This window comes from Streptomyces sp. NPDC086147 (assembly GCF_040702165.1).
Taxonomy (GTDB): Bacteria; Actinomycetota; Actinomycetes; order Streptomycetales; family Streptomycetaceae; genus Streptomyces.
Genome location: NZ_JBFBJO010000004.1, coordinates 464359 through 521346, shown reverse-complemented (window position 1 = coordinate 521346; position 56988 = coordinate 464359). Strand labels below are relative to the sequence as shown.

50 protein-coding genes (2 of these 50 cut by a window edge) are annotated in these 56988 nt (G+C 73.6%); 13 read left to right on the top strand and 37 right to left on the bottom strand.

Going from position 1 to position 56988, the window contains the following annotated elements:
• The 3 genes from AB0398_RS13015 to AB0398_RS13005 all read right to left on the bottom strand — a co-directional run.
• On the bottom strand, positions 1-384 hold the beginning of the coding sequence (locus AB0398_RS13015) for a SpoIIE family protein phosphatase (protein WP_366374438.1). The gene continues 1749 nt to the left of window position 1, outside the view; 384 of the gene's 2133 nt are visible here — the first part of the coding sequence; its start codon is at positions 382-384; the stop codon falls past the left edge of the window.
• Between the two features lie 151 nt (positions 385-535).
• A complete protein-coding gene (locus AB0398_RS13010) occupies positions 536-2809 on the bottom strand; it encodes a catalase (protein ID WP_366374436.1) in 2274 nt (757 codons plus the stop codon).
• Between the two features lie 177 nt (positions 2810-2986).
• The gene (locus AB0398_RS13005) at positions 2987-3544 is read right to left on the bottom strand and encodes an isochorismatase family cysteine hydrolase (RefSeq protein WP_366374434.1); all 558 of its coding nucleotides are present in this window, start codon (positions 3542-3544) and stop codon (positions 2987-2989) included.
• A gap of 442 nt (positions 3545-3986) precedes the next feature.
• Here AB0398_RS13005 and AB0398_RS13000 point away from each other — a divergent pair, with 442 nt between their 5' ends.
• Together AB0398_RS13000 and AB0398_RS12995 are read left to right on the top strand one after the other, a co-directional pair.
• Complete coding sequence (locus tag AB0398_RS13000; protein WP_366374432.1) at positions 3987-4139, top strand: hypothetical protein; 153 nt, start codon at positions 3987-3989, stop codon at positions 4137-4139.
• A 553-nt stretch (positions 4140-4692) separates the two neighbouring features.
• Entirely contained in the window at positions 4693-6066 is a 1374-nt protein-coding gene (locus AB0398_RS12995; protein WP_366374430.1) for a chloride channel protein, read from the top strand.
• On the opposite strand, the gene AB0398_RS12990 is transcribed toward AB0398_RS12995, so the two are convergent.
• The 3 genes from AB0398_RS12990 to AB0398_RS12980 form a co-directional block, all read right to left on the bottom strand.
• Positions 6047-6232 (bottom strand): CsbD family protein, encoded by a 186-nt coding sequence (locus AB0398_RS12990; protein WP_366374428.1) that lies wholly within the window; start codon positions 6230-6232, stop codon positions 6047-6049. The two genes, AB0398_RS12995 and AB0398_RS12990, sit on opposite strands and share 20 nt — an antisense overlap.
• Before the next feature lie 95 nt (positions 6233-6327).
• A complete protein-coding gene (locus tag AB0398_RS12985) occupies positions 6328-6606 on the bottom strand; it encodes an SHOCT domain-containing protein (RefSeq protein WP_366374426.1) in 279 nt (92 codons plus the stop codon).
• 64 nt (positions 6607-6670) lie between these two features.
• Positions 6671-7141: a DUF6325 family protein gene (locus tag AB0398_RS12980; RefSeq protein ID WP_366374424.1), complete on the bottom strand. Its 471-nt coding sequence runs from the start codon at positions 7139-7141 to the stop codon at positions 6671-6673.
• Between the two features lie 375 nt (positions 7142-7516).
• Here AB0398_RS12980 and AB0398_RS12975 point away from each other — a divergent pair, with 375 nt between their 5' ends.
• Positions 7517-8932: a DUF2252 domain-containing protein gene (locus AB0398_RS12975; RefSeq protein ID WP_366374422.1), complete on the top strand. Its 1416-nt coding sequence runs from the start codon at positions 7517-7519 to the stop codon at positions 8930-8932.
• Positions 8933-8979: 47 nt separating this feature from the next.
• Here the strand turns inward: AB0398_RS12975 and AB0398_RS12970 are convergent, their stop codons facing one another.
• The 3 genes from AB0398_RS12970 to AB0398_RS12960 all read right to left on the bottom strand — a co-directional run bounded on the left by AB0398_RS12970 (position 8980) and on the right by AB0398_RS12960 (position 12757).
• The gene (locus tag AB0398_RS12970; RefSeq protein ID WP_366374421.1) at positions 8980-9249 is read right to left on the bottom strand and encodes a hypothetical protein; all 270 of its coding nucleotides are present in this window, start codon (positions 9247-9249) and stop codon (positions 8980-8982) included.
• Between the two features lie 197 nt (positions 9250-9446).
• Positions 9447-11702 (bottom strand): helix-turn-helix domain-containing protein, encoded by a 2256-nt coding sequence (locus AB0398_RS12965; RefSeq protein ID WP_366374419.1) that lies wholly within the window; start codon positions 11700-11702, stop codon positions 9447-9449.
• A 218-nt stretch (positions 11703-11920) separates the two neighbouring features.
• Positions 11921-12757, bottom strand: coding sequence for an alpha/beta hydrolase (locus AB0398_RS12960; protein WP_366374417.1), 837 nt, complete (start codon positions 12755-12757; stop codon positions 11921-11923).
• A 405-nt stretch (positions 12758-13162) separates the two neighbouring features.
• Between AB0398_RS12960 and AB0398_RS12955 the strand changes: the two genes are divergently transcribed.
• Together AB0398_RS12955 and AB0398_RS12950 are read left to right on the top strand one after the other, a co-directional pair.
• Entirely contained in the window at positions 13163-14170 is a 1008-nt protein-coding gene (locus AB0398_RS12955; RefSeq protein ID WP_366374416.1) for a helix-turn-helix domain-containing protein, read from the top strand.
• Between the two features lie 47 nt (positions 14171-14217).
• The gene (locus AB0398_RS12950) at positions 14218-15213 is read left to right on the top strand and encodes an alpha/beta hydrolase (protein ID WP_366374414.1); all 996 of its coding nucleotides are present in this window, start codon (positions 14218-14220) and stop codon (positions 15211-15213) included.
• Positions 15214-15239: 26 nt separating this feature from the next.
• Here the strand turns inward: AB0398_RS12950 and AB0398_RS12945 are convergent, their stop codons facing one another.
• From AB0398_RS12945 to AB0398_RS12865, 17 genes are all read right to left on the bottom strand, one after another.
• Complete coding sequence (locus AB0398_RS12945) at positions 15240-17501, bottom strand: helix-turn-helix domain-containing protein (RefSeq protein WP_366374412.1); 2262 nt, start codon at positions 17499-17501, stop codon at positions 15240-15242.
• Between the two features lie 117 nt (positions 17502-17618).
• Entirely contained in the window at positions 17619-17933 is a 315-nt protein-coding gene (locus tag AB0398_RS12940) for a GNAT family N-acetyltransferase (protein WP_366374410.1), read from the bottom strand.
• A 36-nt stretch (positions 17934-17969) separates the two neighbouring features.
• A complete protein-coding gene (locus AB0398_RS12935) occupies positions 17970-18707 on the bottom strand; it encodes a GPR1/FUN34/YaaH family transporter (protein ID WP_366374409.1) in 738 nt (245 codons plus the stop codon).
• A gap of 16 nt (positions 18708-18723) precedes the next feature.
• Positions 18724-20589: an amidohydrolase gene (locus AB0398_RS12930; protein WP_366374544.1), complete on the bottom strand. Its 1866-nt coding sequence runs from the start codon at positions 20587-20589 to the stop codon at positions 18724-18726.
• A 17-nt stretch (positions 20590-20606) separates the two neighbouring features.
• Entirely contained in the window at positions 20607-21560 is a 954-nt protein-coding gene (locus tag AB0398_RS12925) for an alpha/beta hydrolase (protein WP_366374408.1), read from the bottom strand.
• 109 nt (positions 21561-21669) lie between these two features.
• On the bottom strand, positions 21670-22248 hold the full coding sequence (locus tag AB0398_RS12920) for a DNA starvation/stationary phase protection protein (RefSeq protein WP_366374406.1): 579 nt from the start codon (positions 22246-22248) through the stop codon (positions 21670-21672).
• Positions 22249-22341: 93 nt separating this feature from the next.
• Positions 22342-22863 carry a DoxX family membrane protein gene (locus tag AB0398_RS12915; protein WP_366374405.1) on the bottom strand — a complete coding sequence of 174 codons (522 nt, stop codon included), beginning with the start codon at positions 22861-22863 and terminating at the stop codon, positions 22342-22344.
• A 5-nt stretch (positions 22864-22868) separates the two neighbouring features.
• On the bottom strand, positions 22869-23531 hold the full coding sequence (locus AB0398_RS12910; RefSeq protein WP_366374403.1) for a hydrolase: 663 nt from the start codon (positions 23529-23531) through the stop codon (positions 22869-22871).
• A 180-nt stretch (positions 23532-23711) separates the two neighbouring features.
• Entirely contained in the window at positions 23712-24851 is a 1140-nt protein-coding gene (locus AB0398_RS12905; protein ID WP_366374401.1) for an agmatine deiminase family protein, read from the bottom strand.
• 74 nt (positions 24852-24925) lie between these two features.
• The gene (locus tag AB0398_RS12900) at positions 24926-25723 is read right to left on the bottom strand and encodes an ATP-binding cassette domain-containing protein (RefSeq protein ID WP_366374400.1); all 798 of its coding nucleotides are present in this window, start codon (positions 25721-25723) and stop codon (positions 24926-24928) included.
• On the bottom strand, positions 25716-26693 hold the full coding sequence (locus AB0398_RS12895) for an ABC transporter ATP-binding protein (protein ID WP_366374398.1): 978 nt from the start codon (positions 26691-26693) through the stop codon (positions 25716-25718). Before AB0398_RS12895 ends, AB0398_RS12900 begins: the two co-directional genes overlap by 8 nt.
• Positions 26690-27544, bottom strand: coding sequence for an ABC transporter permease (locus AB0398_RS12890; RefSeq protein WP_366374396.1), 855 nt, complete (start codon positions 27542-27544; stop codon positions 26690-26692). Before AB0398_RS12890 ends, AB0398_RS12895 begins: the two co-directional genes overlap by 4 nt.
• Positions 27541-28500: an ABC transporter permease gene (locus AB0398_RS12885; RefSeq protein WP_366374394.1), complete on the bottom strand. Its 960-nt coding sequence runs from the start codon at positions 28498-28500 to the stop codon at positions 27541-27543. The genes AB0398_RS12890 and AB0398_RS12885 overlap by 4 nt, the downstream gene beginning before the upstream one ends.
• Positions 28497-30158, bottom strand: a complete 1662-nt coding sequence (locus AB0398_RS12880) for an ABC transporter substrate-binding protein (RefSeq protein WP_366374392.1) — start codon at positions 30156-30158, stop codon at positions 28497-28499. The genes AB0398_RS12885 and AB0398_RS12880 overlap by 4 nt, the downstream gene beginning before the upstream one ends.
• A gap of 147 nt (positions 30159-30305) precedes the next feature.
• A complete protein-coding gene (locus AB0398_RS12875) occupies positions 30306-31325 on the bottom strand; it encodes an agmatine deiminase family protein (RefSeq protein WP_366374390.1) in 1020 nt (339 codons plus the stop codon).
• Between the two features lie 271 nt (positions 31326-31596).
• Positions 31597-32190, bottom strand: a complete 594-nt coding sequence (locus AB0398_RS12870; protein ID WP_366374388.1) for a helix-turn-helix domain-containing protein — start codon at positions 32188-32190, stop codon at positions 31597-31599.
• A 120-nt stretch (positions 32191-32310) separates the two neighbouring features.
• Complete coding sequence (locus tag AB0398_RS12865) at positions 32311-33846, bottom strand: serine/threonine-protein kinase (RefSeq protein ID WP_366374387.1); 1536 nt, start codon at positions 33844-33846, stop codon at positions 32311-32313.
• Positions 33847-34059: 213 nt separating this feature from the next.
• Between AB0398_RS12865 and AB0398_RS12860 the strand changes: the two genes are divergently transcribed.
• Positions 34060-34641 (top strand): helix-turn-helix domain-containing protein, encoded by a 582-nt coding sequence (locus AB0398_RS12860; protein WP_366374385.1) that lies wholly within the window; start codon positions 34060-34062, stop codon positions 34639-34641.
• Between the two features lie 273 nt (positions 34642-34914).
• Positions 34915-36090 carry an agmatine deiminase family protein gene (locus AB0398_RS12855; RefSeq protein WP_366374383.1) on the top strand — a complete coding sequence of 392 codons (1176 nt, stop codon included), beginning with the start codon at positions 34915-34917 and terminating at the stop codon, positions 36088-36090.
• A gap of 76 nt (positions 36091-36166) precedes the next feature.
• On the opposite strand, the gene AB0398_RS12850 is transcribed toward AB0398_RS12855, so the two are convergent.
• On the bottom strand, positions 36167-36889 hold the full coding sequence (locus AB0398_RS12850; protein ID WP_366374382.1) for a TetR family transcriptional regulator: 723 nt from the start codon (positions 36887-36889) through the stop codon (positions 36167-36169).
• Positions 36890-37065: 176 nt separating this feature from the next.
• Between AB0398_RS12850 and AB0398_RS12845 the strand changes: the two genes are divergently transcribed.
• Positions 37066-38802, top strand: coding sequence for an amidase (locus AB0398_RS12845; protein WP_366374380.1), 1737 nt, complete (start codon positions 37066-37068; stop codon positions 38800-38802).
• A 211-nt stretch (positions 38803-39013) separates the two neighbouring features.
• Here AB0398_RS12845 and AB0398_RS12840 read toward each other — a convergent pair whose 3' ends face one another.
• The 5 genes from AB0398_RS12840 to AB0398_RS12820 form a co-directional block, all read right to left on the bottom strand.
• On the bottom strand, positions 39014-39685 hold the full coding sequence (locus AB0398_RS12840) for a carbonic anhydrase (RefSeq protein ID WP_366374378.1): 672 nt from the start codon (positions 39683-39685) through the stop codon (positions 39014-39016).
• 159 nt (positions 39686-39844) lie between these two features.
• A complete protein-coding gene (locus AB0398_RS12835) occupies positions 39845-40624 on the bottom strand; it encodes an anti-sigma factor (RefSeq protein WP_366374376.1) in 780 nt (259 codons plus the stop codon).
• Entirely contained in the window at positions 40621-41187 is a 567-nt protein-coding gene (gene sigK, locus AB0398_RS12830) for an ECF RNA polymerase sigma factor SigK (protein WP_366374375.1), read from the bottom strand. The genes AB0398_RS12835 and sigK overlap by 4 nt, the downstream gene beginning before the upstream one ends.
• Before the next feature lie 155 nt (positions 41188-41342).
• The gene (locus AB0398_RS12825) at positions 41343-41777 is read right to left on the bottom strand and encodes an ATP-binding protein (RefSeq protein ID WP_366374373.1); all 435 of its coding nucleotides are present in this window, start codon (positions 41775-41777) and stop codon (positions 41343-41345) included.
• A gap of 203 nt (positions 41778-41980) precedes the next feature.
• Positions 41981-43552: a glutamate synthase subunit beta gene (locus tag AB0398_RS12820; RefSeq protein WP_366374372.1), complete on the bottom strand. Its 1572-nt coding sequence runs from the start codon at positions 43550-43552 to the stop codon at positions 41981-41983.
• 179 nt (positions 43553-43731) lie between these two features.
• Here AB0398_RS12820 and AB0398_RS12815 point away from each other — a divergent pair, with 179 nt between their 5' ends.
• From AB0398_RS12815 to sbnA, 5 genes are read left to right on the top strand one after another with little or no spacing between them, the layout of a single operon-like run.
• Positions 43732-46260 carry a Pls/PosA family non-ribosomal peptide synthetase gene (locus tag AB0398_RS12815; RefSeq protein WP_366374371.1) on the top strand — a complete coding sequence of 843 codons (2529 nt, stop codon included), beginning with the start codon at positions 43732-43734 and terminating at the stop codon, positions 46258-46260.
• Positions 46260-48743: an amino acid adenylation domain-containing protein gene (locus AB0398_RS12810; RefSeq protein ID WP_366374369.1), complete on the top strand. Its 2484-nt coding sequence runs from the start codon at positions 46260-46262 to the stop codon at positions 48741-48743. The genes AB0398_RS12815 and AB0398_RS12810 overlap by 1 nt, the downstream gene beginning before the upstream one ends.
• Positions 48744-48769: 26 nt before the next feature.
• Positions 48770-49762, top strand: coding sequence for a TauD/TfdA family dioxygenase (locus AB0398_RS12805; protein WP_366374367.1), 993 nt, complete (start codon positions 48770-48772; stop codon positions 49760-49762).
• The gene (gene sbnB / locus AB0398_RS12800) at positions 49759-50805 is read left to right on the top strand and encodes a 2,3-diaminopropionate biosynthesis protein SbnB (RefSeq protein WP_366374365.1); all 1047 of its coding nucleotides are present in this window, start codon (positions 49759-49761) and stop codon (positions 50803-50805) included. The genes AB0398_RS12805 and sbnB overlap by 4 nt, the downstream gene beginning before the upstream one ends.
• A 60-nt stretch (positions 50806-50865) precedes the next feature.
• Positions 50866-51864: a 2,3-diaminopropionate biosynthesis protein SbnA gene (gene sbnA, locus AB0398_RS12795; RefSeq protein WP_366374364.1), complete on the top strand. Its 999-nt coding sequence runs from the start codon at positions 50866-50868 to the stop codon at positions 51862-51864.
• A gap of 25 nt (positions 51865-51889) precedes the next feature.
• Here the strand turns inward: sbnA and AB0398_RS12790 are convergent, their stop codons facing one another.
• The 5 genes from AB0398_RS12790 to AB0398_RS12770 all read right to left on the bottom strand — a co-directional run.
• A complete protein-coding gene (locus AB0398_RS12790; protein ID WP_366374363.1) occupies positions 51890-52711 on the bottom strand; it encodes a DUF1295 domain-containing protein in 822 nt (273 codons plus the stop codon).
• The gene (locus AB0398_RS12785) at positions 52708-53994 is read right to left on the bottom strand and encodes a cyclopropane-fatty-acyl-phospholipid synthase family protein (protein WP_366374361.1); all 1287 of its coding nucleotides are present in this window, start codon (positions 53992-53994) and stop codon (positions 52708-52710) included. Before AB0398_RS12785 ends, AB0398_RS12790 begins: the two co-directional genes overlap by 4 nt.
• Positions 53991-55217 carry a cyclopropane-fatty-acyl-phospholipid synthase family protein gene (locus tag AB0398_RS12780; RefSeq protein ID WP_366374543.1) on the bottom strand — a complete coding sequence of 409 codons (1227 nt, stop codon included), beginning with the start codon at positions 55215-55217 and terminating at the stop codon, positions 53991-53993. Before AB0398_RS12780 ends, AB0398_RS12785 begins: the two co-directional genes overlap by 4 nt.
• Before the next feature lie 142 nt (positions 55218-55359).
• Positions 55360-56127 carry a DUF1365 domain-containing protein gene (locus AB0398_RS12775; protein WP_366374360.1) on the bottom strand — a complete coding sequence of 256 codons (768 nt, stop codon included), beginning with the start codon at positions 56125-56127 and terminating at the stop codon, positions 55360-55362.
• Positions 56124-56988, bottom strand: the 3' portion of a protein-coding gene (locus AB0398_RS12770) for an FAD-dependent oxidoreductase (protein WP_366374359.1). It continues 395 nt past the right edge of the window; only the last 865 of its 1260 coding nucleotides appear in the window; the start codon falls outside the window, past its right edge; the stop codon is at positions 56124-56126. Before AB0398_RS12770 ends, AB0398_RS12775 begins: the two co-directional genes overlap by 4 nt.

The following is a 56988-nucleotide window of genomic DNA, read 5'->3' as shown; positions in this document are numbered from 1 at the left end:
GGGGTGACTGGCGGGCCACAACAGCAGCAGGGCGCCCCGCGGGCGTTCTCTGCCCTGCAGCGGGGCGGCGGCGAGCGCGAACCGGTAGGGCAGGCTCGCCGCGGCCTGCGGATAGGAGCGGGCCAGCTCGTCCTGGGAGCCCACCCACACCAGACGGTCCTGCCGGATCGCGTCGCCGACGGGGACCGGCGCGCTCAGCGGGATCCGTCGCCAGGGCCAGGCCACCTCGACCGGCACTCCGGACATGACCACGAGGTGCAGCACCTGCGCGGCCTCGTCGAGCAGGTAGACGCCGCCCGCGGAGGCCCCGGTACGGCGCACGGTGTCGATCAGCGTTTCGTCCAGCGGCCGGGCGGCGTCCGGGGTCTCGTCGCGTCGGGACATGAGGCCCCTCCATCCGGCCGGGCGTCCTTCGCATCCTGTGCGGTTCGGGCGGGCGCTTCCAGTGTAGGGAGCGGGCGGCGCATGGTGCCCGGTGACGGCGGCCCCGTCCCTCCGCCCCGCCGGCCGGCGGGGCGGAGGGACGGGGAACGGGTCAGATCGCCGGCGGGAAGCGGTCCCAGACCCGGTGCCCGGCCAGGAGGGGGGTCAGGTCGGCCAGGACCGCATCGCCGCTGTCGGCGAGGACGACGCCGGGGGCGCCGGTGGGGATCGCGGCCGCTCGCAGGACGGTCTCGGCGCCGGCCCAGCCGCCGATGGCCTTGGCGTGCCGGAACGCCTCGGAGACCAGGAGCGCCAGGCGCGGGTCGACCTGCCTCGCGCCCTGCCCGGGCTCGCCGGCCTTGGCGTCGCGGGCGCCCCGGGCGTCGGCGCCCGGTGCGGGGGTGCCGGCGAGGACCAGGGCGTCGAACTCGATCGAACGGGCGGTGGCGAAGGTGCGCTGGACGGTGATCGGGTCGGCGTCGCCGCCGATCGTGCCGCCCGCGGGCGCGATCACCAGCGGGACCATGCCCGCGTCGAGGACCGCCCGGCGCAGGGTCCGTACGCCGTCGGCGTCGGCGGAGCCGTCGGTGACGATGCCGATGACCCGTCCGTCGGCCGGCCACTCGCCGCCGATCTGGGAGAGCGCGGGGCTGGGGTCGCTGTCGGGCGCGGGTTCGGTGGCCGTCGGGACGGACAGGCCGAGGCCGGTGGCGACCTGGGCGCACAGCTCGGTGTCGATGTTGGCCAGTGCCTGGAGCTGGCGCTCCTTGACGGCCTGGTCCCAGCACTTGCCGAGTTCGAAGGTGTAGGCCGCGATGATGTGCTCGCGCTCGACCGGGGTCATGCTCAGCCAGAACAGCCGCACCTGGCTGAAGTGGTCGGCGTACGAGGCGGGTGCCTCGCGGACCTTGCGTCCGGCCGGGACCTCGACGGGCACCTCGACGAAGGCGCCGGTGTCCGCGCCGGCGAAGAACGGGCAGCCGCCGTCCAGCGAGTTCGGCTTGTAGGGGGCCACGCCGGTGTGCACGGCCTGCTGGTGGAAGCCGTCGCGGAGCATGTCGTTGACGGGGGCGTGCGGCCGGTTGATGGGGATCTGGTTGAAGTTGGGTCCGGCCAGGCGGGTGATCTGGGTGTCCAGGTAGGAGAAGAGGCGCCCGGCCAGCAGCGGGTCGTCGGTGACGTCGATGCCGGGGACCAGGTGGCCGACGTGGAAGGCGACCTGCTCGGTCTCGGCGAAGTAGTTGGACGGGTTGCGGTCCAGGGTGAGCAGGCCGATCGGCTGGACCGGGGCGAGCTCCTCGGGGACGATCTTGGTGGAGTCGAGCAGGTCGATGCCCTCGAAGGTCTGCTCGGGGGTGTCGGGGAAGGTCTGGATGCCCAGCTCCCACTGCGGGTACGCGCCCGCCTCGATGGCGTCGGCGAGGTCCCGGCGGTGGAAGTCCGGGTCCACGCCGCCCGCGATCTGCGCCTCCTCCCAGACCAGCGAGTGCACGCCCAGCTTCGGCTTCCAGTGGAACTTCACCAGCGTCGTGGCGCCCTCGGCGTTGACGAGCCGGAAGGTGTGGACGCCGAAGCCCTCCATCGTCCGGTAGGAGCGGGGAATGCCCCGGTCGGACATGTTCCACATCGTGTGGTGCTGGGCCTCGGTGTGGAGCGACACGAAGTCCCAGAAGGTGTCGTGGGCGCTCTGGGCCTGCGGGATCTCCCGGTCGGGGTGGGGCTTGCCCGCGTGGATGACGTCGGGGAACTTGATGGCGTCCTGGATGAAGAAGACCGGGATGTTGTTCCCGACGAGGTCGAAGACGCCCTCCTCGGTGTAGAACTTCGTCGCGAAGCCCCGGGTGTCGCGGACCGTGTCGGCCGAGCCGCGCGAACCGAGCACGGTCGAGAAGCGGACGAACACCGGGGTCTCGGCGTCGGCGGCGAGGAAGGCCGCCTTCGTCACGCCCTGCGCCGTGCCGTACGAGCGGAAGACGCCGTGCGCGCCGGCGCCGCGCGCGTGGACCACGCGCTCCGGGATGCGCTCGTGGTCGAAGTGCATGATCTTCTCGCGCAGGTGGTGGTCCTGGAGCAGGACCGGGCCGCGCGGGCCCGCCTTGAGCGAGTGGTCGGTGTCGTACAGCCGGGTGCCCTGCGCGGTGGTCAGGTAGGAGCCGCTCTGCGCGACCCGCGCCTGGTCGGCGCCGGTGGGCTGACCGGTGGGGCTGACCGTCTCCGGCCCGGTCTGGTCCGGCTTCGGCGGCAGCGGACCGTGCGGCTCGGTGGGCTCCTCCAGTGACGCGGGCGCCGAGGAGGGCACGCCGGGAACGCCTTCGGCGGGCCCGTCCTCCCGGAAGGGTTCGGTCAGCTTCTCGACGGCTGCTTTCAGCGGGTTCTCGGGGGGCATGCTTTTCCTTCGGGTTCGAAACAGGGACTGTGCGGGACTGCCACAGCCATGACCGTCATTGCCGGCGCCGTAACGGTTGTGCCGCCGTCGTCCGTCCAACGGCACAACCCATGGACACGCGTGCCCCTGCATCACCACGGGAATCACAGGACTTCGTTTCGGAACAGCACAGGAGCGTTACGCGTCCGGCTCGCCCGAGTCGAAGGTGAGGGCTTCCAGGGGGCGGATGTGGGCCGACATGTTGTGCTCCATCATGCGGAGGGCCGCGTCGGCGAGGTCCGCGTCGATGTGGGCGACGGCTTCGGGGGCGAGGCTGACGTCGAAGTGCCGGATGTGGGCGTCCAGCGCCGAATAGAGGATGCACTGTTCGGTGACCTGCCCGCACAGGACCACGCGCCGGACCCCCAGCTGCCGCAGGAGGTAGGCCAGGGGGGTCTCGAAGAAGGCCGAATGCCGGGCCTTGACGACGAAGAGCGACTCCTCGTCGGGGGCGATGGTCTCGACCAGGTCCGGGTGACGGCCGGCGAGTGCCGCCTCGAGGATCTCACCGTGGTGGGAGCGCCACCGGCCGAAGTTGTCGTTGACGTAGATCACCGGGGCGCCGGCCTCGCGAGCACGTTTCAGGAGCTCTTCCACGCCCGGCAGCGCCTCCCGTACGGAGGGGACGAGGGCCTCGGCGTCCTCGTGCTCGTAGGCGTTCAGCATGTCGATCACGACGAGCGCGGTCTGTGCCACGGTGGCCACCTCTCTTCTTCCGCTCCTCCCGCCGGGCGCCGCTCCCGGACGGACCGCGGTCGGCGGGTTCCGTGGTCGCGTCGGCGAAGGCCTGACCGCGCGGGGCCGGGCGGCGGGACTCCACGCGTGGTCGTCCGTCCGGAGACCGGCGGGGGGGCGAAGACCGTGCCGCCGGTCCCGATGGAGGCGCCTGCCCCGGGCGACGCGTTCGTAACACCGGAGCCGTCCCGGTCCGCCGGGAACGAATCGCCCGTCTCGACGATCGACCGGCCGACTTCTGCCGTCGGGGCGGGGCCGGGGGATGCTGAGAGGGGTGGTGATCCGCGCGGAGCGGCGCTCCGGCTTCGGGCCGTGCGTCCATGGACACCACCGGGAGCCGTGCGTCCATGCAGACCACCAGGAGCCGTGCGTCCGTGGACACCACCGCGAAAGGAGTGAATCCATGCAGGAGAGCACCCCGTCACAGGCGGAGGGCGAGCGCACCGACGACACCCCTTCGGAAGAGCAGGGCCGCCGGGACGTCCAGCCCGAACGCACGACACCGTCCCAGGCCGAGGGCGAGCGGGAGCCCGACGAGGACGACGAGAGCGCGTAGACGCCACAGACACGCACAGACGCCGGATCCGCGCCACGAGGAGCCGTCCCGGGTCCGGTCGCGCCGAGCGCCGAGCGGCTGGAGCGCGACGCCGTTCTCCGCGACGGCGCTCGACGCGATGCCCCGCGGCACCCCGCCGACGCCGGCGCCGTGAAGGCGCTGTCTGCCGGACGGCGGCATCCGATCCGGCGCGGTTCCGGTCGCGCGATCCGGGAGAAGCACTTCTGCTGGACCTGCGGCGGGTGCTTCGTCGCGCACCGTCGACAGCGAAGTGTTCCGCAGGAGACCCGTATGGAGCGCGAGCCGAGTCTGCCGGCCCCGCAGGCGGTCCGCGTCATCCGTTCGCCACTCCCCCGGCCGCGCGCCGTCGAGGCCCTCACCACCGCGACCCCCCTCTTCCCTCCGCTGTTCGCGGCCGTCTGCTTCCCGTACGCGCGGGAGCGGGGAGGGCGGTCCTTCTCCGAACCGCTCAGGCGGCGGAGCGGTCCCCCACGGCGCCCGGAAGGCCCGAACCGTGACGCCCGTACCGCCTGATCCGGAAGGACGGAATCCGTTGACCGATCCGAAAGCAGTTCCGGCGTCCGCCCCGGAGTCCGGGGAGGTCTCGAAGGCCGACCGGCTGCGGGTCCTCCTGCGGACCCCCGCGTACCTCAAGGCCCTGCTCTTCAGCGCCCTGATCGGCGTTCCCGTCTCCCTGGCCGCCTTCTGGTTCCTCGTCGGTCTGCACCAGTTGGAGCACGTGCTGTGGGCGGACCTGCCGAAGGCGCTCGGCCTGGGTGCTCCTCCGGCCTGGTGGCCGCTGCCGCTGCTCGCCGTCGCCGGGGTCGTCGTGGGTCTGGTGGTGACCCGGCTGCCCGGCGCGGGCGGGCACGTCCCCGCCGGCGGTCTGCACGCGGGAGGCTCCTCGATGGCCGCCCTGCCGGGGGTCGTCGTCGCCGCGGTCGCGAGCCTGCCGCTCGGTGCCGTCCTCGGACCCGAGGCGCCCCTGATCGCGCTCGGCGGCGGTCTGGCCCTGCTCTTCCGGCACCTCGTCCGCGCCCCGGCCACCCCGCAGAGCACCGCGCTGCTGGGCGCGGCCGGTGCGGCGGCGGCCATCGCCGCGATCTTCGGCAACCCCCTCGTCGCCGCCGTCCTGCTGATCGAGGTGGCGGGCGTGGGCGGTCCGCAGCTGTTCGTCGTCATGCTGCCCGCCCTGCTGTCCAGCGGCGTCGGAGCCGTGGTGTTCACCGGCTTCGGACGCTGGACCGGTCTGGAGACGGGCAGTCTCACCGCCCACTTCCCCACCGCGCCCCCGCGCCTGGACACCGGGGACGTGGTGTGGTCGATCGTCCTCGCGGCGGGGGTCGGCGCGCTGGTGCACCTGGTGATCATCGGCGGCCGGCTGACCGCCGCCTTCGTGGCGGCCTCCCCCTTCGTACGGACGGTGGTCTGCGCGGTCGGCGCCGGAGGCTGCGCCGCCCTCTACGCGGTCGTCACGGGGCGCACCCCCGTCGAGGTCGCCTCGTCCGGTCAGGCCACGCTGGTCGAACTCGCCGCCGACCCCCATGCCTGGAGCGTGGGCGTGCTCCTCGCCCTCCTGCTGTTCAAGGGCGCCGCGTACGCCCTGTGCCTGGGCAGCCTCCGCGGCGGGCTGGTGTTCCCCGTGCTCTTCCTGGGCGCGGCCGCGGGCGTGCTGCTCGCGCCGCTGCCCGGCCTCGGGGTGATCCCCGGTGCCGCCGCGGGCATGGCAGCGGCCGCGGCGGCCGCTCTGCGGCTCCCGGTCAGCAGCGTGGTCCTGGTGGTCCTGGTGCTCGGCAACTCCGAGACGATCCCGGTGGTGATCCTGGCGGCGGTGACCTCCTTCGTCGTCGCCGAACTGCTTCCTCCGGGCCCGCCGCTCACGCCGCGCCGTCCGCGCGGGGCGCGCGTCAGGAGCGGCCCCGCCTGAGCGAGTCCCTGACGCCCCTGGCCCGCTCGCGGACATCCTTCACCGCTTCGCGGGCCCTGGCCTTCGCCTGGTCGGTCCGGCCCTCGGTCTCGAGCCTCTCGTTTCCGCTGATCCTGCCGGTGATCTCCTTGATCCTGCCCTTGGCCTTGTCCATGGCGCCGCTCATGACCGGGTCTCCTTCTTCCGCTGCCCGCCCCTGCCGTGCCCTCGTTCCCGGGGTTTCCCCTCCCGGCCCGGGGCCCCGTCCACGCGGCGTGCGGTTCAGGACGCGAGGATGCCGCGCTTCTGCGCCTCGAACTCCTCCTCGGTGAGCACTCCCTGGTCCCTCAGCCGGCCGAGTTCGTGCAGCTGGGAGATCTTGGCGTCCATCGGTACCGCGGCCGGGGGCTGCGCCGCTTCGTGGGTCTGCTGGGGTGCGTACCGCTGCTCGTCCTGTTGCGCCCAGCGGCCGGCCTGCCGGCGCGAGACGCGGTTGGAGACGGCGGTGGCCGTACCGGAGATGACCGCGGTACGGGCGACGCCGCGCAGAAGTCCGGGCATGGCGGGGTCCTTGTCGTCGGGGCCGTCGGGGAGTCGGGTCGAAGGGCGTCGGGTCGGGGCGTCGTCAGAGGGAGGAAGCGGAGGAGGAACCCTCTTCGGCTTCGACGGCCTCCAGGCTCGCCAGGAAGGCCTCGGCGGGGATCCGACCACCGGCGACCATGCGGGCGCCGCCGCGTCGCAGCGCCGCCGCCAGGGGCGCGGCCCAGAGGTTCTCGTACACGATGACGCCCGCCGAGTTGTCCGGCTGGAGAGCGGCGGCGGCCTCCCGCAGGTCGTCCTCGTCGAGCAGTCCGGAGGAGGCGCCGTCGAAGACGGCGAGGTCGAGTTCGCCGTCGCCGTCCAGGTCCGCGATCTCCAGCGCGGTGACGGAGCCGTCCGCGTCCTTGCGGATGAAGGAGAGGTCGAGGACGCGGATGACGTGCCGGTCGACCAGGTCGAGCAGGCGGGACAGTCCCTCGCCGGTCATGCGGTTGCCGGGGAACTCCAGGACCACGTAGTCGATGGGACCCATCTCGGAAACGTCGTCGGTGCTCATGGCGGCTCCTCGTCGGGCGGTTCTCCGCCTCCGGTGACCGGTGGTCCCGCGCCGTACCGGCCGGTGGCGCGTCACCCTCCATTGCAGCACCGGGGACCCGTACGCGCACCCGGGTGGCGGCCGGACCGTGTGCCGGGGGATCGGGCGGCTCCCGGGCCGGTGCGGCCCACGACCGATCCGGTCGCCGCGGTCCCCCTCCGGGGATACGTTGGACGAGGAGGCCTGCGCGTCGGCGCGAGCCCCGGCCGTGGCGGCGACCGCGACGGGTTGCCGGCCCGCCGCGCGCCGGAGCGGTCCCTTCCTCCTCGACATCCGTCTCGACGGCCGCCGTCACCCGCCGGCGGAGGCGAGCAGCCGTCCCCCGGAGCCGCTGCCATGACCGAGAACCCCATGGACGGCCGCGGATCGCGGCACCGCACTCCTCGGGAGCGCGCCGCGCTGGGCAGGGCCGCGCGGGCCGCCGTGCCCCGTTCGAGCCACGCGGAGTTCGCGCCGGGCCCCCGGCGGCCGGACCCGCTGGACATCATCGAGAGGCAGTCGGCGACGCGGCTGCCCGAACTCGTGCCGATCCGCTACGGAAGGATGTGCGAGTCGCCGTTCCGGTTCTACCGGGGAGCCGCCGCCGTCATGGCGTCCGACCTCGCGGAGACGCCGAGGACGGGGTTCCGGACCCAGTTGTGCGGGGACGCCCACATGCTGAACTTCCGGCTGCTGGCCTCGCCCGAGCGCCGCCTGATGTTCGACATCAACGACTTCGACGAGACGCTGCCGGGCCCCTGGGAGTGGGACGTCAAACGCCTGGCCGCCAGTCTCGTCGTCGCCGGGCGGGCGAACGGCTTCGGCACCGGGGAGCGCGCCGGGATCGTGCGGGCCGCCGTGCGGTCGTACCGCGAGAGCATGCGCGCCTTCGCCGGCAGCGGCAACCTGGCCGTCTGGTACGCCGGGTTCGACCAGGCGTGGGTGCGGGAGCACTTCGGGGCGGAGCTGTCCGCCCGGGGCCGCGAGCGCTGGGCGCGGGCCGCCGCCAAGGCGCGTTCGCACGACACCCTCCAGGTCTTCGACAAGCTCACCCGGGTCGTCGACGGCGAGCGGCGGATCGCGCCCGATCCGCCGCTCGTCACCCCTCTCGCGGACCTGCTGCCGGGCGACCGGCCGGAGCGGCAGATCCGCCGGCTGATCAAGCGGTACGGCAAGACCCTGCAGTCGGACCGGCGGTTCCTGCTCGATCAGTACCGGGTGGCCGACATGGCGCGCAAGGTCGTCGGGGTCGGCAGCGTGGGCACCCGCTGCTGGATCGTGCTCCTGCTGGGGCGGGACGACGGGGATCCGCTCCTCCTCCAGGCCAAGGAGGCCGACGAGTCGGTGCTCGCGCCCCACGTCGGGGCCACCGCGTACGCGACGCAGGGCGAGCGGGTCGTCTCCGGGCAACGGCTGATGCAGGCCACCAGCGACATCTTCCTGGGCTGGGAGCGGGTCGAGGGGATGGACGGACGGCGGCGGGACTTCTACGTCCGGCAGTTGCGGGACTGGAAGGGCGTCGTCGTCGCCGAGGACATGGTGCCGCGGGGCATGCGCACGTTCGGCGCCCTGTGCGGTGCGACGCTGGCCCGCGCCCACGCCAGGTCGGGCGACCGCGTCGCCATCGCCGCCTATCTGGGCGGCGGGGACGTCTTCGACCGGGCGCTGGTGACGTTCGCCGAGCTCTACGCCGATCAGAACGAGCGGGACCACAGGGCGCTCGTGGACGCCGTCGGCGCGGGACGGCTGCCGGCCGAGGCCGCTGGCGGGTGACGGGGGCCGGGGCGGTGCGGCGGTCCCCGGGGAGCGGGCGTACGGCGTCATCGAGCGGTGACGCGCCGGTGGGCGGCCTCGGGGACCGGCGTCCCCTCGCGCAGCTCCGTTCCCCGGGCCGTGGTCCTCTCGATCCAGCGGCCGTAGCGGTCGGCGAGGACGACGGCCGAGACGCCGTGGAGGAGGACGCTCAGGCCGACGGTGACCGCGACCGCCCTGCCCAGGAGCCCCGCGCCGGGGACGTGTTCCTCCAGGACGAGCAGTCCCAGCACGATGGACGCCAGACCGCGCGGCGAGGGGGCGCCGCCCGGCGTCACGGCCCTGGCGGCGCCTTCGCGGGCGGGGCCGCGGGATGTGCGGGGCGTGGCACTCACCACGTTGGCAGAACCGCCCGAAGAGTCAGTCGGGCATGGCTCCTGTGCGTGCCCCCCATGGCGGCGTCGCCTCCCGCGGGTGTCCCGGTCCGCTCGGCAGGGGAAGTCCCCGGGGTTCGGGGGCCCGGCCGTCGTGGTCCTCACTCGGCGGGGAGTGCGTCCAGGAGTTCGCGCGCACGGGCGAGGATCACGCCGTCGACGGCGTCGCCGAGCTCGACGACCTGGCGGAGGCAGGCGCGGGCCTCCTCTCCGTCCCCCAGCTCCCTGAGGGCTTCGCCCAGTCCCACGAGTGCGCTCCCCCGCATGTGGGGCATGTCGATGCGCCGGAACTGGGCGACCGCCGCCCGATGGTGGTCGGCGGCCTCGCTCCACAGACCCAGGAGCGCGTGGTCGAGACCGAGGGCGTACGTGCCGTGGGCACGGGTCATGTCGGCCACATGTGCGCTCACGGGACGGTCGGGGGCGTCGAGGAACGCGATGACGCGCCGGTGCTGCGTCTGCGCCTCCTCGACGCGCCCGAGGAAGCGCAGGGTGGACCCGTAGTTGACCACGGCTCCCAGCCAGCCTTCGCGGTCGTCGGCCTCCTCGTACAGTTCGACGGAGGCGCGGGCCTTGTCGGCGGCGGCCCCGGACTCGCCGAGCTTGCGGTGGGCGACCGCCGCGTGCGACAGGGCGGACGCCTGCTGGGGCACGTTCCCGGCACGGCGTGCGCAGCGCAGGCCCTCGTCGGCCCGTTCGACGGCCTCGCGGTACCGGTGATCGCACTCGATCAGGGCCCAGGCGTGCATGTTGTGGTGGAACGCCTGGAGGTCCGGGTCGTCGAGGGCCGCGGCGGCCCGGCTGGACAGTTCGTAGACCTCGGACCAGTGTCCCCAGAAGACCCAGAGGTCGCAGAACCATTCCATGGCGTCGGCGGTCTCCACGACCCGGGTGTGTTCGCCCTTGTCCGCCGCGCTGCGCAGCGCAGCGAGCCAGGCGGGGGCCTCGCCCTGGATCCAGGCCCGGGCCTCCTCGGCGCTCTCCAGGGCCACCAGGCCCTGCCAGGAGGAGGGCGGCGCACCGTACTTGAGCTTGTACCAACGGCCGGCCGTCACCGTCGTCTCCAGCAGCCAGGCCCGGAGGCGTTCCTCGGCCGCCTCCCGCTCCTCGGGGCCCTCCTCGCGGACCGTGCGGGCGCGGGCGAACAGCCTCAGCAGGTCGTGCAGCCGGTAGCGTCCGGTGAAGACCTGGAGGAGTCCGGCCTCGACCAGCTCCTCCATCACGTCCTCGGCCTCGGGGAGACCGACGCCCGTCAGCGAGGCGCCGTAGGCGGCGGTCATGTCCGGCACCGGGACCAGGCTCAGCAGCCGCAGCATGCGGGCCGCCTCGGGAGTGAGTTCCCGGTAGGAGAGTTCGAACGCGGCCTCCACGCGTACGTCGCCCGCGGAGAGCGCGCTCAGACGGCGCTCCTCGTCGGACAGGCGGCGGACCAGGTGGTCGACGCTCCACGCGGACCTGACCGCCAGCCAGTTCCCCGCCACTCGAAGGGCCAGCGGCAGCCGACCGCAGAGCTCCGCCACCCGGGCCACCGCGTCGGATTCCGCGTCCGCCCGGTCCTCGCCCAGGATCCGGCGCAGCAGTTCGACCGCCTCGTCCCGCGTCATCTCCGACAACGCCAGCCGGTCCACTCCTCCGAGGCCGGTCAGCGGCCTCCGGCTGGTCACCAGCACCAGGCTCCGTCCGCCCGCGGGCAGCAGGGGGCCGACCTGCCCCTCGTCGCGCGCGTTGTCCAGCACCACCAGACACCGCCGCTCGCCCAGCAGCGTCCGCAGCAGCCCCGCGTGCCCGGCCGTGCCCTCCTGCCGCAGCCGACGGTCCGAGACCCCCAGGGCCTTCAGCAGCTTCAGCAGCGCCTCGCCGGGGTCGACGGCTCCGTCCACCCCGTGGAGGTCCACCATGAAACACCCGTCGGGAAACTCCTCCGCCAGGTCCGTCGCCGCCTTGAGCACCAGCGTCGTCTTGCCGCATCCCGGCGGACCCGAGACGACCACCACCGGCGCGCCGGCCCCGGTGCGCGTCCGTTCGGCCTTCTCCCCGATCCAGGCCAGCGGGTGACGGCGGCCGGTGAAGTCCCCGACCGATCGCGGCGGCACCGCCGTGCCCTCGACGGCCACGGCACGCGTGGGACGCCCGGCCCGGCCCGCCGCGAGCAGGTCCTCTCGTGCCGCGTCGGAGAGCCCCAGCCCCGCTGCCAGCGCCATCGCCGTGCGCCGCTGCGGGACCCGGCTGCGTCCGCGTTCCATGTCGCCGATCGCCCGGACGCTCACCCCCGACGCCTCGGCCAGCTCCTCCATCGTCAGACGGGCCCGCTGCCGCAGATCGCGCAGAACGGCCCCGAACGGTATCTCCCCGGACATGCTTCTCCCTGCTCTTTCCAGAAGCGAAGGATATGCCTCGGCACGCGGCCGGTGAGACGGAGGAGCCCCCGCAGCGAAGGCGACGGGGAGGAGAAACCGGCTGGTCAGGAAGGTGACACGGCACCGGACGCGCGAGCGTCGGCCACCGCGGCGGCCGGGGTGGTCCCCCGGCCGCCGTGCGGCGATGCCTCACTCCGTGGGGAGCGGCGGGCGGGGTGTCACTTCGCCAGGAAGGCGAGGAGGGCGGTGTTGACCTCCTCCGCGTGGGTCCACAGCAGACCGTGCGGGGCGCCCTCGATCTCGACGTAGTCGGCGGCGGGCAGCGCCTTGTGGAAAGGGCGCGCGGTGCCCTCGACGGGCAGGATGCGGTCGGCCGTGCCGTGCAGGATCAGGGCGGGCACGTCGACGGACGGGAGGTCGGCGCGGAAGTCGGTGTACCAGGTCGACGGCGCCGCGGAGGCGGCGAAGAAGCCGCCGCCGGCCGCGGTGTTCCAGCTGTTGCGGACCGCTTCCTCGCTGATGCGGGTGCCCAGGTTCTCGTCGAGGTTGTAGAAGTCCTCGAAGAAGGCGGTGTAGTAGGCGTAGCGGTCGGCCTCGACGGCGGCGACGACGCCGTCGAAGAACTCCTTCGGGGCCACGCCGTCCGGGTTGTCGTCGCTCTTGAGCAGGCAGGGCTCCAGCGAGGCCAGGAACGCGACCTTGGCGACGCGCGCGGAGCCGTACGCGGACACGTAGCGGGCGACCTCGCCGGTGCCCATGGAGAAGCCGACGAGGACGGCGTCGTTGAGGTCGAGGGTCTCCATCAGGGTGTTCAGGTCGGCCGCGAAGGTGTCGTAGTCGTAGCCGGTCGTCGGCTGGGAGGACTGCCCGAAGCCGCGGCGGTCGTAGGTGATCACGCGGTGGCCGGCCGCCAGGAGGGCGGCGCTCTGCCGCTCCCAGGAGTGGCCGTCGAGCGGGAAGCCGTGGATGAGGACGACCGGCTGCCCGGTTCCGTGGTCCTCGTAGTACAGGTCGACGGAGGTGGTGTTCTCCTGGCCCACGGTGATGTATGGCATGGTTCTTCTCTCCTCTGACGGGAAACGGCTGCTCCGTGCCTCGGTGCGCCACGGAACGCCGTCACGCTAAGGCCCGGGAAGTGACGTCTGTTGTCGCGTCACGCACGACGTCTTGCCCCTGAGCGCAGCCGGTAACCGACGACTGCAGCGGACGTCCCGCGCCCCTCGCCGCGCGCCGTTCCTGCCTGCGGTTCTGCCTGGAGGCGGATGCGGCCCGCTGGTTGGCTGTTCGGTGCGGGCAGGCCCCGGGCCCCGTGGAAGTGGTCCGGTCGCACTCCCGCGAGCACGCCTGCCGCACGACGGGCCGTCCTGCCCCGCCGGCCGTACACCGGGTGCGCGGCGTCCTGTTCCCGCCCGTCGCGGCCCCTGAGCCACTTCCCCTGACCGGAGAGAAATTTGAGCGTCGTGTTGACGACCGCATCCGTACCCGACCGGGACAAGGTCGCGTACTGGAACGACGCGGTGAGCAGGACACTGGTGCCGATGACCGTCGTCCCCAGGGGTGACGGGTCGTTCGACGGGCGGATCACCACCGACCGCCTCGGATATCTCCAGGTCGCCACCGTGGAGGCCGACGCGAAGTCGGTCAGCCGCACGCCGGAGCTGATCGCCGGTTCGTCCGAGGCGCTGGTGGCGGTCTCCGTCCAGGTGTCCGGCACGGCCGTCTTCGCGCAGGACGGCCGGCGGGCGGAGGTGGGCGAGGGCGACCTGGTGGTGTACGACACGACCCGCCCGTACTCCTTCGACTATCCGCGGCGGTTCGCCGCGCACGTCTTCCAGCTTCCGCGCCACGCGCTGGGCGTGCCGGACGGCGAGATCCGGCGGGTGACGGGCAACGCCATCGGCACCAGGGACGGATTCGGCGCGATGCTGTCCCCCTTCCTGACCTCTCTGGCCTCCTCCTCGGCCGCCGGCTACCCGCCGGCCGTCGCGAACCGGCTGGCCGGCCATGTCGTCGACCTGTTCGCCACCCTGATCACGGAGCGGGCCCAGCCGGGCGGCGCGGACGCGGCCGCGCGGAGCCATCTGATGCCGCGCGTCCTCGACCACATCAACCGGAATCTGGGCGACCCGGACCTGTCGCCGGAAAGCATCGCCCGGAAGCACCGCATCTCGGTCCGGTACCTGCACCGGCTGTTCGAAGGCGAGGGGATCACCGTCAGCCGGTTCATCAGGCGACGGCGCCTGGAGGAGTGCGGCCGCGAACTGGCCCGCCGCGGCGGCACGGCCCCCACCGTGTCAGCCGTCGCCCAGAGGTGGGGCTTCGTCAACCCCGCCCACTTCAGCCGGGCCTTCCGAGCGGCCTACGGCGTCTCCCCCCGTGAATGGCACGGCCTGCGCAACGCCCAGGACGGTCCCGGGCCGTCCGCGGCGACCCCACCGCTCCGCGTCGCGCCACGAGGCGTCCGGTGACGCGAGACCGCCCTTCCGCTTCGAGTCCTCCCGGCAGGAGACCGCGTGTGACCGACTTCGCCCCCTCGTCCGCCCGGCCCCCTGTTCTGGACCGCGCCACGCGGGCGTTCGTGGCCCGGCACTCCTGTCCCCCGTCGCCCCGCGCCCCGGACCCGGAACGGGCCCGTCTGGACCTCGTACGGCTCCAGGCGCGGAGCACCCCCGATCCCCTCGACGAGGAGAGCACCTCCGCGGAGTGGTTCGCGCTGCCGGGCGGGCCGACCGGTCACGTACGGGTGCAGGTGGTGAGGCCCGCCGGCAGCGTCGGCGAGATGCCCGTCGTGCTGTTCCTGCACGGGCTGGGCTGGGCCCTCGGCGACGCCACCACCCACGGGCGCCTGGTGCGGGCGTTCGCCCTCGGCGCGGACGCGGCCGTGGTCCTCGTCGAGTACGAGCGCTCCCCCGAGGCGCGGTACCCGATCGCCGTCGAGCAGTGCTACGCGGTCGCGAAGTGGATCTGCGAGCGGGGCGGCGAGATCGGCCTGGACGGCGGCCGGATGGCCGCCGTCGGCGACTCGGCGGGCGGCAACCTGGTGGCGGCGCTGACCCTGCTCGCCAAGGAGCGGGGAGAGGTGCGGCTGCTCCAGCAGGTGCTGCTCTGCCCGGTCACCGACGCGGGCTTCGACACCCCCTCGTACCGGGAGTTCGCCGACGGCTACTTCCTCACCGGCGAGACGATGCGCTGGTTCTGGGACCAGTACCTGCCCGACGTGCGGCAGCGGGGCCGGGCCACCGCGTCACCGCTGCGGGCGTCCCTGGAGCAGCTCGCCGGGCTCCCCCCGGCCCTCGTGGTCACCGGCGAGGCCGACGTGCTGCGTGACGAGGGCGAGGCGTACGCGGAGAGGCTCCGCGCGGCCGGCGTGCCGGTGGTCTCCGTGCGCTACCACGGGACGGTCCACGGTTTCATGGTGCTCGATCCGCTCCGCGACACGGACGCCGCCCGCGCCGCCCTCGTCCAGGCGCTCGACACCGTGCACGTCGCCCTGCACCGGCACCCCGGCTGAACCCGCGCCCCGGGGCGGGTGGCCGCTCAGTCGGCGGGGAGCGCGTCCAGGAGCTTCCGCGCGGCCTTGAGCTCCTTGTCGTCCGCTGCGTCGCCGAGCGCCAGGAGCTGGCGCAGGCAGTAGCGGGCCTCCTCGGTCTCCCCCAGGGCGATCAGGGCCTCCCCCAGGTGGAGCAGCTGCTCGGCCTCCCGGTGGAAGATGCCGAGGCGGCTCGACTGGGCCTGGGCGCTGCGGTAGTGGTCGGCCGCCTGCCTCCACCGCCCCAGCGCGGCGTGGTCGAGTCCGAGTGCCTGGGTCGCGCGCGCCCGGAAGATGTCCGCGACGTGCCCGCTCACCGGGCAGTCGGGCGCGTCGAGGAAGGCCAGGATGCTCATGTCCCGGGTCAGGGCCTCCTCGGCACGGCCGAGGAGGCGCAGGGCGGCCCCGTGGAGCCGCACGGCCTGGGGCCAGACCTGGTAGTGGTCGGCGGCTTCCGACAGGGCGACGGCGGCGAGGGAGCGGTCCGCGGCCTTCCGGGCTTCGCCGAGTTGCAGGTACGCGCTCGCCTCGTGCATCAGGGCCGAGGTCTGCTGGTGGACGTCCTGCGCGCGGCGGGCGTGTTCCAGCGCCTCGGCCGCCTGCTCGGCGGCCTCGTGGTAGCGCTGGTCGCAGGTGTTCAGCGCCCAGGAGCGGCAGTTGAGGTGGAAGGCACGCGCGTACGGGTCGTCCAGCGCGGCGGCGGCCTCCGCGGCCAGGCGGAAGACCTCGGACCAGTGACCCCAGTGGGCCCACTGGTTGCAGAACCATTCCATGGCGGAGGCGGTCTCCACGACCCGGGTGTGCTCGCCCCTGCGGGCGGCGTCGCGCAGCGCGGCGAGCCAGGCGGCGCCTTCGCTCCGGAGCCAGGCATGGGCTTCCTCGGCGCTCTCCAGGGCCACCGGGCCCCGCCAGGAGGGCGGGGGCGCCCCGTACCCGGGCTTGTACCAGCGGCCGGCGACCGCGGCCGTCTCAAGCAGCCACGCGCGCAGCCGGTCCTCGGCCGCCTCCCGCTCGGCGGGCTCCTCCTCGCGGGACAGCCGGTCGCGGCCGAACAGCCGTATCAGGTCGTGGAGCTGGTAGCGGCCGGTGAAGGCGGCCTGCAGCAGACCGGCCTCGACCAGCTCCTCCATCACGTCCTCGGCATCGAACGCGCCGGTCGCGGTCAGAGCGGCGCCGTAGGCCGCGGTCATGTCCGGGCCCGGAACGAGACCGAGCAGCCGCAGCATCCGGGCGGCCCGGTCCGTCAGCCGGCGGTAGGACAGTTCGAACGCCGCCTCCACCCGCACGTCGCCGACGGCGAGCGCGCCGAGTCGGCGCTCCTCGTCGGCCAGCCGCCGGACCAGGTGGCCGACGGTGCATCCGGAACGGTCCGTCAGCCAGTTCGCCGCCACCCGCAGGGCCAGCGGCAGCCGCCCGCACAGGTCCGCCACCCGCGCCACCGCGTCGGCCTCGGCGTCCGCCCGCTCCTCGCCGAGGATCCGGCGCAGCAGTCCGCCCGCCTCGTCCCGCGTCATCTCCGACAGCGCCAGGCGGTCGACGTCCTCAAGGCCGGTCAGCGGCCGCCGGCTGGTGATCAGCACCAGGCTCCGGCCGCTCGCGGGCAGCAGGGCACGGACCTGCCCCTCGTCACGCGCGTTGTCCAGCACCACCACGCACCGGCGGTCGGCCAGCAGCGCCCGCAGCAGGCCCGCGCGGCCCCGTGGATCCTCCTGCGCCAGCCGGCGGTCCGACACGCCGAGGGCCTTCAGGAGCCGGAGCAGTGCCTCGCCCGTGTCCACGGCGCCGTCCACCCCGTGGAGGTCCACCATGAAGCACCCGCCGGGAAACCCGGGCGCCAGGTCCGCCACCGCCTTCAGCACCAGCGCCGTCTTCCCGCACCCCGGGGGACCCGAGACGACGCAGACCCGCCCCTCCCCGCGGGTGCGGGCCCGTTCGGCAGCCGCCCGCAGGAGGGCCAGCTCCGGTTCGCGCCCCGTGAAGTCCCCGACGGGTGCCGGGGGCACGGCGGATCCCGCGGCCGTGACCGCGGGCGCCGCCGGACGGGCCGCTCGCGCCGCGGCCAGCAGCGCCGTCCGCTCCGTGTCCGCGAGCCCCAGCCCGTCCGCCAGTGCCACCACCGTGCGTCGCTGGGGAGCCCGGCTGCGCCCCCGCTCCATGTCGCCGACGGCCCGGACGCTCACACCCGACGCCTCGGCCAACTGCTCCATCGTCAGGCGGCCCCGCTGCCGCAGACCGCGCAGAACCTCCCCGAACGGCTTCTCCCCGGACACAACCCCTCGTTCCTCCCGCCCCGGGGGAAGAATACGGCGCTCGTTCGGGCGAAGCCGCAGGTCGGGGCGTCAGGTCGTGACGGGCGGGAGGCGGGGAGATGGGGGATGTGCGGTGCCTCACAGACCGAAGCGGGCCCGCCTCTCCTCGGGCACCAGCCCGGTGTACTCGGGGTGCTTGCCGATCCAGCCCCGGACGAAGGGGCAGTACGGCAGGACGCGCAGCCCCCGGGCCCGCGCGTCGTCGAGCGCGCCCCGGGCGAGGAGACCGCCCAGGCCCCGGCCGGCGAACCGGCCGTCGATCTCGGTGTGGAGGAAAGCGATCTCGCCCTCCGAGAGGTGGTACTCGGCGAAGCCGGCGGTCTCGGCCCCGTCGTCACCGGCGAGGATCTCGTACCGGGACTTCTCGGGCCGGTCCGTCACCTGCGGTTCCATGCTGACTCCCGTGCGGTCGTGGTGGGGTGGACGCGTTCAGAGCGTGCGGCGCACGCCCGCCTGGCGTTCCAGGTTGCGGAGCTGGACGGACAGGTCGCCCTCCACGGCGAGGTGGGCGGGGCCGCTGCGGCCGACGGGCAGGACCTGCTCGCTGCGCATGTCCTCCAGCATCAGGGCGAACGCGGTGTACATCGCGACGAGCGCCACCACGAGGCCGAGCGCACCGGACGTGCGCGTCAGCCATTCGGCGCCGGTGACGCCCGCCAGGCCGGTGGCCGCCCAGCGGGGCAGGGAGACCGCGAGGACGAGCCACAGCGCGCGCTTGGGCCGGGTCACGGCGGTCATCAGGGCCCCGAAGCAGAGGAGCGCCAGGTTGAGGACGCCGAGGACCTCCGGGCCGCTGGCCGCGCCGCTGAGCACGATGAGCGAGTAGGGCAGCCAGCTGCCGGCGAACACCGCCATCAGCGTCGCCGCGATCACGTCACGGGCGCCGAAGGCCAGGACGCTCACCAGGAGCTGGAGGACGAAGGCCGGCAGCACGGTGAGGGCGACGGCGGCGCGGGCCGACTCGTCGAGGAGCCCGAGCTGGAGGCAGCCCGTCATCACGGACGCGATGGCGATCGTGAAGAAGCCCAGCGGCATGGGTGAGGCGATGGGGCGCAGGTTGATCCGTGTCATCGACCGGAGGTCCGGTTCGAAACGGCGTCCCGGGGGCGTGTCCGGCGGGGATGCCGGGAGGTCGCCGCCGTCGGCGGCGGGGGAGGCTGCTGACATCGGGTGGGGCTCTCCTTCAGTGCTGGAAGCAGGGGTCGACGAAGGACGGCGCCGCTTCGGGGGCGGTGCCGCGCGCGACGCGCCGGCGGCGGTGCAGTTCGGACTCGGCGGCGGCCTCGGCCACGAGCGACGCCTGGAGGGCGCCGCTGCGGTAGCCGCCGAAGTGGGCCACCGGGCTCCACTCCGGGGTGACCGGCGGGACGGCCTCGTCGAGTCCCTCGTACTCCGCGGTCGCGTAGACGATCCGGCCGCCGACGACGGTGAGGACGGACTCGATGCCGGGGATGACATCCTCGGGCACGGAGAGGAAGTCGTCGGAGAGGACCGCGAGGTCGCCGTAGCAGCCCTCCCGCAGGATTCCCTTGACGTCCTGCTCGCCGGTGAGCCGGGCTCCCCCGCGGGTGTACAGCTCCAGCGCGGTCTCCCGGTCGATCAGGTTCCCGGCAGGGTAGAGCGCGGTGCCGCCGACGGTGCGCCCGGTGACGAGCCAGTGGAGGGCGACCCACGGGTTGTACGAGGAGACGCGGGTCGCGTCGGTTCCGGCGGCGACGGTCAGGCCGCGGTCGAGCATGGCCCGGACCGGAGGGGTGTGCGCGGCGGCCTCGGCGCCGTAGCGGCCCAGGAACGCGGTGCCCTGGAAGGACATCCGGTTCTGGACCGAGACGGCGCCGCCGAGGGCGGCGATCCGGTCGAGGCTCTCGGCCGAGACGGTCTCCGCGTGGTCGAAGAGCCAGCGGTTGCCGCCGGGGAAGAGCCCCTCCGCGGCGAGCTTCTCGAAGACGGCCAGGTCGCGCCGGATCGTCTCGTCGTAGGTCGCGTGGAGCCGGAATCCCCAGCCGTTCTCCAGCAGGAGCCGGACCGCCTTCTCGAACTCGGCCTCGTAGCCGTCGGCGAGTACGGGCCGTGGCTCGGAGAAGTTCTCGAAGTCGGCGGCGGCCCAGGTCAGGTTCTCGCCCGCGCCGTTGAGCCGGAGCCACTCGTCGCCGTCCCCGGGCTTGACCGTCTCGGTCCAGCGCTTGAGGTCGGCGAGCTCCTGCCCGGCCGTCTGCGGGAACAGGTGGTAGGCGATCCGCAGCGACAGCTCCCCCGACCGGGCCAGGTCGGCGACCGTGGCGTAGTCGCCGGGGAAGTTCTGGAACCCACCGGCCGCGTCGACCGCCGAGGTGAGCCCGAAGCGGTTGAGTTCACGCAGGAAGTGACGCGTCGACGTGCGTTTTCCGGCCTCGTCGAGGGCCGGGGCCTTGGCCAGGGTCGAGTAGAGGATCAGGGCGCCCGGCGCGGCGAGGAGCACCCCGTTCGGTTCGCCGTCCCGGCCCCGGACGATCTGCCCGCCCCGGGGGTCGGGGGTCTCCCGGGTGAATCCCGCGGCCTTGACGGCGGCCCGGTTCATCAGCGCCGACTGGTACAGGTGCAGGACGAAGACCGGGGTGTCGGGAGCGGCGGCGTTCAGCTCGGCGACGGTCGGCATCCTGCGTTCGGCGAACTGCTCGGCGGTCCAGCCGCCGACCACCCGGATCCACTGCCCCCTGGGCGTGCGGCCGGCCTGTTCGCGCAGCATGGCGAGGGCGTCGCGGAGGCTGCGCACCCCGTCCCAGCGCAGCTCCAGGACGTAGTTGAGGCCGCCCCGGATGACGTGCAGGTGCGAGTCGTTGAGGCCGGGGACGACCCGGCGGCCCAGCGCGTCCACGACCCTCGTGCCCGGCCCGACGAGGGGGGCGAGGTCGTGGTCGTCGCCGAGGGCGGCGATCCGGCCGTCGCGGATCGCGACGGCGCGGGCCTCGGGGCGGGCGGGGTCGCCGGTGAACACCTTGGCGTTGCGGACAAGGAGGTCGGCGTGCGCGGGTTCCCGCCGGGCGGCGGGGACGAGGCCCGCCACCGGCATGCTCGTCGACGGCCCGGTCACGCGAGGGCCCTGCGGAGGGTGTCGGTGGCGAGACCGATGGCGAGTTCCGCGGCCCGCGTCTCGCGCAGCGCGTCGAGCATGACGAAGTCGTGGATGGTCCCCTGGACGCGCAGGGCGGTGACGGGCACTCCGGCGGCGCGGAGCTTCGCCGCGTACGCCTCGCCCTCGTCGCGCAGGACGTCGGCCTCGGCGGTGACGACGAGGGCGGGCGGCAGGCCGGTGAGCTGCTCGATGGTGGCGCGCAGCGGGGAGGCGGTGATCAGGGCGCGCTCGGTCTCGTCGGTCGTGTACTGGTCCCAGAACCACCGCATGGCGTCGCGCCGCAGGAAGTAGCCCTCGGCGAACTGCTGGTAGGAGTCGGTGTCGAAGCTCGCGTCGGTGACCGGGTAGAAGAGGACCTGGTGGGCGAGGCGGACGTCGCCGCGCTGCTTGGCCATGAGGGTGAGGGCGGCGGTCATGTTGCCGCCGACCGAGTCGCCCGCGACGGCGAGCCGGGTGCCGTCGAGGTCCTTGTGGTGTCCTTCGCGGGCGATCCACTGGGCGACGCCGTAGTTCTGCTCGACGGCGACGGGGTAGCGCGCCTCGGGCGAGAGGTCGTACTCGGGGAAGACGACGGCCGCGCGGGTGCCGACGGCGAGTTCGCGGACGAGCCGGTCGTGGGTGTGGGCGTTGCCGAAGACCCAGCCCGCGCCGTGGATGTAGAGGATGACGGGGAGCGGGCCGGTGGCGCCGCGGGGGCGGACGATCCGGGCGCGGACGTCGCCGGTGGGGCCGCCGTGGACGGTGATCCATTCCTCGTCGACGTCGGGCAGCGGGACTCCCTCGCCGCTCTGGACGCCGTCGACGGCCTTGCGGCCGTCCGCGACGGGGATCTCGTGGAGGAAGGGCGGCCGGGCGGTGGCGTCGGCGAAGGCCTGGGCGGCGGGTTCGAGGACCGGACGGTTCTTCATGGGGTTCGTTCTCTTTCTGGTCTTTCCGGGGCGGACGGGGGATGTCCGCGATGTACGAGGGGTGTCCGGGACGGACGAGGGGGGGCGGCGCCGACGGCGTACGTGTCCGTCAGCCGCGCACCAGGGGGGTGTCCACGAGGTGCTCGGCCAGGAACCACACCTGCGCCTCGCCGGTGCGGATCACGTCGGAGACGAGCAGGTCGGCGCTGCCCTCGTCGCCCTCCCCGGACAGCCGGGCGGCGGCGTCACGGGCGTCGGTCAGGATGCGCTCGTGCGCGTCGAGCAGCCGCGACAGCATGACGGGCACCGGCTCGACGCCGTCCGGCGGGCGGGGGATCGCCGTCAGCTCCGCGACGTGGCGCGGGTCTCCGACGGCCACGCCGCCGAGGCTCTGGACCCGCTCGGCCAGCGCGTCCACGATGGCCAGCTGGGCCTCCGCGTGCTTGTCCAGCATCAGGTGGAGCGAGTAGAAGGTCGCCCCGCGCATGAGCCAGTGGTGCTTCTTGTAGAGGGAGTGGAGGATCTGCGTGTCGGCGAGGACACGGTTGAGGCGCTGGCAGGCGTACATGCGGGTGTCGTGTCCGAGACCGATCGGCAACTGCTTGAGCGTGCCGAACGCCTGGATCTCGGCGCCCTTCTGGTGCAGCAGCGGCTGACCGCCGCCGTGCGGGGTCGTGAGGACGTCCATCGGGTGCTCCTGTTCGGGAGAGGGAAAAGGGGGGAGGGCCCGGCCGCCCGGCCGGGTGTGCGCGGGCGGCCGGGATCGGTCCGCGCCGGGCGCTCAGCGTCCGTCGGGGGCGGCGGCGTGCGGCGCCGCCGGGGCCGGCCGGTGCAGGAGGAGCCGGGTGAGCAGACCGCTGCCGAGACCGGCGGCGAGCGCGAGGGCGGCCCACCACGGCGGGTACGGCGTGAGGCCGAGGGCCGCGTCGAGGGAACGGGTGCCGGGGCCGGTGGCGGCGAGGGCGGCGGCGGTGCCGATGAGGACGAGCGGGTACTCGTAGCCGTCGTTCTGCACCCAGAGCCCGTGGCGCCACTTCACGGTGAGCGCGACCGTCATCACCCCGATGACCCCGGTGGCGGCGAGCGGGGTCAGGAGGCCGGCCGCGAGCAGCAGGCCCGATCCGATCTGGCCACCGCCCGCCGCCAGGGCGGTGAGGGCACCGCCCCGGAAGCCGTCGGCGCGGAACTCCTCCGTGCCGCCCGCAAGTCCCCTGCCGCCCAGGTGCGAGCTGACCTTCTGCACACCGTGGCCGGCGACGAGCAGTCCCACCAGCAGACGCAGGATCAGAAGGCCGGTGTCCAAGGGGGTCAGCCGGCCGCGTGCGCGCCGATGACGCTCTGCGCGTACACGACGCCCAGGCCGTACGCGCCCGCGTGGGCCTTGACGATCTCCATGACCGCTCCGTACGTCTCCTGACGCGCCCAGTCGCGCTGGAGCTCCAGGAGGACCTGGACCCAGGTCACCGGCACCGCGCCGGCGGCGGTCATCCGCTGCAGCGCGTGCTCGTGGGCGGCCGGGCTGACGCCGCCGGAGGCGTCGGTCACCACGTACACCTCGTACCCCTGCTCAAGCGCCGAGAGCGCGGGCAGCACGAGGCAGACCTCGGTCCACAGGCCCGACAGGACGATCTTCCTGCGGCCGGTCGCCCTGACCGCCGCGACGAGCGCCTCGTCCTCCCAGGCGTTCATGGTGGTGCGGTCGATGATCTCGTTCTCGGGGAACACCTCGGCGAGCTGCGGCATCAGGTGCCCGGAGAACGACTCGGCGGCGACCGTGGTCAGGACGGCCGGAACGTCGAACGCCTGCGCCGCCTTGGCGAGGCCCACGGTGCTGTTGATGATCGCGGCGCGGTCGCCGCTGCCGGTGCCGAAGAACATCTGCGGCTGGTGGTCCACGAAGAGCATGACCGCGTTGTCGGACGTGAGCAGGTCCTTGCCCGGGGCGGCCTGCACCTTGTCGATGTCGAACATGAGGGGTCCTCTCGAAGCGTTCGGTGATGTGCCCGCCGCGTCCGCGGCTCGGCACTCCTCGAAGCTACGAGCGACCCGGTCGGCCGCGTTGACTTCCTGCGCCCGGGGGCTGGCACGACAGCGCACAACCGGCCGGTGCGGCGACGAAGGCCGTCGCCGCACCGGTGGTCGTGCGGGGTGTCAGCGGACCGGCTGCTGCTGGGTGACGCAGTGGATGCCGCCGCCGCCCGTGCCGAGGCGGTCGATGTTCAGCTGCTCGATCACGCGGTCCGGGTAGAGGCTGGCCAGGGTCGCCTTCGCGGCCGCGTCCGCGCGCTGGTCGCCGAAGTGGGCGCTGATGACGGCGTCGTTGCAGAGGTAGAAGTTGGCGTAGGAGGCGAGGAAGTCCGGGTGGGTGGAGCGGATCTTCCCGTAGTCCGGGCCCTGGAGGCGCATCGTGTCCATCGGGACGCCGTCGGCGGACGTCGAGGCGGACAGGACGGCGTACTGCCGGCGCGCGTCGCGGGCGTAGGCGTCGTCGTCGGACGCGAGGGGCATCTGGACCAGGGCCTCGCCGGGGGCGAGGAAGCGGGACGTGGCGTCGACGTGGTCGTCGGTGATGTCCTGGCCGCGGACGCCGTCGAACCAGATGACCTTGGAGGCGCCGTACGCCGCCAGCATGGCGGACTCCACCTGGCGTTCGGTCATTCCGGGGTTGCGGTTGCGGTTCACGAGGCTGCTGCGGGTGGCCATGAGGGTGCCGGCGCCGTCCTGTTCGACGGCGCCTCCCTCGCCGACGAGGCCGGCGTAGGTGATCGGTACGCCGGCGTAGGAGGCGATCCGTCCGGCGACGAGGTTGTCCCTGGCGTGGGTCTGCTTGTTCCCCCAGCCGTTGAAGTTGAGGCCGACGGCGTCGAGGCCGCCCCGGCCGTCGGTCCGGAAGACGGGTCCGGTGTCGCGCATCCAGCAGTCGTCGACGGGGATGGAGCCGATGACGGTGACCGAGGAGCCGCAGAGCGAGCGGGCCCTGGCGGCGCTGCCGGAGTTGGCGCACATGACGACCGGCTCGTACTTCGCGATCGTGCGGGCGATCAGGGCGATGTCCGCCTGCACTCCGCTCAGCCTGTTGGACCAGATGGCGGTGCTGTCGGGCCAGGCCATCCACGTACGGGTGTGGCGGACGTCCTCCACCGGGACGCGGAAGGCGTCGGCGGCCGCGCCGGCCCTGCCCGGGAGGGACGCCGCGAGGGCCGCGCCGACGGCGGTCGCTCCGGCGGCGGTGAGGAATCCCCGTCTGTTCGGGCCTCCGCGCGAGGGGCGGCGGGTGGGGCGGTCGTTCATGGTGACCTCCTGTTGCGGCGAGCGCTCGCGGGCGGATCGCGGGCGAGCGGCGTGGACCCGGCCCGGCCGGGTCGTCAGAGGGCCCGGCGGGCGGCGGCGATCGCCCGGGGATCCCAGCCGGGGCGGGGCACGGACTCCATCAGGAGCCGTGTGTAGGGGTGTCGGGGCGCGGCGAGCACCTCGGCGGTGGGGCCGGCCTCGACGACGGCGCCCCGGCGCATGACGACGATCTCGTCGGTGACGCACCGGACCACGCCGAGGTCGTGGGTGATGAACAGGTAGCCGACACCGGTCTCCTCGCGGATGTCGGCGAGCAGGTTGAGGATCTGCGCCTGTACGGACACGTCGAGGGCGGCGACGGCCTCGTCCAGGACGAGGACGGCCGGTTCGACGGCGAGGGCGCGGGCGAGGGCGACGCGCTGGCGCTGGCCGCCGGAGAGCCGGCGAGGCCGCGCGTCGGCGGCGCGGGTCCCCAGGCCGACCTGGTCGAGGAGTTCCCGGACGCGCCGGTCGTGGTCGGTTCCGGGGAAGTGCAGGCGGAGGGTCTCGCGCAGGACGTCCTCGACGCTGGTCCTGGGGTCGAGGGAGAGGTACGGGTCCTGGAAGACCATCTGGACCTCCCGGGCGCGGGCCAGGCGCCGGGCCCGGCCCCGGCCTCGCGGGTCGCGGACCCGGCCCCGTACGCGGACCTCGCCCGCGTCGGCCCGTTCCAGGCCGACGACGATCCGGGCGGTGGTGGTCTTGCCGGAGCCGGACTCGCCGACGATGCCCAGGGAGCCGCCTTCGGGGAGGGTGAACGACACGTCGTCCACGGCTCGGACGCCGCCGAAGGAGCGGTCGAGTCCGACGGCCTCCAGTACGTTCTCAGGCATCGGCGTGTCTCCCTTCGAGCAGGTCGCCGTGGTGGCAGGCGGCCCGGTGGAGCGGCAGCCCGGCGGCGGGGCTCGGGTCGGGGGCGCTCAGGTCGCAGATCTCCGTGGCCAGCGGGCAGCGGTCGGCGAACGGGCAGCCGGTGAGTTCCCGGCGCAGGTCCGGGGGTTGGCCGTGGATGGCGGTGAGCCTGCCCCGGGGGGCGTCCAGGCGGGGGGTGGAGGCGAGCAGCGCCGAGGTGTAGGGGTGCCGGGGGCGGGCGAAGAGGGCTTCGGCGGGGCCGCTCTCCGCGATCCGGCCGGCGTACATGACGTAGACGCGGTCGCTGATGGCGGCGGCCAGGTCGAGGTCGTGGGTGACGAAGAGGAGGCCGGTGCCGAAGCGTTCGCGCAGTTCCGCGAGGAGGGCGACGACCTCGGCCTGGGTGGTGACGTCGAGCGCGGTGGTCGGTTCGTCGGCGAGCAGGAGGGCGGGGTCGCCCATGAGCGAGGCCGCGATCATGACGCGTTGCAGCATGCCGCCGGAGACCTGGCCGGGGTACTTGCGCAGCGCGGAGGCGTCCAGGCCGACCGCTTCGAGGAGTTCGACGGCGCGCGCGGTGGCTTCCGGCCGGCCCATGGTCCCGGTGAGGGTCACGCTCTCGGTGAGGAAGTCGCCGATGCGGCGCAGCGGGTTGAGGGCGGCGCGCGGGTCCTGGAAGATCATGGACACCGTGCCGGTGCGCAGGGCCCGCAGTTCCTCGGCGTTCAGGGTGAGCACGTCCCGTCCGTGGACGCGGACGGCGCCTTCGACCGCGGCTCCGGGCGGCAGCAGGCCCAGGACGCTGCGCGAGGTGAGGCTCTTGCCGGAGCCGGACTCGCCGACGAGGGCGACGGTCTCGCCGACGGCGACGTACAGGTCGACGCCGTCGAGCACCGGGCGGGCCGTGCCGGGCAGCGTGACGCGCAGCCCCTGGATGTCGAGTGTGTTCATCGGTCCCTCCTGGCGACGCGGTCGGCCCAGCGTTCTCCGACCACGTTGAAGGCGACGACGGTCAGCACGACGAGGACGCAGGGCAGGATCGCGGACAGCGGGTAGCCGTGCTGGACCGCGGTCTGGCCGTCGAAGACCATGCGGCCCCAGTCGGGGGTGAGCGCGGGCACGCCGAGGCCGAGGAAGGACAGTCCGGCGAGGTCCATGAGCGCGTAGCCGAAGTTGATGGTGGACTGGGCGAGGACGACGGGCGCGATGTTGGGCAGGACGTGGCGCAGGCAGATCTGGAGGGCCGAGTGGCCCTGGACCCGGTAGGCGCTGACGTACGGGCGTTCGCGTTCGGCCAGGACCAGGGAGCGGGTGAGCCGGCTGACGTACGGCAGGTAGGCGACGGAGAGCGCGAGGACGGGGGCCGGCAGCCCTTCGCCGTACACCGAGATGATCAGGATCGCCAGGAGCATGCCGGGGAACGCGAAGACGAGTTCGGTGCTGCGGGACAGGACGGAGTCCAGCCATCCGCCGCGCCAGGCGGCAGCGGTGCCGACGACGACTCCGGCGAGGGTGGAGAAGGCCACGACTCCGAGGGGTCCGAGGAGTGAGGTGCGGGCTCCGAGGAGCAGCCGGGAGAGGGTGTCGCGGCCGGCCGCGTCCCTGCCGAGCGGGTGCTCGGCGGAGGGGCCGGCCAGGGCGTCGCCGAGGTCGACCGCGTTGGGGTCGTGGGGCGCCGCCCAGGGCGCGAGGAGGGCGGCGGCGGTGACGAGCACGACCAGGCCGAGACAAATCAGGTACAGCGGGGACCCGGCCGTGCGGATCCTGGCGAGGCCGGGCCGGCGGGTCAGGACGGCGGTCATGGGGAGGAACTCCTCGATCCGAGGGTGACGCGCGGGTCGACCAGGGGCAGGAGGAGGTCGACGATCAGGTTCACCGTCATGAACAGGGCCACGACGACGAGGGAGACGGCCTGGACGGTCGGGAAGTCCTTGGTGGTGGTGGACAGTTCCAGGAGCTGGCCGACGCCTCCGACGCTGAAGGCGGTCTCGACGAGGATCGTGCAGACGAGCAGGGTGGAGACGATCAGTCCGCCGGTGGTGAGGACGGTGCCGAGCGCGTTGCGGAAGACGTGGCGGCGGACGACCCGTCCCTCGGGCACGCCCCGGCTGCGGGCGACCGTGACGTGTTCGCCGTCGAGCGCTTCGAGCATGGCGGAGCGGGTGACGCGGGCGAGCATGCCGATCAGGTAGAGGGCGAGGGCGATCGCGGGCAGCGTCAGGTGCCGGAGCCGGTCCGGGAAGCCGTCTCCGGCGCCGCCGCTGGGGAACCATCCCAGCTCGACCGCGAACAGCGCCTGGAGGAGCACGGCCGCGACGAAGGACGGGGTGCCGACGGCGAGCGTGGTCCCGACGAGGATCGTGGAGTCGGTGGCTCCGCCGCGTACGGCGCCGATCCAGCCCAGGACCAGGCCGATCACCACGACCACGACCAGCGCCATCGCGACGAGCAGCAGGGTGGTGGGGAGGCGGTCGGCGAGGAGCCGGGAGACGTCGGTGCGGTAGGTGAGGGAGCGCCCGAAGTCCCCCTGGAGGACGTCGCCGAGCCAGTGGAGGTAGCGGACGAGGAACGGATCGTCCAGGTGGTACTGGGCGTTGATCGCGGCGAGTGCCTCCGGCGAGGCGGACCGTCCCGAGAGCAGGAAGCTCGCCGGACTGCCCGGTGCGAGGTACATGGCGCCGAAGACCACGAACGAGGCGGTGAGCAGGGTGGCCGCCATCTCCGCGACGCGCCGCACGGCGAATCTCGTGAAGCTCACCGCGCGGCCCCCACGTCGGCGGCCCACGGGTGGTACAGGTAGGCGATGGTGGCGGGGGCTCCGGTGATCCTCTTGTTGAGGAAGAGGGCGGTGGGCCACTCGGCGACCGGGATCCACAGCAGTTGCCGGGCGGCGTGCTTCTGGAGCTCGACCTCGATCCTCATGCGCTGTTCGGGCCGGTAGACGGAGGTGGCCCGGTCGACGAGGGTGTCGTACCCCTTGTCGCTGTAGCCCGCGAAGTTCAGGTAGGCGCCGGTCTTGAAGTTCGTCAGCAGGTCGAGCGGGTCGGTGATCGAGTTGTACGAGGTGAGCGGGAACATGTCGATGCCCTCGCGGGCCCCGGGGTCGGTGAACAGGGCGGTGAAGGCGTTGGGGGCGATGGTCCTGAGGCGTATGTCGAGGCCGATCCGGGTGCCGGCGGCCTGGACCGCCGTGGCCAGGAGGGAGACGTCCTGGCCGATGGCGCTGGTGGCGACGGTCAGGGTCTTGCCCGTGGCGCCGGCCTCCTCGATCAGTGCTTTCGCCTTCCGGAGGTCCGGCGCGGTGGGCGGCAGCGACGCGAAGGCGGCCCGCCGGGTCTGCTCCGAGGCGCCCGCCCAGGCGGCGCGGGTGGTGAGGGAGCCGGTGGCGGTGCCCGCGCCGCCGAGGCCGGCCTTCACGAATCCGGACCGGTCGAGGGCCAGGGACAGCGCGCGGCGTACGCGGACGTCGCCGAGCGGGCCCCGCATGTTCGTGATGTTGACGTTGACCGTGCTCAGGCCCTCCCCGAAGTACAGGGTGCCCACCCCGCTCTCGCGCAGGCGGCCGTAGCTCTCGGTGGGGATGAGGTAGCCGCCGTCGGCCTCGCCGCTGAGCAGGGCGTTGGTGCGGGCCGAGGGGTCGGTGAGGAACCGGAAGACGGCCTTCTTCGCCTTGGCCCGAGTCCCCCAGTAGCCGTCGAAGCGTTCGAGCTCGATCGACTGGCCCTTGCGCCACGTGCCGAGCTCGAACGGGCCGGTGCAGGCGAGGCCGCCGGTGGTGCCGTAGTCCCTGCCCGCCGCCTCGACGCCGGCCTTGGAGGTGATCACGCCCGCGGCGGTGGCCATGTACTGGGGGAACTGGGAGTCGGGCTTCCTCAGGTCGACCGTGATCTGGAGCGGGCCGGTCTTGCGTACGGCGGCGACGTTCTGGAAGCTCTGCGCCCAGGCGGCGGCGTTGGCCGGGTCCCGCTGCCGGTTCAGGCTGTGGACCGCGTCGTCGGCGGTCATCGTCCTGCCGTCGTGGAAGCGCACGCCCGGACGCAGGTCGTAGACCCAGGTGGTGGGGGTGGGGTTGGACGCCCTGCGGGCAAGGCCCGGTTCGAGGGCGAGCCCCGGTGTCCAGCGCATGAGGCTCTCGCACACGTTGGACAGGATCGTGTTCTGCGGGTAGTCGAAGGCCATCGTGTGGTCGAGGGTGGGCGGCTCGGCGTACACGGCCCAGGTGAAGGAGTCGATCTCGCCGCGGGCCCGGGGCGTGCTGGTGGAGAGTGCGACCTCCTTTCCGGTGACGCCCGGGTCCCTGGGGGGACCGGAGCAGGCCGCGAGGGCGGCGAGGCAGGTCAGGGCGGCCGTCGTCGCGGTGACGCGTCCGCGTCTGCCGGGCGGGCGCCGTCCGCCGGGGGGCCGGGGTGGGGTCATCGTCGCGCTCTCTTTCCGTGAGGGGTGCGGCGGGGAGGGCCGTGGGTGGTGCGGCGGGGGAAGGGCCGTGGGTGCGGTGGGGAAGGCCGTGGGTGCGGTGAGGGAAGACCGTGGGTGCGGCCCTTCCCGGAGCGGTTCGGCGTCGGTTCAGGCGGTCGCGGTCGCGGTCGCGGCGGGGATCTGCTGGGTGATGCAGTGCACTCCACCGCCGCCGAAGGCGATGGCGGGCGCCCGCACCCCGACGACCTTCCGTCCGGGGTACGCCGCGGCGATGACCGCGAGGGCCTCGTCGTCCTGGGGCAGGCCGGCCACCGGGACGACGACGCCGCCGTTGGCCACGTAGTAATTGAGGTAGGACACCTCGACCTCGGCGCCGCCGATGCCGGTGAACGCGGTCTGCGGGACGTCGACGATCTCGAACCGCCGGCCGCGGGCGTCGGTGGTGGCCTCCAGGACCGCGCGGTTGGCCCGCATGCGGGCGTGGTCGGGGTGGTCGGGATCGGCGGGCAGGGAGACGACGACCCTGCCGGGGGCGGCGAAGGCGCAGACGCCGTCGACGTGCCCGTCGGTCTCCGTGTCGAGGAGGCCTCCGTACGGGAGCCACACCACCTTCTCGACGCCGAGCCGGGACTTCAGCTCCGCCTCGATCGCGTTCCGGTCCATTCCCGGGTTGCGGTTGGGGTGCAGCAGGCACTGCTCGGTGGTGATCAGCGTGCCTTCGCCGTCGACGGTGATCGCCCCGCCCTCCAGGACCATGTCGGAGTGGACGCGCTCGATCCCGAGGTGCTCCAGGAGGAGGGCGCCGATCCGGTCGTCGGAGTCGTAGGGGTGGTGCTTGCGGCCCCAGGCGTTGAAGCGGAAGTCCACTCCGGCGCGGTTGCCGTGGCCGTCGAGCACGAAGAGCGGGGCGGAGTCGCGGAACCAGGAGTCGTCCTGGGCCATCTCCACCACCGCGACCTCCGGGCCGCACCGCTTCGCGGCCTCCTCGCCGTGGCCGGGGGGCGCGACCATGGTCACCGGCTCGAACGCGGCGACGGCCCGGGCGACGTTCGCGTACTCCTCCTTGGCGTCGTCGAGCACGCCGCCCCACAGGTCCTCACGGACGGGCCAGGCCATCAGACACCCCTCGTGCTCGGACCACTCGGCGGGCATACGGAACGCAGTCATCACGGGTCTCTCTTCGTCTCGCCAGAAGCACCCGTCGGCAGTGGCCGGCTCGCTCCGGCCGGGGCGCGGGGACGGGTACGCGGTGTGAACAGAATCCTGCCCCCGACTGAAAATTCAGTCAAGGGTCGCGATGGCAAGATTTCCCCCGTCGAGCGGCTCACTTTTAAGTACTTATGGGAGTTTTGGAGCAATGAAAAGGCCGCCCTCCCGGTGGAGTGACCCGGGAGGGCGGCTTCGGTGGCGTGATTATTGAAATTCTGGTCAGGCCAGGTCAGCGGGGGGCGTCCGTACGGCCCAGTCGTTCGACCTCGGCCTCGATGGCCTCGCTCATCAGGGTCCGGGCGTGGGAGATCTGGAGAGTGCCGCTGAGCCAGCGCATGCTCAGCCCCTCCAGGAGGGCGGTGAGCCGTTCGGCGGAGGCGGCGAGGGCGGCCGCCGGGGCCGTCGGCCGGACACCGCCCAGCAGGGCCGCCACCTCCTGGATCCAGACCAGGGTGGCGCGTGCCAGGTCTTCGCGCAGGACCTCGTCGAAGACGGCGCTGGCCCGCAACTCGCCCCAGGCGCTGCTGTTCTCCCTGACCTCGGTGGTGTCCTGGAGTTCCAGCAGGAGCGTCTGGTCCAGTTCCTCACGGGGGCTCAGCGGCTCGGCGTCCGGATCGCGATGGGTGGTGTAGCGCTCGGCGCGGTCGTTGATGAACTCCAGCGTCTTGAGCAGGATCCCGGTGCGGTCCTTGAAGTGGTAGTAGATGAGCGCGGTGGACACGCCCGCCTCGGCGGCCAGTTCCTCCACGCGCAGGCCACGGACCCCGCGCCGGGCGATCACCCGGGCGGCGGCTTCGAGAATCTGAGTGCTGCGAGACGCCATGGCCCGAACCCTACCGGGCCCCCTCGCCCGCGTAATCACGGCCCTGACCAGTGACGGAGGAGGCCGAGTGCACACACGCCGGACGTCGTGCCGGTCGGACGAGGCGACGGTCGCGAGCCGCTACTCGCGGTGATGGCGCTCGAACGACGCGGTGACCGGCCCGTCGGGCCGAGCCTCCACCAGCCGCACTATGACGATGTCCCGCTCGTCGGGGCTGCGGACGCAGAAGGGACGCTCGTCGGCCAGGTCCGCATAGGCGATCCGGGTGACCGGACCCGTCTCGATGCCCCGTACGCAGTCGGCCGGACCGAGCTCGTGTCCCGCCGGGACGAAGGCGTCGCCGTCCTCGGGCAGCACGAACTCCGAGGCGTCGCGCGCCAGGTACCAGGAGGCCGTATCCGCGGGAACCACCTTCCCGGCCTTCAGGTCGAACTCGTACGTGCCGTCGGGCGAGGTCAGTTCGACCTCGTCGCCGAACGCGTACGAGACCGGCCGGGCGGGACCGCCCTCCTTCCCCCCGGCCGGTCCGCCGGCCCCCCGGGAGGGAGCGAGCAGATGGACGGCACCGCCGACGAGGGCGAGGACCGCGAACGCCGCCGGAAGCATCAGAACCGTACGCCGCTCGCGCCTCCTCGCCCGACGCGGAGGGGGAACGACCGCGGCTTCGGGAGCGGCAGGAGATGGAGGGGGTTCCGGAGCGGTGAGGGTGGCGTGCGCGTGCACCGGCACCGGCCACTCCGCCGTCCCCGCCCGTCCCGTCACCTCGCCGCCGATCGATCGGGGCAGCCAGCCGTCGGTGAACTCCGGCCGGGGCCCCACCAGCGGATGTGCGTGGACGGCCGCGATCAGGTCCGCCGTCTCCGGGCGGTCCTCCGGCCGCTTGGCCAGGCACCGGGCGACGAGGTCCCGCAGGTCGTGGGGCACACGGGTGAGGTCGGGCTGTTCGTGGACCACCCGGTAGAGCGCCGTCGGCTCCGGTCCCGCCCCGAAGGGGACCTCCCCGCTCGACACGTACGCGACGAGCGCCCCGAGCGCGAAGACGTCGGTCGCCGAGGACACCGTGCGCCCCAGCGCCTGTTCGGGCGCCATGAACGCCGCGGTCCCGATCCGCAGCCCCGTACCGGTCAACGCGCCGGCGTCGGCCGCACGCGCGATGCCGAAGTCGATGACGCGGGGTCCGTCCTCGGCGATGAGCACGTTGGCCGGCTTGAGGTCGCGGTGGACGACGCCGGCCCGGTGGATCGCCTCCAGGGCCTCGGCGATGCCGGCCACCAGGAGCAGGACGGTTCGCACCGGCAGCGGGCCGTGGTGCTGGACCACCTGCTGGAGGGACGGCCCGGGAACGTAGGCGGTGGCGAGCCACGGGGTCGGGGCGTCCACGCCCGAGTCGACCACCTGGGCGGTGAAGAGGCCGTGGATGCGTTGCGCGCTGGCCACCTCCTGGGCGAAGCGCCGCCGGAACGCGGGATCGCCCGCGAAGTCCTCCCGCACCGCCTTCAGCGCGATCGGGCGACCGCCGGGGGTGTGGGCCAGGTACACCACGCCCATGCCGCCCGAGCCCAGTCGGGCGTGGAGTCGGTAGCCGCCGATCTCGCGGGGGTCGTCGGCCGACAGCGCCGCGTGGGCGGGCCGGTCACCGGAAGGCTGAGCGGACATGTGAGGACTCTTTCGACGATACGAAGCGGCCGGGGCGGGACGGCCGACGCGGGGCTGCCGAAGCGGGCTGCCGAGGCGGGACGGCCGACGCGGGGCGGCCAAGATGGGACGGCCGTGGCGGGGCGGCCGATCGGATCCGCACACAGTGACTCTAACTAAAGATTCAGTCAATATGCGACACTGTCGATTCAGACCGCTTCAGGAGGGGAACGCGTGGCGACCGACCGCAGAAGGGCCATCCTGGAGGGCGCCGCCCGGGTCATAGCCCGGCACGGGGTGCGCGGACTGCGCATGGAGACGCTGGCGGCCGAGGCCGGGGTGTCCACCGCGCTGGTCTACTACCACTTCAAGGACCGGGCCGGCACCCTTCGCCACACCCTTGAGTTCATCAGCGACCGGGCCGACCGGTACACCTGCGACGGGGACGACACCACCGGTCCCCGCGACGCCCGGCAGGAGCTGGAGCAGTCCCTCCTTCTGGAGTTCCAGGACGTCCCCGAGGTCCGCGAGAACAGCATCGCCTGGGGGGAGCTGCGGGCCAGCGCGGTCTTCGAACCTGAACTGCGCGGAGACCTCGCCCGGGCCACCCTGACGTGGATCCACGACGTCGCGGACCTGCTGGGCCGCGTCCGCCCCACGGCCCCGGCGCCGGCCCTCGCGGCCTCCGCGGAACGGCTCACCGGCCTGCTGGAAGGGCTCAGCACCCGCTGGCTGAGCGGCGCCCTGCCCCTCCCCCACGCCCACGAGCTGGTGAGAGAGGCCGTCTCGGTCGAGATCGAGCGCCTGAGCCGCTGACGGGGGCCGAGGAGCGGACCGCACGCCCCCGTCCCCCGGCGGACCGGATGGCGACATCGAGTTTGACTGAATTATCAGTCAGTGCCAGAGTGGCGACACGAAGGCCGTACCCGCCCTTGCGGTGGAGGCGATTTCCGGGGCGTCGGATGCACCCTGTCCTTGGGCAGCGCGTGAACCCGCCCCGGTGACGGGCCGCGATCGACACCCCTCCTCTCGCACGACGCCCGTCGTCACCGAACGCCTCGCCGCACACGTTCACGATCGGAGACCCCGATGTCCGACTTCCTCTCCTCCCGCCGCTCGGCCCTGCGAGCGATCCTCGGAGTCGGCGCGCTCGCCTTCGGTGCCGCGGCCTGCGGGCCCGGCGATCCCGGCAGGTCGGCCGGCTCCTCCCCCACGGCCGGCTCCTCCCCCGCGAGCAGCGCCGGCCGGACGGGCGGGGGCCGCCGCCTGGGCGCCGAGTGGGAGAGCCACGCCCGCACCTTCATGTCCTGGCCGGCCCTGGAGTCCGTCTGGGAGGACGACCTCCCCTACGTACGGCAGGACATCGCGCGCGTCGCACGGGCCATCGCGGAGTACGAGTACGTCGTGATGATGGCGCGGCCGGACCAGCGGGCCGCGGCCCAGAAGCAGTGCGGTTCCGGCGTCGAGGTGATTCCGCTGCCCGTCGACGACCTGTGGGCCCGCGACACCGTCCCGGTGTTCGTCGAGGAGGAGGGAGAGGTCGTCGGCGTCGACTTCCACTTCAACGGCTGGGGCGGCAAGCAGGTGCACACCAACGACGGCCGGGTCGGCGAAGCCCTGCTCGCGAAGTACGGGATTCCCCGCGTCGAGGCGCCCCTCGTCGCCGAGGGCGGCTCGTTCGAGACCGACGGCGAGGGGACCCTGCTGATCACCGAGAGCTCGATCGTCAACGACAACCGCAACCGCGGCAAGAGCCGCGACCGAATCGAGGCCGAGCTCAAGGAACTCCTGGGCATGGAGAAGGTGATCTGGCTGAAGGGCGTGCGGGGCGAGGACATCACCGACGCCCACGTCGACAGTCTCGTGCGGTTCACGGCCCCCGGGGTGATCCTGCTGGACCGAGCCTTCCCGGGGATGCCCGCCGACTCCTGGTCCCGCTCCTCGGACCAGGCCATGTCCGTACTGAGCGAGGCGACCGACGCGCGGGGCCGCCCCTTCGAGGTCATCGACCTCCCGCAGCCCGACCCCGACCGGATCCCCGGCTACAGCGACGACTTCCTGTCGACCTACGCGAACTTCTACGTCGGCAACGACGCGGTCTACATGCCCAAGTTCGGCGACAGGAAGGCCGACGACCGGGCACGGGGAATCCTGCGGGAGCACTTTCCCAAGCGGGACGTCGTACAGGTGAACATCGACACCATCGCCACCGGCGGCGGGATCCACTGCGCCACCCACGACCAGCCCGGCAAGCCGGTCGACTGAGCACGGTCCGAGGAGCCCTCCGCGTCCGCCGTCCGGCGCCGCGAACCGGACCGAACCGAGCAGGGCTCCCCCGTCGTCACTCCCGACCGGCAGGACGCAGTTCGCGCCGGAGGGCGGACAGGGCAAACGCGTGCGGGGAGGTGTGCCGCCAGCGGGACCGCCCGAACATCACGTCCTCGGAGAGCCCGCTCAGCATGGCCACGGCACGGATGGTGAACTCGGGGAGGTCCACGTCGGCGAAGTGCCCCGAGTCCCGGCCCTCACGGAGGATGGCTTCCAGGCGCTCGTCCCAGCCGTCCAGCAGCTCGGTGAGGACCTGCCGACCCGCTTCGTCGTGGCGCTGGGCCAGCACCTGCGTCCACAGCGCGTAGCGTTCGTCGCCCTGGTGACTGGGCAGGTAGAAGCGGACGAACAGGTCCAGCTTCTCGTCGGGGGACGCCGCCCGGTCGGCGGCCTGCCGGAACCGGGCCCAGAGGTCCGCCTGGCTCCATGCGAGGACTTCGAGCAGGAGCCGGTCCTTCCTGCCGAAGTGGTAGAGGATGTGGCCGGTGCTCATGCCGGCCCGTGCGGCGATGTCCGCCATGCGTGCGGCCGCCGCGCCCTTCTCCGCGATGACGCCGATGGCGGCCCGCATGGCCCGCTCCCGCGCGTCGTCCCCGCTGGGCTGACGCTTCCTGTCGACCGGGATCCGGGCGGCGGGCCGCGAGGCGGCGCCGGCCCCGCCGCCCGCCGACCCGACCGCGCCGTTCGACGGGGGAAGGCGGTCGGGCGATGCGGGCCCGGTCTCTGACGTCGGCATGGGCTCACTCCCGGTTCCGGAAATTCGGGTCCCCAGTCTAGATTCCCACAGTCTAGACTTTTACTCTAGACTGAAAATCTAGTTAGATCGACAGGGGTGCGACGGCCGGTTCCGTCCGCGGTCGCCCCCGACGGCCGACGGCCCGCCTGCCCCCTCACCACCCGGGAGACACCCGCATGACGCGCGGATTCGATGTCGTGGAAACCTGTATCGCCGACCTGCGCGCGGCGCTGGAGAAGGGCGAGACGACCGCAGTGGAGCTGCTCGACGCCTACCTCGCGCGGATCGACGCGTACGACCGGCCCGGTACGGCCACCGCCCTGAACGCGATGGTCGTGATGAATCCGCACGCCCGGGCGGAGGCGGAAGCCTCCGACGCCCGCCGCGCCCGCGGCGAGACGCTGGGCCCGCTGGACGGCATCCCGTACACCGCCAAGGACAGCTACCTCGCCAAGGGGCTCACGGCCGCGTCCGGCTCTCCGGCGTTCGAGCACCTCGTCGCCCAGCACGACGCCTTCGCCGTCGAGCGGCTGCGTGCGGGCGGCGCGGTCCTCATCGGTCTGACCAACATGCCGCCGATGGCGAACGGCGGCATGCAGCGCGGCGTGTACGGGCGCGCGGAGAGCCCGTACAGCGCCGACTGGCTCACCAGCGCCTACGGCTCCGGCTCCTCCAACGGCTCCGGCACGGCGACGGCGGCGTCCTTCGGCGCGTTCGGCCTCGGCGAGGAGACCTGGTCCTCGGGCCGCGCCCCCGCCTCGAACAACGCGCTGTGCGCCTACACGCCCAGCCGCGGCGTGATCTCGGTCCGCGGCAACTGGCCCCTGGTACCGACCATGGACGTCGTGGTCCCGCACACCCGCACCATGGCCGACCTGCTCGAACTGCTCGACGTCATCGTCGCCGACGACCCGCACACGCGCGGGGACCTGTGGCGCGCGCAGCCGTGGGTGGCGCTGCCCCCGGCGTCGCGGGTACGCCCCGCCTCCTACCCGGCCCTCGCGCCCGCCGACGCCGGGGCGGCGTCCGACGCGCTCGCAGGCAAGCGCGTCGGCGTGCCCCGGATGTACATCAACGCCGACCCCGACGCCGGAACGAACCCCGACGGGGGCATCGGCGGCCAGACCGGGCAGCGCATCGACACGCGCCCCTCGGTGATCACCCTGTGGGAGGCCGCCCGCCGCGACCTGGAGGCCGCTGGGGCCGAGGTGGTCGAGGTCGACTTCCCCGTGGTGTCGAACTACGAGTCCGACCGCCCCGGAGCGCCCTCGCTCCTCACCCGCGGACTGGTCGGCCGCGCGTACCTCGCCTTCGAGATCGAGGACCTGTCCGCCTGGGCCTGGGACGACTTCCTGCGCGCCAACGGCGACCCGGCGCTCTCCACCCTGGCCGACGTCGACGGGGACCGCATCTGGCCCAAGCAGGAGGGCGAGCTGCCCGACCGCTACGAGGGCTTCGACGACACGATCGGCGAGTACCCCCGCTTCGTGCGCGAGCGCCCGTACGCGTCCCTCACCGACATGCCGCTCCTGGAGGAGGGGCTGCGCGGCCTGGAGGAGACGCGGCGCGTCGACCTGGAGGTGTGGATGGACGGGCTGGGCCTGGACGCGGTGGTCTTCCCCGCGGTGGCCGACGTGGGCCCCGCCGACATGGACGTCGACGTGGCGTCCGCCGACCTCGGCTGGCGCAACGGCGTCTGGGTCGCCAACGGCAACCTGGTCCCCCGCCACCTCGGCATCCCGACCGTGACCGTGCCCATGGGCACCATGCCGGACACCGGCATGCCGGTCGGCCTGACCTTCGCGGGCCGCGCCTACGACGACAACGCCCTGCTGTCCCTCGCGGCGGCCTTCGAGAAGACCGGCAGCCGACGCACGCCGCCGCCGCGCACGCCGCGCCTGCCGGCGGAGTGACCGGACGGAGACCCCCGGACGGATCGCAGCGGCCGAGCACGACGGTCACGAGGAGCAGGACCGCCGTGCCCGCGTACACGCGCCCGAAGCCGGCGTGTGTCGGCAGGAAGAACCCGGCCGGTGCCGGTGACGGGATGCGCAGGCCCGAGGAGCAGGAGGGGCGACGGCCGCGCGGTCGGGAGCCGGTGCATCGGTCAGGTGGACCGGAGGGTCACTGGGCGGGAGCTTCCTCTCCGGTCCGGGTCGCCGCCCCGGCCGGGACCGCTTCCGGTGCTTCGACGCCCCGGGTGGTCACGAGGCGGGCGTTCCCCTCAGCGAGCGCGTAGCCCAGGCCGACGACGGCGATCTCACCGGCCGCGACCTGGTCGGAGAGCAGGCGGGACCGGTCGAGCAGCAGGTCCACGGTGTGACGGATGTGCTCGTCGATCACGTCGCCGTCCGAGGTGAGGCCGGCGGTGCGCGCGGCCAGGATGCTCGGCGTGACGCGTTCCACGACGTCGCGGACGAAGCCGCTCGCCGCGAAACCGTCCTCGACCGCCGCACGGGCGGCGGCGACCGCACCGCACGAGTCGTGCCCGAGCACGACGACGAGACGGGCCCCGAGGACGCTGGTGGCGTACTCGATGCTCCCCAGGACCTCGGAGCCGAGCACGTGTCCCGCAGTCCGCACCATGAACAGGTCCCCGAGGCCCTGGTCGAAGATGATCTCGGCGGCGAGCCGCGAATCGGAGCAGCCGAGAACGACGGCGAACGGATCTTGTCCAGGAGCCAGCTCCGCGCGGCGGGCCGCGTCCTGGTTCGGGTGCTCGGGCGCACCCGAGACGAAACGCTTGTTGCCGGCCAGGAGGGCGTCGAGAGCGACGGAAGGAGAAGTTCTAGGCATGGCCTTACCTTACGGCCCGGCGTTGACGGACCGACGCAGGACGAGGGGAGATGTGTGCTCCGCCTCACCCCGCCTCCCTCCACGGCCCCCGGGCGTCCCTGCGGTGGCGTACGCACGCCGGCGACGCCCTCCCGCGCGACCGGCGCCGACCGGGCCGGCTCACGCCTCGATGGGGACGAGGCCCAGGGGCTCGGTGGTGGGCTGCTCGGAACCCCCCGCGGGTTCGACGGTGATGCCGACGGCGACGGCGTCGCCGAGGGGACCTTCGAGCAGGCGGGTCGCCGCCTCGCCGGTGCCGGGGAGCAGGCCGGCGGGCCGCAGGTCGCCCGCCTCGGCCGCGTACCAGAGTTCGTAGACCTGGTCGCGGCTCAGGGACGGCAGGCCACCGGCGGTGAAGGCCGCCCGGTCCTGGCTGCGGGAGACGACGACGGCGACGGACGTCCCGTCGTCCAGCCTCTCCGTGTGGAGGGTGGCGTCGGAGGCGGTGAGGAGGTCGGCGAAGGCCGAGCCGTAGCCGCGTGCCCGTTCCTCGGCCCGGGCGAGCCCGGCGCGGGCGTCCTCGGCCCGGGAGTGCTGCCACAGGGCGATGCCGCCGAGGGCGACGGCCGCGGCGAGGGACGCGGCCAGCACCATGTCCAGCACGCGCCTGCGGGGCCGCGGCGGGCGGGGAGCTCGCTCCTGGCGGACGGTTCCGACGCGTTCGAGGATCCGCTGCCGCAGTTCGGGGGGCGGGGCGGCGCTCTCCGCGGACGCGAGCAGGGTCGTCGCCCGCCGGAGTTCCGCGACCTCGTCGCGACAGGCGTCGCAGCCCGCGAGGTGGTTCTCGAAGGCGGCCTCCTCGGCCGGGGAGAGGGCGTGGAGGACGTACGCCCCGACGTCGTCGTGCGCTCCGGGGGCGTCGTGCGCCCCGGCGTCGTACGTATTCCCGTCCGGCCTCATGACTCGCCCTCCAGACAGGCACGGAGCTTCCGCAGGCCCGCACGCATCCTCGACTTCACCGTGCCCGTCGGGGTCGACAGGGACCGGGCCACCTCGACGCAGGTGAGTCCCTCGTAGTAGGCGAGCACGAGCGGGACCCGGTGGACGCCGGCGAGCCGGCCCAGGCAGCGGTACACGCGCCGGTACTCGTCCCGGCCCTCGACCGTCTCGGCGACCTCGTCGAAGGGGCGCCCGGAGGACAGCATCGCGACGCGCCGCTCCCGGTCGGCGCTCGCCTGCGCGGCGCGTACCCGGTCGACGGCCCGGCGGTGGGCGAGGGTGAGGACCCACGTCCTGGCCGTGCCCCGCTCGGACCGGTAGCGGTCGGCGGTGCGCCAGACCTCGATCATGACGTCCTGCGTCACCTCCTCGGCCTGCGCGGGGTTCCGCAGGATGCGGCGGGTCAGCCCCAGCACCGAGCCGACGAGGGCGTCGTACACGCCGGCGAACGCCTCCTGGTCCCCGTCGGCCGAGCGGATCAGCAGCTCCTCCACCTTCGCGTCGTGCTCGTGTCCCTGCGGCACGCGCTGCTCACCGTCCTCTGTATCGGTCGGCCGCTGTACTGGTGACACGGCTCCGGCGCACGGGGGTCGTTCCCGCACGACTCTGCCCGTGCTCCCGCACGCACGCCGTACGGCAGGGGCAATCGGGTGAAGGGCCCGGCGGCGGGCGGAGGGGATCACGGCGGTCCGTCCGGACCGTCACCGCCGTTCTCCAGGTCGAGCGCGACGTGCAGGGACTTGCCCCCGAGGGCGGGGACCACTTTGATCCGGCCGCCGAGCCCGCGGATGAGGGGGAAGCCGAAACCGCCCCGCTCGTCCCCCGGCCCCTCCCGCGCCGTCCAGGGAAGCTCCTCGCTCCGGTCGGCGACGGCGATGTCGAGCAGCGTCTCGCGGACCGTCAGGGTCAGGACGCAGGAACCACGCGCGTGGCGGACGGCGTTCGTGACCAGCTCGGAGACGATCAGCACGGCTTCCGCCGCCCGCACCGGCCGTGCCCGGGAGCCCTCCAGCCAGCGCTCGGCGACGTGGCGGGCGGTCGCCGGCGCCTTCGGGCCGTAGGGCAGGGTGACGCTGTGGCGTGTCGTGCCGGACGACGGCATGGTGGTGATCATGACTACCCCCTGGACGGGGATCGAGCCGGTGGACATGGAGGTGTACTGAGGATTCGGAGCCACGTGGCCGCCGGATGTCGCGTCCGGTGTTTCAGGGGCGATCCGCCCGCCGTGGATGAAGGGTCACCGAGATTGCCGGGACCGCCGGGACCGCCGGGATCTCTGACGCGCAGCCACGTGGTGGGGCCCGCGCACCCGCTCGGCTACACCAGCGGCCCGTCCGCGGCCGTGATCGGGGCGGGGAGGTCGCTGGAACCGCTCAGGTAGCGGTCCGCCGCGGCCGCCGCGGACCGGCCCTCCGCCAGGGCCCAGACCACCAGGGACTGTCCGCGCCCCGCGTCGCCCGCCACGAAGACTCCCGCCGGAGCCGGAGCCGACGTCGGAGGCGGAGCCGAAGCCCAAGCCGGAGCCCAAGCCGGAGGCGGAGTCGGAACCGGGCCCGAAGCCGAGACCGTGTCCGCCGTCCGCGCCGCGAAGTCGGCGGCGCGGGCGAAGTTGCCCCGGTCGTCGGGGACGAGCCCGAGCGCCGCCGTGAGGGGCGTGCCGTGCGGGGGGCCGCGGAAACCCAGGGCGAGCAGTACCAGTTGGGCGGGCAGCGTCCGCTCGGTTCCCGCGCGCGGAGTCCTGTCCGAGGGGTCCACCTCCGTGAGGCGCACCGCCTCGACCCGGCCGGCGGCGTCGTGTTCGAACCGTACGGCGGCCGCGCCGAACATCCTCGGATCGTCACCGTCCCGGTCGCGGGCCTCCTCGTGGGCGTGGGAGACGCGGTGGATCCTCGGGTGGACCAGGGGCCACGGCTCGCTCTCCCGCCGGGCCGCGCCCGCCATCGGGTTGATGTCCACGTGCACGACGGACGCGGCGCCCTGGCGCAGGGCGGTGCCGAGGCAGTCCGTCCCCGTGTCGCCCCCTCCGATGATCACCACGTGCCTGCCCTCGGCCGTCACGGACGGCCGCGCGCAGTCGCCCTCGGCCGCCCGGTTCGCCGCCGTCAGGTACTCCATGGCCTGGTGGACGCCCGTCGACTCCCTTCCCGGTACGCACAGTTCACGGGGTTCCGTCGCCCCGACGGCCACGATCACCGCGTCGTGCGCGTCCCTCATCGCGGTCGCGTCCAGATCGGTGCCGACGTCGACCCCGGTGCGGAACAGCGTGCCCTCCTCCCGCATCTGCGCGACGCGCCGGTCCAGCCACCGCTTCTCCAGCTTGAAGGCGGGGATGCCGTAGCGCAGCAGCCCGCCGACGCGGTCGGCCCGTTCGAAGACCGTGACGCGGTGGCCGGCCCGGGTGAGCTGCTGCGCCGCCGCAAGGCCTGCGGGACCCGAGCCCACCACCGCGACCGACCGGCCCGTCGGCCGCGCCGGGGGGTGGGCGAGGACGTGACCCCGCGCCCAGGCCTCGTCGGCGATGGTCTGCTCGACGTTCTTGATGGTCACCGGCTCCCCCGTGAGCGCCAGAACGCAGGCGTCCTCGCAGGGCGCCGGGCAGACGCGCCCGGTGAACTCGGGGAAGTTGTTGGTCGCGTGCAGCCGTTCCGAGGCGGTGCGCCAGTCCTCGTGGGCCGCGTACACGTTCCACTCGGGTATGAGGTTGCCCAGGGGGCAGCCCCCGTGGCAGAACGGGACGCCGCAGTCCATGCAGCGGCGGGCCTGCCCGGAGACGAGCGGCAGCAGGGCCTGGCCCGCGTACACCTCGTCCCAGTCGCCGAGGCGTTCCCCGGAGGGCCGCGCGGGGACGGGACTGCGGGATGTGGTGAGGAAGCCGAAGGGGTCGGTCATGCCGCCCTCCGCAACGCTGCTCGGGGGTCCGGCGGAAGTCCTCCCAGCGTACGTCCGCGGCGCGGGACCGTCCGAAGCGCGAGAAGTTCGAAGGGATCTTCGTCGATCCGGGGAACGGCGACGAATCACCCGTACAGCATCCGACACGGCTGCCAGGGCCCGATCCGGGGAGTTCTCCCATGACGCAGAAGTCGCTCGACGCCGGGCATCGCGAGAGCACCGGCACGCAGGAGGCGCTGGCCCGGCTGCTCGCGGACGTCGCCCATCTGGACGACGTACCCCTCGACAGCAACTTCTTCGACGAGCTGGGTACGGACTCCCTGGTCATGGCGCACTTCTGCGCACGGGTGCGGAAGCACGGCGGCCTTCCCGACGTGTCGATGAGGGACGTCTACCGGCATCCGACGATCAGAAGCCTGAGCACGCTCTTCGACGACGAACCGGCTCCCGCCCCCGCCGTTCCCGTCGCCGAGGCCCGCCCTCCCGGCTCCGCGCCGCCCGTCCCCGAGGCCCGCCCGCCCGGCCCCGCGCCCCCGGCGGCACGCGGTCGCCAGGCGCTGTGCGGTGCGCTGCAACTGCTGTGCTTCGTCGGCTACGCCTTCCTCCTCGCCCTCGTCACCGCCCGCGGCTACGACTGGATCTCCGCCGGTGCCGGCCTCGGGGACGCGTACCTGCGGTCGGTCGTGTTCGGCGCCGTGGCCCTGCTCGTCCTGTGCACCCTGCCGATCCTCGCGAAGTGGGTCCTCGTCGGCCGCTGGAAGCCGCGGCGGATCCCGGTCTGGAGCCTCGCGTACGTCCGCTTCTGGCTGGTCAAGACGCTGATACGGGCGAATCCGATGGCGCTGGCCGTCGGCTCCCCGCTCTACGTCCTCTACCTCAGGGCCCTCGGCGCGCGGATCGGACGCGGAGTGACCGTCCTCTCCCGCAGCGTGCCCGTGTGCACCGACCTCCTGGCGGTCGGCGACCGCACGGTCATCCGCAAGGACGTCCTGTTCGGCTGCTACCGCGCCCACGACGCCGCGATAGAGACGGGCGCGGTCACCCTCGGGCGCGACGTGGTCGTCAGCGAGGCGACGGTCCTGGACATCGGCACGTCGATGGGCGACGGAGCACAGCTCGGCCACGCGTCCTCGCTCCACCGGGGCCAGCGCGTGCCCGACGGCGAGCACTGGCACGGATCGCCGGGACGGCCGACGGACGCGGACTTCCTGGCGGTGGCCCCGGCCCGCTGCGGCACGGTACGGCGCGCGGGCCACGGCGCCGCCCAGATCGTCATGGCGCTGCTGGTCTTCGCACCGCTCGCCGTGGGATGCCTGGACGTGCTGCTCTCGAAGGCCCCGCAGCTCACGACGGTCCTGGAAGCGGGGCCCGCCGCGCTCGCCGACTGGGTCTTCTACGCCGATCTGATGCTGGTGACGGGCGTCTTCTTCTTCGGCGGCATCCCGGTCGTCCTGATCGCGCTGGCCGTCGTCTCCCGCGTCCTCGGCCGGTTCGTGACCCCCGGCCGGGTGTATCCCCTGTACGGCGTCCACCACGCGGCGCACCGGACGGTCGCCCTGCTGACCAACAGAAGGTTCATGACGCGCCTGTTCGGCGACAGCTCCGCGGTGGTGCACTACCTGCGCTGGATCGGCTACGACCTGTCCGCCGCCGAGCAGACCGGTTCGAACTTCGGCACCGCGGTCAAGCACGAGAGCCCCCTGCTGAGCTCCGTGGGCCGGGGCACCATGGTCGCGGACGGGCTGTCGCTCATGAACGCCGACTACTCCAGCACGTCCTTCCGCGTGACCCGCACCGCCGTCGGCGCGCACAACTTCCTCGGCAACAGGATCGCGTACCCCTCCCGGGGCAGGACCGGCGACAACTGCCTCCTGGCGACCAAGGTCATGGTCCCCGTGCACGGCCCGCTCCGGCACGACGTGGGCCTGCTCGGGTCGCCGAGCTTCGAGATCCCCCGGTCGGTGGCGCGGGACAGCACCTTCGACGCCCTCGCGGAGGGGGACGGGCTGCGCCGCCGTCTGCACGCCAAGAACCGGCACAACGCCGCCACCATGGCGTGGTTCCTGTTCACCGGCTGGCTGTACTTCTTCGTGATCACCCTCCTCTACGCGGGAGCGGCCGACCTGTACGCCTCATGGGGCGTCACGGTCCTCGCCCTCGCCAACACCGTGCTGCTGCCGTTCACCGTCCTGTACTACGTGCTGATCGAGCGCCTGGTCACGGCGGCGCACCCGCTCGGACCGCTCTTCTGCTCGATCTACGACGTCCGCTTCTGGCGGCGCGAACGGTACTGGAAGGTGCCGTCGGAGGCGTACCTGCAGGTCCTGAACGGCACCCCGTTCAAGAGCCTCGTGTGGCGACTGCTCGGCGTCCGGATCGGCGCGTCGGTGTTCGACGACGGGTGCAGCCTGACCGAACGGACCATGGTCACCATCGGGGACGGCTGCACCCTCAACGCGGGCAGCGTCGTCCAGTGCCACTCACAGGAGGACGGCACCTTCAAGTCCGACACCAGCCGGATCGGCGCCGGCTCCACGCTGGGGGTGGGCGCCCTCGTCCACTACGGCGCCACGGTCGGCGACGGCGTCCACCTGGCGGCGGACTGCTTCCTGATGAAGGGCGAGACGGTCCCCGACCGCGGCCGGTGGTCGGGGAACCCCGCACGGCCGGCCGGCCCGGAGCGCGACACCCAGGGAGACGAACGGTGATGACGGAAACAGCGATCACGGGCGTACCGCCCGAGGAAGCCCCCGAAGACAGCGCGTTCACGACCGTGCCCAGGTGGACCCCCCACCCGGTGCCGGGCACGGCGGAGTACGCCGGGACCGTCCTCCCCGACCGGCTGACCGCCGCGCTGCGCACCCGTGCCGAGGAGTTCGGGGTGCCGGTCGCCGCCGTCCTCCTGGCCGCCCACGCGAAGGTGCTCTCCGCGCTGTCCGGCGACGCCGAGGTCACGACCGGCTACCCGGCTCCGGGCGCGCGCCGTCCGACGGCCCTCCGGCTGACCGTCGGGCCGGGCACCTGGCGCCGGCTGGTCGAGGACGCCCGCCGCGCGCTGCTGCTCCCCACGGAGGGGCGCGCCGACGGGCTCCCGGACGTCGTGTTCGACCCTTCCGGGGAGGGACGCGCACCGGACGGCACGGCACTGTGCGTGAGCGTGTCCGAGGACGACCCGCGCGTCCTGCGCCTGCGCCACCGCACCGATGTGCTCGACGGCGCCGCCGCCGCCCGCATCGGCGGCTACCACCTCCGTGCCCTCGAACGGATCGCCACCGCTCCCGGGGAACACCACGAGCGCCGCACCCTGCTGTCCGCCGAGGAGATCCGGTTCCAGACCGAGGAGCTCGTCGGTCCCGCCCGGCCGCTCCCGGACCGCCGCTTCCACGAACTGTTCGAGGAGCGGGCGCGCGAACGGCCCGACGCCGTCGCGGCCGAGCGCCGCGGCACGCGCTGGACCTACCGCGAACTGAACGAGCGGGCCAACCGCCTGGCCCGGGCCCTGCTCTCCGAGGGGCTGGAGCCCGAGGACGTCGTCGCCGTCGTCACCGGACGCACGCTGCACTGGATGGCGGCGGTGATCGGCGTCCTCAAGGCGGGCGGCACCTACCTGCCCGTCGACCCCGGTTACCCTCCCGGACGCATCGCCGCGATGCTCACCCGCGCGGACTGCGCCCTCGTGCTCACGGAGCCCGACGCCTCCCGGAACCTCGACCGGGCCCTCGACACCCGGCCCGGCACGCGCACCCTGCTCGTCCCCGACGTCGCGGAGGGCACCGCCCGCGCCGACGACCCCGGGGTCCCGGTGGCGGCGGACCGGCTGGCCTACGTCTACTTCACCTCCGGCTCCACCGGCGAGCCCAAGGGCGCCCTGTGCGAACACGCCGGCATGCTCAACCACCTCCTGGCGAAGGTCGACGACCTCGGCATCGGGGAGGGCGACGTCGTGGCGCAGACCGCGTCGCAGTGCTTCGACATCTCGCTGTGGCAGCTGCTCGCCGGGCCCCTGGCCGGCGGGCGGACCCTCCTCGTCGGGCAGGAGGCCGTCCTCGACGCCGACAGGTTCCTCGACACCGTCGCCGACGGGCGGGTCACGGTGCTCCAGGTCGTCCCGTCGTACCTCGACGTCCTATTGTCCGCGCTGGAGCGCGCACCGCGCCGGCTGCCCGACCTGCGCCGCGTGTCGGTCACCGGGGAGGCGCTGCGCAAGGGACTCGTCCGGCGCTGGTTCGCCGCGCTGCCCGCGGTCCCCCTGGTCAACGCCTACGGGCTGACGGAGACGTCGGACGACACCAACCACGAGGTGCTGACGGGCGTGCCGGACGGCGACCGGATCCCCCTGGGCCGGCCCGTGGCCAACGTACGGGTCTACGTCGTCGACGACGACCTGGTGCCGGTTCCCCTCGGGGCTCCCGGAGCCGTCGTCTTCTCCGGGGTCTGCGTGGGCCGCGGCTACGTGAACGACCCGGAGCGCACCCGGGACTGCTACCTTCCCGATCCGTACCATCCCGGGCAACGCCTCTACCGCGGAGGGGACTTCGGGCGCTGGCTGCCGGGCGGGAAGCTCGAATACCACGGCCGCCGCGACGCCCAGGTGAAGATCCGCGGGTTCCGCGTCGAGATCGGCGAGGTGGAGAACGCCCTGCTGCGGCTCCCCGGCGTCCACGACGGCGCCGTCGTCGTCACCGGCGAGGAGACCCACGCGCGACAGCTGGTGGCGTTCTGCACCGGGCCACGGCCGCAGGCCGAGGACGTCCTGCTCCGGCGACTCGGCGAGCTGCTGCCCGCCTACATGGTCCCGTCCTCCGCGCACTGGCGGCAGACCCTGCCGCTCACGCCCAACGGCAAGACCGACCGCGCGGCCCTCGGCGCCCTCGCCCGGAACCTCGGCCGGTCCGACGGCGGGCGCGACGCGCCCCGCACGCCGGGCGAGCGGCGGCTCGCCACGGCCTGGGCGCACGTCCTCGGCCTACCGGACGACGGCATCGGCCGCCAGGACGACTTCTTCGACCTCGGCGGCACCTCCCTGTCCGCCGTGCGCCTGGCCGTCGTACTGGACCGCGCCGTCTCCCCGCGCGACCTGACGGCCCGCCCCGTCCTGGCCGACCTGGCCGCCCTGATCGACGAACGGGCCCGCCGGACCCCGGCGGGCCCCGAGACCACTCGTACCGCCGCACCGCCGACGACCCCGTGAACCATGTACCGATGGAGAGGAACGACATGTTGTCCGCACTGTTCCGCAAGCCGCAGACACCGGAACCCACGGCGATCCGCGAAAGCGCGGCACCCCCGAACCCGGCCGCCTGGCCCGACTCCTACCGGAAGGAGCTGCTCGACCGGGTAGCCGAGCACGGCGCGGTCCTCGTCGGCGGACTGGACCTGCGAGGCGCGGCCGACGTCGAGACGGTCGTCCGCAAGGTGACCGACCGGCCCGTGCGGGAGACGGAGGGCTTCGCCCCCCGCGAGACGCGCGGCGAGGGCGTCTACTCGTCGGCCGTCTGGCCCGCCAACCAGCCGATGTGCATGCACCACGAGCTGAGTTACGCGCGCCGCTGCCCCGGGCTGCTCCTGTTCGCCTGCCTGGAGGCGCCGACCGGCGGCGGAGCCACCGCTCTGGCCGACGCCGCCGCCGTCCTGGAGGCCCTTCCCGCCGCGCTGGTCGAGCGCTTCGCGGAGGAGGGCTGGCTGCTCGAACGCTCCTACAACGGCGAGATCGGCGCCACCCTGTCCCAGGCGTTCGGCACCGAGGACCGGGAGGCCGTCGACGCGTACTGCCGGGCCAACGACATCGAGACCTCCTGGCAGCCCGACGGAACGCTGCGCACCCGCCAGCGGCGCGCCGCGGTGGTGCGGCATCCGGTCAGCGGCCTGCGCTGCTGGTTCAACCAGATCGCCTTCCTGAGCGAGTGGACGATGGCCCCCGAGGTGCGGGAGTTCCTGATCGAGGAGTACGGCCCGAACGGTCTGCCCTTCACCACGCGCTACGGCGGCGGCGACCCGGTGCCCCGGGACGTGGTCGAAAGGATCAACGAGGCGTACGAGGGAGCGACGGTCCGCCGGCCGTGGCGGGCCGGTGACCTGATGCTCGTCGACAACCTGCGCGCCGCCCACAGCCGGGAGGCCTACACGGGGCCGCGCGACGTCCTGGTAGCCATGGCCGAACCGGTCGACCCGCCGTCCCCGGACCTGCCGTCGAGGAGGGCCGAGGCATGACCGCCTCCGTCGCCGCGCCCGTGGTGCCGCCGTTCGCCGTCGTTCCCGGACGGCAGGTCAAGGAGGTCCTCCACGGCCGGGAGAGCGCCGTGACGCGGGTCGTCGAGGACACCTACCGGCTGCACGCCGAGGGACACACCGTCAACCCGCCCTCCTCCTTCCTCCGGTTCACCGACCGGCCCGCGTCGCGCATCATCGCCCTCGCGGCCTCCCTGGGAGGGGACGGGGCCCGGGTGGACGGCCTCAAGTGGATCGCGAGCTTCCCCGCGAACGTGCGCTCGGGCCTTCCCCGGGCCTCGGCCGTCCTGATCCTCAACGACCCCGTCACCGGCTACCCCTTCGCCTGCATGGAGAGCTCGGTCATCAGCGCCGCCAGGACGGCCGCGTCCGCGGCGTCGGCGGCCGACCGGCTCAGCCGGGGCCGGCCGCGGCCCACCCGCGTCGGGTTCGTCGGCACCGGCCTGATCGCCCGTTACATCCACACCTATCTCACCGGCACCGGGTGGACGTTCGAACACACCGGCGTCCACGACCTGTCGGCGGACAGCGCGGCCGGCTTCCGGCTCTACCTGGAGCAGGCGGGGGACACCGGGCCCGTCACCGTGCACCGCGACGCCGAGACGCTCATCCGCACCAGCGACCTGGTGGTCTTCGCGACCGTCGCCGGCCGGCCGCACGTCACCGAGGCCTCGTGGTTCGACCACAACCCCCTCGTGCTGCACATCTCGCTGCGCGACCTCGCCCCCCAGGTCCTGCTGTCCGCGACCAACATCGTCGACGACACCGAGCACGTCCTCAGGGAGTCGACCTCGCCCCACCTGACGGAACGGCTCACCGGAGACCGGGCCTTCCTCCACGGCACGCTCGACGACGTCATGGCCGGACGCGTGAAGCCGCCGCCGGACCGCCCCGTGATCTTCTCGCCCTTCGGCCTGGGCGTCCTCGACCTGGCGGTCGGCAAGTACGTCTACGACGAGGTGGCCCGGTCCGGCCGGCTGATGCTCGTCGACAGCTTCTTCGACGAACTGAACCGCTACGGATGAGGCGGTCCCGTCCCGCCGGGCCGCCCGGCCGGACGGTCCGACCACGAGGAGGAGAGCACCGTGACCGTCATATCCGTCCCTCAGGCCTTCAACGAGGAGGACTTGTACGTCGACCTCGGGCCGACGACCGGGCAACCCCTATTCCTCAAGTGCGAGGGGTTCAACTTCGCCGGCTCCATCAAGCTGAAGGCGGCGACCGAGATGGTGGAGGCCGCCGAGCGGAACGGGCTCCTCGCCGAGGACTCGATCCTCGTCGAGTCGTCCTCGGGCAACCTCGGCGTCGCGCTGAGCATGATCGCGGCCGGCAAGGGCTACCGCTTCCTCTGCGTCACCGACTCCCACTGCAACCTGACCACCCGTCTGATGATGGAGGCCCTGGGAAGCGAGGTGCACGTCGTCTCCGACGAGGCGGGCACCGGCAGTCTCCTCGGAGCGCGGCTCGCCCTCGTCCGCGCCCTGTGCGCCTCCGACGACCGGTGCGTGTGGCTCAGCCAGTACACCAACGCGGACAACTGGAAGGCCCACTACCGCAGGACGGCGCCGGCCATCGCCCGTGCGTTCCCGCAGCTCGACACCCTCTTCGTCGGGGTCGGTACCACGGGGACCCTGATGGGCTGCGCGCGGTTCTTCCGCGCCTGGAAGCCGTCCGTGCGGATCGTCGCCGTGGACAGCGTCGGTTCGGCGATCTTCGGCGGCGTGCCGGGGCGCCGGATGATCCCCGGCCTCGGCATGAGCATGAAGCCGCCGCTGCTCGACGAGGCGTACGTGGACGAGGCGGTGGCCGTCGAGGAGGCTGACACCGTGCGCACCTGCCGCATGCTCGCCCGGCGCGGGTTCCTCTTCGGAGGGTCCACCGGCACGGTCGTCAGCGGCGCGACCGGCTGGCTCGCCCGCCACGGCGCCCGGGGGACCACCGCCGTCGCGATCGCCCCGGACCTCGGCGAGCGCTACCTCGACACGATCTACCAGTCCAACTGGGCGCAGGCGCTCTACGGCGACGACGTCCTCCTGCCGGACAGGAGGACCGTCGACGCGGGCGGGGCGGAGAACGGGCGATGAGGATCGTCCCCCGTGCCGTGCGTCGTCACCTCCTGTGCCCCGAGGGGGTACGGCGCGGTGGCCTGGGGAGGAAACCGCTGGTCCGGGCGGCGTACGCGGCGTAGCCGGGACGGTCGGCCATGCGCTTCTCCAGCAGGCGCTTGCCGCTGCCGACGGTCAGCAGCAGGGTCATGACGACCGGGGAGACGAGCCCGGCGAGGGCCGTCTGCCAGGTGGTGCAGGCCAGGAGGTACAGGCCCCACCAGACGAGGGCGTCGCCGAAGTAGTTGGGGTGGCGGGTCCACGCCCACAGTCCCCGGTCCATGACGCGGCCGCGGTGCGCGGGGTCGGCCTTGAACCGGGCCAGCTGGTGGTCGCCGACGGCCTCGAAGACCAGCCCGGCCGCCCACACGGCCACCGCGACGGCGTCGAGCGGGCCCAGTGGCGAGGGGCTGTGGGCGGCGAGCTGGACGGGCAGCGAGATCAGCCAGACGAGGCCCGCCTGCAGCAGGTACACGGTGCGCAGCGCGTACCAGGTGCGGTTTCCCGGAGCCTTGTCGAGCAGTTCGGTGTAGCGCGGGTCCTCGCCGTGGCCCCGGGAGCGGTGGGCGATGTGCAGCGAGAGCCGCAGGCCCCAGACGACGGTGGCCGCGGTGACCAGCAGCCGCCGTCCGTCGTCGCCGTGCCCGTCGGACAGCGCGAAGGAGACGACGGCGACGGAGCAGAAGGCGAGGCCCCAGGCGATGTCCACGATCCGGTGCAGTCCCAGGCGGACGGCGACGGCGAACGTGACGAGCAGGACCGCCACCGCCGCGGCGGCCGTGGCGAGGAGGGAGGGGACGAGCGCGCCCCAGTCGGGCGGGTTCACGGCCGGCCGTCCGGGCCGTACCAGACGGCGGGAGTGGGCGGCACGCCCGAACCGCCCTCACGGGTGGGACGGACGGCGAGGATCTGGTCGACGCCCATGCGCCGCTCGGAGAAGGCGAGGGAGGCGCCGGCCAGGTAGAGGCGCCAGACGCGGCAGGTCGTCGTGCCGACGAGCGCCTCGAACCGGGGCCACTCGGATTCGAGCCGGTCGCGCCAGGCGTCGATGGTCCGCGTGTAGTGCTCGCGGACGGACTCGACGTGGCGGGCCTCGAAACCGGCGGACTCCAGCACGTCCACGGTCCGGCCGACGGGGCGCATGTGCATGTCGGGGGCGATGTAGGTCTCGATGAACGGCCCTCCGCCCGGCGCGTTCGCGCCCCGGGACATCTGCTGGACGAACAGCCGGCCGCCGGGGCGCAGCGCGCCGTGCAGCTTCGCCGCGAACTCCGGGTACTCGGCGTCGCCGACGTGCTCGCCCATCTCGACGGTGGACACCGCGTCGAAGCCCGCCGCGTCGATGTGGCGCCAGTGCCCGTGCTCGACGTCCACGAGGCCGGCCACGCCCTCGCGGAGGCACCGGTCGGCGACGAAGTCCCGCTGGGCGCGGGAGAGGGTGACGGCGGTGACGCGGACCTTGTGCTCGCGGGCCGCGTGCACGGCGAGCGAGCCCCAGCCGCAGCCGACGTCGAGCAGCCGGTCCCCGGCGCGCAGGCCGAGTTTGCGGCAGATCAGTTCGAGCTTGTCCCGCTGGGCGTCGGCCAGACCGTAGGAGGGGTCGTCGGGCCGGGTCCAGTAGCCGCACGAGTACGCCATCGACTCGTCGAGCAGCAGGGCGTAGAAGTCGTTGGAGAGGTCGTAGTGGTGGCTGATCGCGGCCCGGTCGCGGCCCGTGGTGTGCAGGCGTCCGCCGAGGCGGGCGCGGCCGTCGGGCCGGCGCGGCGGCGGCCCGGCCGCGCCCAGGCCTAGGGCGAGGGCGCCGGCCGCCGCCAGGGCGGCCGGGCCCGGCCGGGCGGTCCCCTGGTCGCGGACGGCACGGCCCGCGCGGGACAGGGCCAGGGCGAGGTCTCCCTCGACGTCGAGGTCCCCGGTGACGTACGCCTCCGCCAGGCCCAGTTCGCCGGGCTGCCACAGCAGGCGGCGCAGGGCCGCGGGAGAGCGGAGCGAGACGTGGGGCGCGTCGGCGGGGCCGGCCGTGCTGCCGTCCCAGGCGCGCAGCCGTACCGGCAGGGGGCCGGTGACGAAGTGGCCGAGCAGTTCGGCGAGGCGTTCGGCGGCGGGCCTCATCGGGGGGTCCCTTCGGTCAGGAGGATCTGGCGGACGTCGAGGTAGCCGGAGCGGAAGCCGGCTTCCGAGTAGGCGAGGTACAGCTCCCACATGCGCCGGAAGACGGTGTCGAAGCCGAGGGCGGCGACGTCGTCCCGCCGGGCGGTGAACCGCTCCCGCCACAGGCGCAGGGTCTCCGCGTAGTGCGGGCCGTAGCCGTTGTCGGCGACGGTGCGCAGTCCGGCGGCGGCGGAGTGTTCGTCGACGGCCTCGCGGGAGGGGATGAGGCCGCCGGGGAAGACGTACTTGCTGATCCACGTGTGGGTGGCGGCGGTGTGCAGCATCTGCCGGTGGCCCATGGTGATGGTCTGGAGGGCGATCCTGCCGCCGGGGGCAAGCGCGTCGCGCAGGGTCCGGAAGTAGGAGGGCCAGTACTCGGCCCCGACCGCCTCGATCATCTCGACGCTGACGACGGCGTCGTGGCGGCCCTCGGCGTCCCGGTAGTCGCGCAGCTGGATGTCGACCCGGTCGGCCAGGCCGGCCTCCCGCACGCGCGCGCGTGCGAGGTCCGCCTGTTCGCGGGAGAGGGTGAGGGTGGTGACCCGCGCGCCCCGGGCCGCGGCCCGCAGGGCGAGCTCGCCCCAACCGGTGCCGATCTCCAGGAGCCTCGTGTCCGCGCCGACCCGGGCGAGGTCCAGGAGCCGGTCGATCTTGCGGTGCTGGGCGTCCCGCAGGGACGCGAAGCGGGCGGGGAGGGCGGGGAACAGCGCGGAGGAGTAGGTGAGGGTCGGGTCGAGGAACGTGGTGAACAGCTCGTTCGACAGGTCGTAGTGGCGGTGGACGTTCTGCCGTGCCCCGTCGGGGGTGTTGCGGTCGGCGGCCGGCCGGGACGGCACCCACAGGGAGCGCAGCCGGCGCAGCGGGGCGGGCACGAGGTCGTCGACGTGCTCGGCGAGGCGGGTCAGGACCCCGGGCAGGTCGTCGCTGTCCCACTCCCCGGCCATGTAGGACTCGCCGAAGCCGATCAGACCGGCGCTGCCGATCCTGCGGTAGAAGGCGTCCGGATCGTGGAGCACGAGGCGGGGCGGGGAGGGTGCGGCGGGGTCCGCGACGCGCTCGGGCGCGAGGAGCGACAGGTCCTTCAGCGCCTTGCGCACCAGGTGGCGGGCGAGGGCCGTCCGGCCGGGCGACGCCTTCGGCGGCCGGGCCACGTCCGGCCATCGGCCGGCGTCCACGACGTCCACGGTGCCGGCGGGGCGGACGGCCGCGACCGGACCGGGCTGGACCGGCACGGAAGCGGCCCGCCGCGCAGCGCGGGCGCGATCGGGGAAGACCGGGGAGGAGGGGTTCACAGCGGGGTGTCCTTCTGCGTGGGGTGCGAGGGGGTCAGCGCGTGCGGGCGGCCGGCCGGCCGCACGGCCGGGAGGGCGGGCCGTCCTCGGGGCGGGGCCGTACGGGCAGGCCGCGCAGCCACAGGCGGATGCCGTGGCGGCGGATCCCGGCCCACACGGCGGCGGTCGACCACGGCCGGCGCACCGCGCACCCGAGGAGGGCGGCGACGGTGGCGGGGCGCCGGCGGCCCCGTACGGTCGCGGTGAACGGACGGCCGTCCGCGGTCCGCAGCCGCACCGCCAGGCGCAGTTCCCCGCCGGGCAGCGGCAGGCTCATCCGGTAGCGGCCCTCGACGCCGAAGAACGGGGAGACGTAGAAGGTCTTGTCCGTCTCGGCGGTCCCCTCGTCGTCGGGGCGGAGCAGGTAGCAGTGCCTCTGTCCGTACGTGTTGTGGACCTCGGCCACCACGCACACCAGGGCGCCGGAGGCGTCGTGGCACCAGTACACGCTCAGCGGGTTGAAGACGAAGCCGAACACCCGCGCGTGCGCGAGCATCACGACGCGTCCCCCGCCCAGGTCGACGCCGTGGCCGGCCAGGTACGCGTCGAGGCCCGCCCGGATCGACCCGGCGCGGCCCGTGAAGTGGTCGCGGGCGTCGAAGCGGGCCAGCGGCCGGACCGGGGCGGGCAGTGCCGGCAGCGCGTCGAGGTCCACGCACCACAGGTACGTGCGGTGCCGGAAGGAGTGGCGCAGCGGCGCGGTGCGCGCGTGGGCGACCACGCACTCGTACAGCGCGGGCGTCGCCGGAGCGGCGCCGGTCACCACCGCACTCCCAGGGAGAGCGCGGCGAGCACGCCGGAGCGGCAGCCGTCCTCGTGGAACCCCCAGCCGTGCCACGCGCCCGCGTACGCCGTCACCCCGGTGTTCAGTCCGGGGAGTTCCCTCTGCGCCGCGACCGAGGCGGGTGTGTGGACGGGGTGTTCGTACACCATGCGCTCGACCACCCGGTCCGGGGCGACGAGGTCGTCGCCGCCGAGGGTGACGACGTACTCGGCTCCGGCCGGCAGCCGTTGCAGGCGCCGCATGTCGTAGCTGACCCGCACCGGGTCGGTGGAGGGGTCGCAGCCGGTCAGGTGGTAGTTCCAGGACGCCCGGGCACGCGGCGAGCGGGGCAGGACGGAGGTGTCGGTGTGCAGCACGGTGGGGTTGCGGGAGTACGTGAAGGCGCCGAGCACCCGCCGTTCGTCGGGGGTCGCGTCGGCGAGCATCCGCAGCGCCTGGTCGGGGTGGGTCGCGACGACGACGGCGTCGTACGTCTCGGTGGCGCCGTCCCTGGTGGTGACGAGCGCGCCGCGGCCGGTCCGCCGGACGGTCTCGACGGGGCTGGCCGCGAGGACGCGCTGGATGTGCTTGGCGGCGGTGGCGACGTAGGCGGCCGAGCCGCCGGTGACGGTCCTCCACTGCGGGGACCCGGTGACGGACAGCAGGCCGTGGTGGTCGAGGAACGCGAAGAGGTGGGCGGCCGGGTGGACGAGGGCGGTGCGGGCCGGGCAGGACCACACCGCCGACACCAGCGGGAGCGCGAAGTGGCTGACGAAATAGGGGGAGAAGCCGTTGTCGCGCAGGAAGTCCCCGAACGTGACGCCCGGATCTCCCCCTCGGTCCAGCAGGCGCCGGGCCGCG

Bases quoted from the DNA above. Each gene is read 5' to 3' on its own strand.
- AB0398_RS13010 (WP_366374436.1), bottom strand. From the start codon at position 2,809: ATGCCCCCCGAGAACCCGCTGAAAGCAGCCGTCGAGAAGCTGACCGAA.
- AB0398_RS13000 (WP_366374432.1), top strand. From the start codon at position 3,987: ATGCAGGAGAGCACCCCGTCACAGGCGGAGGGCGAGCGCACCGACGAC.
- AB0398_RS12990 (WP_366374428.1), bottom strand. From the start codon at position 6,232: ATGAGCGGCGCCATGGACAAGGCCAAGGGCAGGATCAAGGAGATCACC.
- AB0398_RS12985 (WP_366374426.1), bottom strand. From the start codon at position 6,606: ATGCCCGGACTTCTGCGCGGCGTCGCCCGTACCGCGGTCATCTCCGGT.
- AB0398_RS12980 (WP_366374424.1), bottom strand. From the start codon at position 7,141: ATGAGCACCGACGACGTTTCCGAGATGGGTCCCATCGACTACGTGGTC.
- AB0398_RS12975 (WP_366374422.1), top strand. From the start codon at position 7,517: ATGACCGAGAACCCCATGGACGGCCGCGGATCGCGGCACCGCACTCCT.
- AB0398_RS12965 (WP_366374419.1), bottom strand. From the start codon at position 11,702: ATGTCCGGGGAGATACCGTTCGGGGCCGTTCTGCGCGATCTGCGGCAG.
- AB0398_RS12960 (WP_366374417.1), bottom strand. From the start codon at position 12,757: ATGCCATACATCACCGTGGGCCAGGAGAACACCACCTCCGTCGACCTG.
- AB0398_RS12940 (WP_366374410.1), bottom strand. From the start codon at position 17,933: ATGGAACCGCAGGTGACGGACCGGCCCGAGAAGTCCCGGTACGAGATC.
- AB0398_RS12935 (WP_366374409.1), bottom strand. From the start codon at position 18,707: ATGTCAGCAGCCTCCCCCGCCGCCGACGGCGGCGACCTCCCGGCATCC.
- AB0398_RS12930 (WP_366374544.1), bottom strand. From the start codon at position 20,589: ATGCCGGTGGCGGGCCTCGTCCCCGCCGCCCGGCGGGAACCCGCGCAC.
- AB0398_RS12925 (WP_366374408.1), bottom strand. From the start codon at position 21,560: ATGAAGAACCGTCCGGTCCTCGAACCCGCCGCCCAGGCCTTCGCCGAC.
- AB0398_RS12920 (WP_366374406.1), bottom strand. From the start codon at position 22,248: ATGGACGTCCTCACGACCCCGCACGGCGGCGGTCAGCCGCTGCTGCAC.
- AB0398_RS12910 (WP_366374403.1), bottom strand. From the start codon at position 23,531: ATGTTCGACATCGACAAGGTGCAGGCCGCCCCGGGCAAGGACCTGCTC.
- AB0398_RS12905 (WP_366374401.1), bottom strand. From the start codon at position 24,851: ATGAACGACCGCCCCACCCGCCGCCCCTCGCGCGGAGGCCCGAACAGA.
- AB0398_RS12900 (WP_366374400.1), bottom strand. From the start codon at position 25,723: ATGCCTGAGAACGTACTGGAGGCCGTCGGACTCGACCGCTCCTTCGGC.
- AB0398_RS12895 (WP_366374398.1), bottom strand. From the start codon at position 26,693: ATGAACACACTCGACATCCAGGGGCTGCGCGTCACGCTGCCCGGCACG.
- AB0398_RS12890 (WP_366374396.1), bottom strand. From the start codon at position 27,544: ATGACCGCCGTCCTGACCCGCCGGCCCGGCCTCGCCAGGATCCGCACG.
- AB0398_RS12880 (WP_366374392.1), bottom strand. From the start codon at position 30,158: ATGACCCCACCCCGGCCCCCCGGCGGACGGCGCCCGCCCGGCAGACGC.
- AB0398_RS12875 (WP_366374390.1), bottom strand. From the start codon at position 31,325: ATGACTGCGTTCCGTATGCCCGCCGAGTGGTCCGAGCACGAGGGGTGT.
- AB0398_RS12870 (WP_366374388.1), bottom strand. From the start codon at position 32,190: ATGGCGTCTCGCAGCACTCAGATTCTCGAAGCCGCCGCCCGGGTGATC.
- AB0398_RS12865 (WP_366374387.1), bottom strand. From the start codon at position 33,846: ATGTCCGCTCAGCCTTCCGGTGACCGGCCCGCCCACGCGGCGCTGTCG.
- AB0398_RS12855 (WP_366374383.1), top strand. From the start codon at position 34,915: ATGTCCGACTTCCTCTCCTCCCGCCGCTCGGCCCTGCGAGCGATCCTC.
- AB0398_RS12850 (WP_366374382.1), bottom strand. From the start codon at position 36,889: ATGCCGACGTCAGAGACCGGGCCCGCATCGCCCGACCGCCTTCCCCCG.
- AB0398_RS12845 (WP_366374380.1), top strand. From the start codon at position 37,066: ATGACGCGCGGATTCGATGTCGTGGAAACCTGTATCGCCGACCTGCGC.
- AB0398_RS12840 (WP_366374378.1), bottom strand. From the start codon at position 39,685: ATGCCTAGAACTTCTCCTTCCGTCGCTCTCGACGCCCTCCTGGCCGGC.
- AB0398_RS12835 (WP_366374376.1), bottom strand. From the start codon at position 40,624: ATGAGGCCGGACGGGAATACGTACGACGCCGGGGCGCACGACGCCCCC.
- AB0398_RS12825 (WP_366374373.1), bottom strand. From the start codon at position 41,777: ATGATCACCACCATGCCGTCGTCCGGCACGACACGCCACAGCGTCACC.
- AB0398_RS12820 (WP_366374372.1), bottom strand. From the start codon at position 43,552: ATGACCGACCCCTTCGGCTTCCTCACCACATCCCGCAGTCCCGTCCCC.
- AB0398_RS12815 (WP_366374371.1), top strand. From the start codon at position 43,732: ATGACGCAGAAGTCGCTCGACGCCGGGCATCGCGAGAGCACCGGCACG.
- AB0398_RS12810 (WP_366374369.1), top strand. From the start codon at position 46,260: ATGACGGAAACAGCGATCACGGGCGTACCGCCCGAGGAAGCCCCCGAA.
- AB0398_RS12805 (WP_366374367.1), top strand. From the start codon at position 48,770: ATGTTGTCCGCACTGTTCCGCAAGCCGCAGACACCGGAACCCACGGCG.
- sbnB (WP_366374365.1), top strand. From the start codon at position 49,759: ATGACCGCCTCCGTCGCCGCGCCCGTGGTGCCGCCGTTCGCCGTCGTT.
- AB0398_RS12785 (WP_366374361.1), bottom strand. From the start codon at position 53,994: ATGAGGCCCGCCGCCGAACGCCTCGCCGAACTGCTCGGCCACTTCGTC.